The 56721-nt window shown below is 62.5% G+C and carries 50 protein-coding genes and 1 pseudogene (2 of these 51 running past the window's edge); 28 read left to right on the top strand and 23 right to left on the bottom strand.

Annotated elements, in window-relative coordinates; genetic code table 11:
• Positions 1-803, top strand: partial view of a nicotinate-nucleotide--dimethylbenzimidazole phosphoribosyltransferase gene (gene cobT / locus ACTJKE_RS16490; RefSeq protein ID WP_057248828.1) — the 3' portion only. 214 nt of this gene lie to the left of the window's left edge; the window shows 803 of its 1017 coding nt (coding positions 215-1017); the start codon falls outside the window, past its left edge; the stop codon is at positions 801-803.
• A gap of 332 nt (positions 804-1135) precedes the next feature.
• Positions 1136-1549 carry a diacylglycerol kinase gene (locus ACTJKE_RS16485; protein ID WP_058324051.1) on the top strand — a complete coding sequence of 138 codons (414 nt, stop codon included), beginning with the start codon at positions 1136-1138 and terminating at the stop codon, positions 1547-1549.
• 4 nt (positions 1550-1553) lie between these two features.
• Here ACTJKE_RS16485 and ACTJKE_RS16480 read toward each other — a convergent pair whose 3' ends face one another.
• Positions 1554-2099, bottom strand: a complete 546-nt coding sequence (locus ACTJKE_RS16480; protein ID WP_058328858.1) for a GNAT family N-acetyltransferase — start codon at positions 2097-2099, stop codon at positions 1554-1556.
• Positions 2100-2102: 3 nt separating this feature from the next.
• A complete protein-coding gene (locus ACTJKE_RS16475; RefSeq protein WP_113514118.1) occupies positions 2103-3638 on the bottom strand; it encodes a sensor histidine kinase in 1536 nt (511 codons plus the stop codon).
• 227 nt (positions 3639-3865) lie between these two features.
• On the opposite strand from ACTJKE_RS16475, the gene ACTJKE_RS16470 reads away from it, so the two are divergent.
• From ACTJKE_RS16470 to ACTJKE_RS16460, 3 genes are all read left to right on the top strand, one after another.
• The gene (locus ACTJKE_RS16470; protein WP_440636132.1) at positions 3866-4540 is read left to right on the top strand and encodes a thermonuclease family protein; all 675 of its coding nucleotides are present in this window, start codon (positions 3866-3868) and stop codon (positions 4538-4540) included.
• Positions 4533-5171, top strand: a complete 639-nt coding sequence (locus tag ACTJKE_RS16465) for a uracil-DNA glycosylase family protein (RefSeq protein ID WP_113514114.1) — start codon at positions 4533-4535, stop codon at positions 5169-5171. Before ACTJKE_RS16470 ends, ACTJKE_RS16465 begins: the two co-directional genes overlap by 8 nt.
• Before the next feature lie 65 nt (positions 5172-5236).
• Positions 5237-5725 carry an Lrp/AsnC family transcriptional regulator gene (locus ACTJKE_RS16460; protein WP_057248834.1) on the top strand — a complete coding sequence of 163 codons (489 nt, stop codon included), beginning with the start codon at positions 5237-5239 and terminating at the stop codon, positions 5723-5725.
• Between the two features lie 19 nt (positions 5726-5744).
• Here the strand turns inward: ACTJKE_RS16460 and ACTJKE_RS16455 are convergent, their stop codons facing one another.
• Together ACTJKE_RS16455 and ACTJKE_RS16450 are read right to left on the bottom strand one after the other, a co-directional pair.
• Entirely contained in the window at positions 5745-6446 is a 702-nt protein-coding gene (locus tag ACTJKE_RS16455; protein WP_058324056.1) for a DNA alkylation repair protein, read from the bottom strand.
• Positions 6443-7312 (bottom strand): NAD(P)-dependent oxidoreductase, encoded by an 870-nt coding sequence (locus tag ACTJKE_RS16450; RefSeq protein WP_057248836.1) that lies wholly within the window; start codon positions 7310-7312, stop codon positions 6443-6445. The genes ACTJKE_RS16455 and ACTJKE_RS16450 overlap by 4 nt, the downstream gene beginning before the upstream one ends.
• A gap of 401 nt (positions 7313-7713) precedes the next feature.
• Here ACTJKE_RS16450 and ACTJKE_RS16445 point away from each other — a divergent pair, with 401 nt between their 5' ends.
• A complete protein-coding gene (locus tag ACTJKE_RS16445; protein WP_057248837.1) occupies positions 7714-8682 on the top strand; it encodes a DMT family transporter in 969 nt (322 codons plus the stop codon).
• Between the two features lie 205 nt (positions 8683-8887).
• Here the strand turns inward: ACTJKE_RS16445 and ACTJKE_RS16440 are convergent, their stop codons facing one another.
• Positions 8888-9715 (bottom strand): class I SAM-dependent DNA methyltransferase, encoded by an 828-nt coding sequence (locus tag ACTJKE_RS16440; RefSeq protein ID WP_057248838.1) that lies wholly within the window; start codon positions 9713-9715, stop codon positions 8888-8890.
• A gap of 203 nt (positions 9716-9918) precedes the next feature.
• Between ACTJKE_RS16440 and ACTJKE_RS16435 the strand changes: the two genes are divergently transcribed.
• A complete protein-coding gene (locus ACTJKE_RS16435; protein WP_058328851.1) occupies positions 9919-10644 on the top strand; it encodes a DUF2270 domain-containing protein in 726 nt (241 codons plus the stop codon).
• Between the two features lie 118 nt (positions 10645-10762).
• On the opposite strand, the gene ACTJKE_RS16430 is transcribed toward ACTJKE_RS16435, so the two are convergent.
• From ACTJKE_RS16430 to ACTJKE_RS16415, 4 genes are all read right to left on the bottom strand, one after another.
• The gene (locus ACTJKE_RS16430) at positions 10763-11029 is read right to left on the bottom strand and encodes an usg protein (RefSeq protein ID WP_057248840.1); all 267 of its coding nucleotides are present in this window, start codon (positions 11027-11029) and stop codon (positions 10763-10765) included.
• A 165-nt stretch (positions 11030-11194) separates the two neighbouring features.
• Positions 11195-12025 (bottom strand): ABC transporter permease, encoded by an 831-nt coding sequence (locus ACTJKE_RS16425; RefSeq protein WP_057248841.1) that lies wholly within the window; start codon positions 12023-12025, stop codon positions 11195-11197.
• On the bottom strand, positions 12022-12825 hold the full coding sequence (locus tag ACTJKE_RS16420; protein ID WP_057248842.1) for an ABC transporter permease: 804 nt from the start codon (positions 12823-12825) through the stop codon (positions 12022-12024). The genes ACTJKE_RS16425 and ACTJKE_RS16420 overlap by 4 nt, the downstream gene beginning before the upstream one ends.
• A gap of 168 nt (positions 12826-12993) precedes the next feature.
• The gene (locus ACTJKE_RS16415; RefSeq protein WP_058324058.1) at positions 12994-13776 is read right to left on the bottom strand and encodes an ABC transporter substrate-binding protein; all 783 of its coding nucleotides are present in this window, start codon (positions 13774-13776) and stop codon (positions 12994-12996) included.
• Positions 13777-14193: 417 nt separating this feature from the next.
• On the opposite strand from ACTJKE_RS16415, the gene ACTJKE_RS16410 reads away from it, so the two are divergent.
• From ACTJKE_RS16410 to ACTJKE_RS16400, 3 genes are all read left to right on the top strand, one after another.
• The gene (locus ACTJKE_RS16410) at positions 14194-16518 is read left to right on the top strand and encodes an OmpA family protein (protein ID WP_440692019.1); all 2325 of its coding nucleotides are present in this window, start codon (positions 14194-14196) and stop codon (positions 16516-16518) included.
• A 145-nt stretch (positions 16519-16663) separates the two neighbouring features.
• On the top strand, positions 16664-17407 hold the full coding sequence (locus tag ACTJKE_RS16405; RefSeq protein ID WP_113514112.1) for a polysaccharide deacetylase family protein: 744 nt from the start codon (positions 16664-16666) through the stop codon (positions 17405-17407).
• Positions 17408-17641: 234 nt separating this feature from the next.
• The gene (locus ACTJKE_RS16400) at positions 17642-19324 is read left to right on the top strand and encodes a tetratricopeptide repeat protein (protein WP_440692017.1); all 1683 of its coding nucleotides are present in this window, start codon (positions 17642-17644) and stop codon (positions 19322-19324) included.
• A gap of 22 nt (positions 19325-19346) precedes the next feature.
• Here ACTJKE_RS16400 and mobB read toward each other — a convergent pair whose 3' ends face one another.
• The 3 genes from mobB to ACTJKE_RS16385 are packed head-to-tail and all read right to left on the bottom strand — an operon-like array spanning position 19347 to position 21446.
• Positions 19347-19868, bottom strand: a complete 522-nt coding sequence (gene mobB, locus ACTJKE_RS16395) for a molybdopterin-guanine dinucleotide biosynthesis protein B (protein ID WP_112996056.1) — start codon at positions 19866-19868, stop codon at positions 19347-19349.
• Entirely contained in the window at positions 19865-20527 is a 663-nt protein-coding gene (gene mobA / locus ACTJKE_RS16390; protein WP_058328845.1) for a molybdenum cofactor guanylyltransferase MobA, read from the bottom strand. Before mobA ends, mobB begins: the two co-directional genes overlap by 4 nt.
• 10 nt (positions 20528-20537) lie before the next feature.
• On the bottom strand, positions 20538-21446 hold the full coding sequence (locus ACTJKE_RS16385) for a DMT family transporter (protein ID WP_058328844.1): 909 nt from the start codon (positions 21444-21446) through the stop codon (positions 20538-20540).
• A 453-nt stretch (positions 21447-21899) separates the two neighbouring features.
• On the opposite strand from ACTJKE_RS16385, the gene ACTJKE_RS16380 reads away from it, so the two are divergent.
• Positions 21900-24443 carry a methyl-accepting chemotaxis protein gene (locus ACTJKE_RS16380; protein ID WP_113514108.1) on the top strand — a complete coding sequence of 848 codons (2544 nt, stop codon included), beginning with the start codon at positions 21900-21902 and terminating at the stop codon, positions 24441-24443.
• A 284-nt stretch (positions 24444-24727) separates the two neighbouring features.
• Here ACTJKE_RS16380 and moaA read toward each other — a convergent pair whose 3' ends face one another.
• On the bottom strand, positions 24728-25777 hold the full coding sequence (gene moaA, locus ACTJKE_RS16375; RefSeq protein WP_093232992.1) for a GTP 3',8-cyclase MoaA: 1050 nt from the start codon (positions 25775-25777) through the stop codon (positions 24728-24730).
• Positions 25778-26030: 253 nt separating this feature from the next.
• Between moaA and ACTJKE_RS16370 the strand changes: the two genes are divergently transcribed.
• On the top strand, positions 26031-26405 hold the full coding sequence (locus tag ACTJKE_RS16370) for a gamma-butyrobetaine hydroxylase-like domain-containing protein (protein WP_057248853.1): 375 nt from the start codon (positions 26031-26033) through the stop codon (positions 26403-26405).
• An 18-nt stretch (positions 26406-26423) separates the two neighbouring features.
• Here ACTJKE_RS16370 and ACTJKE_RS16365 read toward each other — a convergent pair whose 3' ends face one another.
• Positions 26424-26936, bottom strand: coding sequence for a MarR family winged helix-turn-helix transcriptional regulator (locus tag ACTJKE_RS16365; RefSeq protein ID WP_093232993.1), 513 nt, complete (start codon positions 26934-26936; stop codon positions 26424-26426).
• A gap of 17 nt (positions 26937-26953) precedes the next feature.
• Between ACTJKE_RS16365 and ACTJKE_RS16360 the strand changes: the two genes are divergently transcribed.
• From ACTJKE_RS16360 to ACTJKE_RS16350, 3 genes are all read left to right on the top strand, one after another.
• A complete protein-coding gene (locus ACTJKE_RS16360) occupies positions 26954-27862 on the top strand; it encodes an alpha/beta fold hydrolase (protein WP_113514106.1) in 909 nt (302 codons plus the stop codon).
• Positions 27863-27989: 127 nt separating this feature from the next.
• Positions 27990-28598 (top strand): pyridoxamine 5'-phosphate oxidase family protein, encoded by a 609-nt coding sequence (locus ACTJKE_RS16355; protein ID WP_057248856.1) that lies wholly within the window; start codon positions 27990-27992, stop codon positions 28596-28598.
• A gap of 110 nt (positions 28599-28708) precedes the next feature.
• Positions 28709-29458 carry a M15 family metallopeptidase gene (locus tag ACTJKE_RS16350; RefSeq protein ID WP_440692014.1) on the top strand — a complete coding sequence of 250 codons (750 nt, stop codon included), beginning with the start codon at positions 28709-28711 and terminating at the stop codon, positions 29456-29458.
• A gap of 107 nt (positions 29459-29565) precedes the next feature.
• Here the strand turns inward: ACTJKE_RS16350 and ACTJKE_RS16345 are convergent, their stop codons facing one another.
• Both ACTJKE_RS16345 and fumC read right to left on the bottom strand, forming a co-directional pair.
• The gene (locus ACTJKE_RS16345; RefSeq protein WP_440692012.1) at positions 29566-30636 is read right to left on the bottom strand and encodes a GGDEF domain-containing protein; all 1071 of its coding nucleotides are present in this window, start codon (positions 30634-30636) and stop codon (positions 29566-29568) included.
• 191 nt (positions 30637-30827) lie between these two features.
• Positions 30828-32280, bottom strand: a pseudogene (gene fumC, locus ACTJKE_RS16340) (class II fumarate hydratase).
• A 450-nt stretch (positions 32281-32730) separates the two neighbouring features.
• Here fumC and ACTJKE_RS16335 point away from each other — a divergent pair.
• Positions 32731-34620 (top strand): L,D-transpeptidase family protein, encoded by a 1890-nt coding sequence (locus ACTJKE_RS16335; protein WP_110878691.1) that lies wholly within the window; start codon positions 32731-32733, stop codon positions 34618-34620.
• Between the two features lie 49 nt (positions 34621-34669).
• Here the strand turns inward: ACTJKE_RS16335 and ACTJKE_RS16330 are convergent, their stop codons facing one another.
• On the bottom strand, positions 34670-35347 hold the full coding sequence (locus tag ACTJKE_RS16330; protein ID WP_058328292.1) for an HAD family hydrolase: 678 nt from the start codon (positions 35345-35347) through the stop codon (positions 34670-34672).
• A 224-nt stretch (positions 35348-35571) separates the two neighbouring features.
• On the opposite strand from ACTJKE_RS16330, the gene rpiA reads away from it, so the two are divergent.
• From rpiA to ACTJKE_RS16305, 5 genes are all read left to right on the top strand, one after another.
• Positions 35572-36267: a ribose-5-phosphate isomerase RpiA gene (rpiA, locus tag ACTJKE_RS16325; protein WP_057248861.1), complete on the top strand. Its 696-nt coding sequence runs from the start codon at positions 35572-35574 to the stop codon at positions 36265-36267.
• 121 nt (positions 36268-36388) lie between these two features.
• Entirely contained in the window at positions 36389-36934 is a 546-nt protein-coding gene (locus ACTJKE_RS16320) for a DUF2059 domain-containing protein (protein WP_058328291.1), read from the top strand.
• Between the two features lie 187 nt (positions 36935-37121).
• Entirely contained in the window at positions 37122-38510 is a 1389-nt protein-coding gene (gor, locus tag ACTJKE_RS16315; RefSeq protein WP_058328314.1) for a glutathione-disulfide reductase, read from the top strand.
• A gap of 256 nt (positions 38511-38766) precedes the next feature.
• Positions 38767-40140, top strand: coding sequence for a class II 3-deoxy-7-phosphoheptulonate synthase (locus tag ACTJKE_RS16310; protein WP_058324194.1), 1374 nt, complete (start codon positions 38767-38769; stop codon positions 40138-40140).
• Positions 40141-40327: 187 nt separating this feature from the next.
• Complete coding sequence (locus tag ACTJKE_RS16305; protein WP_057248864.1) at positions 40328-40726, top strand: GFA family protein; 399 nt, start codon at positions 40328-40330, stop codon at positions 40724-40726.
• Between the two features lie 4 nt (positions 40727-40730).
• Here the strand turns inward: ACTJKE_RS16305 and ACTJKE_RS16300 are convergent, their stop codons facing one another.
• The 5 genes from ACTJKE_RS16300 to ACTJKE_RS16280 form a co-directional block, all read right to left on the bottom strand.
• Positions 40731-41648 carry a hypothetical protein gene (locus ACTJKE_RS16300; RefSeq protein ID WP_058328290.1) on the bottom strand — a complete coding sequence of 306 codons (918 nt, stop codon included), beginning with the start codon at positions 41646-41648 and terminating at the stop codon, positions 40731-40733.
• Positions 41649-41843: 195 nt separating this feature from the next.
• Positions 41844-43583 carry a pilus assembly protein TadG-related protein gene (locus tag ACTJKE_RS16295; RefSeq protein ID WP_113514101.1) on the bottom strand — a complete coding sequence of 580 codons (1740 nt, stop codon included), beginning with the start codon at positions 43581-43583 and terminating at the stop codon, positions 41844-41846.
• 1 nt (position 43584) lies between these two features.
• Positions 43585-44007, bottom strand: a complete 423-nt coding sequence (locus ACTJKE_RS16290; protein WP_058324072.1) for a TadE/TadG family type IV pilus assembly protein — start codon at positions 44005-44007, stop codon at positions 43585-43587.
• A 185-nt stretch (positions 44008-44192) separates the two neighbouring features.
• Positions 44193-44741: a DUF1003 domain-containing protein gene (locus ACTJKE_RS16285; RefSeq protein ID WP_057248868.1), complete on the bottom strand. Its 549-nt coding sequence runs from the start codon at positions 44739-44741 to the stop codon at positions 44193-44195.
• 137 nt (positions 44742-44878) lie between these two features.
• Positions 44879-46810, bottom strand: a complete 1932-nt coding sequence (locus ACTJKE_RS16280; RefSeq protein ID WP_082615755.1) for an LTA synthase family protein — start codon at positions 46808-46810, stop codon at positions 44879-44881.
• Between the two features lie 268 nt (positions 46811-47078).
• On the opposite strand from ACTJKE_RS16280, the gene ACTJKE_RS16275 reads away from it, so the two are divergent.
• The 5 genes from ACTJKE_RS16275 (at position 47079) to ACTJKE_RS16255 (ending at position 53647) form a co-directional block, all read left to right on the top strand.
• On the top strand, positions 47079-48761 hold the full coding sequence (locus ACTJKE_RS16275) for an NAD+ synthase (RefSeq protein ID WP_057248870.1): 1683 nt from the start codon (positions 47079-47081) through the stop codon (positions 48759-48761).
• A gap of 3 nt (positions 48762-48764) precedes the next feature.
• Positions 48765-49100 carry a hypothetical protein gene (locus ACTJKE_RS16270; RefSeq protein ID WP_058328287.1) on the top strand — a complete coding sequence of 112 codons (336 nt, stop codon included), beginning with the start codon at positions 48765-48767 and terminating at the stop codon, positions 49098-49100.
• Positions 49101-49127: 27 nt separating this feature from the next.
• Complete coding sequence (locus ACTJKE_RS16265) at positions 49128-49955, top strand: TolB family protein (protein WP_113514097.1); 828 nt, start codon at positions 49128-49130, stop codon at positions 49953-49955.
• 165 nt (positions 49956-50120) lie between these two features.
• Positions 50121-51854, top strand: coding sequence for an ankyrin repeat domain-containing protein (locus tag ACTJKE_RS16260; RefSeq protein ID WP_110878686.1), 1734 nt, complete (start codon positions 50121-50123; stop codon positions 51852-51854).
• A 245-nt stretch (positions 51855-52099) separates the two neighbouring features.
• Positions 52100-53647 (top strand): GGDEF domain-containing protein, encoded by a 1548-nt coding sequence (locus ACTJKE_RS16255; protein WP_110878685.1) that lies wholly within the window; start codon positions 52100-52102, stop codon positions 53645-53647.
• Here the strand turns inward: ACTJKE_RS16255 and ACTJKE_RS16250 are convergent.
• Complete coding sequence (locus ACTJKE_RS16250) at positions 53622-54641, bottom strand: LacI family DNA-binding transcriptional regulator (RefSeq protein WP_110878684.1); 1020 nt, start codon at positions 54639-54641, stop codon at positions 53622-53624. The two genes, ACTJKE_RS16255 and ACTJKE_RS16250, sit on opposite strands and share 26 nt — an antisense overlap.
• Positions 54642-54745: 104 nt before the next feature.
• Here ACTJKE_RS16250 and ACTJKE_RS16245 point away from each other — a divergent pair, with 104 nt between their 5' ends.
• Both ACTJKE_RS16245 and ACTJKE_RS16240 read left to right on the top strand, forming a co-directional pair.
• Positions 54746-55939 carry a phytanoyl-CoA dioxygenase family protein gene (locus tag ACTJKE_RS16245; protein ID WP_113475561.1) on the top strand — a complete coding sequence of 398 codons (1194 nt, stop codon included), beginning with the start codon at positions 54746-54748 and terminating at the stop codon, positions 55937-55939.
• 89 nt (positions 55940-56028) lie between these two features.
• Positions 56029-56721 carry the 5' portion of an SDR family oxidoreductase gene (locus ACTJKE_RS16240; RefSeq protein ID WP_093233008.1) on the top strand. It continues 120 nt past the right edge of the window, so 693 of the gene's 813 nt are visible here — the first part of the coding sequence; it begins with the start codon at positions 56029-56031; its stop codon lies beyond the right edge, outside the window.

Below are 56721 nucleotides of genomic sequence, written 5' to 3'. Positions count from 1 at the left end.
CCGGCAACCACGGCGTCACCCGTCAGGGTGTTACCCCGTTCCCGTCGTCCGTGACGGCCCAGATGGTCGAGAATTTCGCCGCCGGTGGTGCTGCGATCAACCAGATCTGCGTCAGCCACGACCTCGGCCTCAAGGTCTTCGACCTGGCACTTGAATATCCGACCGGCGACATCACCGAGGAAGCGGCACTTTCGGAGCGGGATTGTGCTGCCACCATGGCTTTCGGCATGGAGGCGATCGCCGGCGGCACGGATCTGCTGTGCATCGGCGAGATGGGCATCGGCAACACCACCATTGCGGCGGCGATCAATCTCGGCCTCTATGGTGGTACGGCCGAGGAATGGGTCGGTCCGGGTACCGGTTCCGAAGGCGAGGTACTGAAGCGCAAGATCGCCGCTGTCGAGAAGGCAGTGGCGCTGCATCGCGATCACCTTTCCGACCCGCTCGAGCTGATGCGCCGCCTCGGGGGCCGTGAGATCGCGGCGATGGCGGGCGCGATCCTCGCGGCCCGCGTGCAGAAGGTGCCCGTCATCATCGATGGCTACGTGGCGACTGCGGCAGCGGCAATCCTGAAGGCGGCCAATCCGTCAGCCCTCGACCATTGCCTGATCGGCCACGTCTCGGGCGAACCGGGCCATATCCGCGCGATCGAGAAGCTCGGCAAGACGCCGTTGCTGGCGCTCGGCATGCGGCTCGGCGAGGGCACGGGTGCGGCCCTTGCCGCCGGCATCGTCAAGGCGGCGGCGGCCTGCCACAGCGGCATGGCGACCTTCGCGCAGGCTGGCGTCAGCAACAAGGAATAATCAAGATACGGCCGGCTTTCACGGCAAAGCCGGCCGATTGCTGTCCAAAGCCTGTCGCGGGCGCTATTCCCGCGTTGTGGCGGGCCTTGATGGCCGCGTGCTTCTCGCCTATCCAAAGCGCACATGCAGCCCTAACTATTGTCTGACAGCGCCGCGCGTCTCGTCAGACGCGCAAAGGTCGCTGCAGCACTTTGAAGTGCTGCATGTTTTCATCCTTAAGTCGGATGGAATTTAAGGAAACATGCAGCAGACGCCTGCAACCGGCAAACGCCTTGCATTCGCCTCATTCACGATGTCGAAGCAAGCGCAGTTTCAAGCCTTGTCGAGAAGAAATGGACGCCAAGAACACCACGCACCGCATTGGACAGACGAGTCCCGTCGAGAAGCAGACCGGCATTCGGCATCTCTTCGCTGCCGCCAGCTATTCGCTGGGCGGCGCGAAACGGCTGATCAGCGAGGCTGCTTTCCGCCATGAGCTGATCGCTTTCGGCATCGCCATGGTTGCCTTCGCCATCGTCGGCGCGACCTTTTTCCAGTTCGTGGCGATGGCGATCCTGTTCCTGCTGATGATGGCCTTCGAGGCGATCAACACGGCGATCGAGGAAATCGTCGATCGGGTCTCGCCGGAAATCTCGGAAATGGGCAAGAACGCCAAGGATCTCGGCTCCTTCGCCTGCCTCTGCCTGATCATCGCCAACGGCGTCTATGCCGGCTACGTCGTGATCTTCGACGGTTTCATGAACTGATCCGTTACCGCCGATCGTTCGGCGCGATCCGATAGAGCACGTGCGGGCGCAGCGGGTTGCCCTCTGGCACCGTCACGTCATCGAAATCCTCCGCCGGATCCGAGCGCATGCCGAGCTTTTCCATAAGCGCGCGTGATGGTTCGTTGATGCGCGAGGTATAGCCGATGACCTCGGCAAGCGCGAGCGCCGACCAGGCATGGTGCAGACAGGCGCTTGCCGCTTCGAGCGCATATCCTTGCCGCCAGTAGGGGCGGGCGAGGATCCAGCCGATTTCGACATGCGGGCCACCGGGGATTTCGTCTCCGGCATGCGAAAGGCCGAGACCGCCGATGAGCGCTCCGTCAGCCTTGCGCTCGACGGCCACAAAGCCGAAGCCGTGTCTGCGCAGGTGCCGGTCGCAGTCGGCGATCATCGCCGCGGTATCCTCCCGCGTCAGAATGTCAGGAAAATAGTAGCGGCGCACGTCCGGATCGGCATTGGCGACGGCAAAGGGCGCGACGTCGCGCTGCTCCCAGGGCCGAAGCCTCAAGCGTTGCGTTTCGATGAACATGGATCAGGCGAAACTCTTGCGACGACGGATCGGGGCTGCCACGTCCTCGACTGCCGGCAGGCTCTCGAGCACGCGGCGGGCCGGCAGGATGGCGATCGCCTCGGTGCCTTCCCGAAGCTTGGAGCGCAGGATGAATTCGCCATTGTGCTTGGCGAGAATGGCCTGGACGATGGGCAGGCCGAGGCCGGTGCCCTGCTCGGCGCTCTTGATGGCGATCGAGCCCTGACCGAAGGCCGACAGAACGATCGGGATTTCCTCTTCCGGGATGCCCGGACCGTTGTCCTTGATCGAGAGATATTGTCCGCCGCCGGCCGTCCAGCCGACCTTGAAGGTGACTTCGCCGCCCGAATTGGTGAATTTCACGGCGTTGGACAGCAGATTGAGGATGACCTGCCGCATTGCCTTCTCGTCGACCCAGACCGAGGGCATGCCAAGTTCGAACTGCGAGTGGATGGTAATGTTCTTGGCGCGCGCCCTCAGTTGCACCATGCCGACGCAGTCCTCGGCGATCTCGACGAGGCTGACCGCATCCTCGTTCAGGTCGTAGCGGCCTGCTTCGATGCGCGACAGGTCGAGGATCTCGTTGATCAGGTTCAGCAGATGCTCGCCGGAACGATGGATATCGTTGGTGTATTCCTTGTAGGTCGGGTTGCTGAGCGGACCCAGAACCTCCGTCGACATGACCTCGGAGAAGCCGAGAATGGCATTCAGCGGCGTGCGCAATTCATGCGACATGGAGGCCAGGAAGCGCGACTTGGCGAGGTTCGCTTCCTCCGCCCGACGCCGTGCCTCGTCCGACATCGATTTTGCCACTTCGAGCTCGGCGATCAGGTCATCCTTCTCCGATTGAACCGAGAGGATGTGGACATTGGCGCGGTTCATGCGATCGGTCATGAACACGAGGAAGAGCAGCGCCAGCGAGATGATGCCCGTGAGGCCGATATAGATCGGATTGCCCGTCGTCAGCGAGACGAAGGCCAGTGCGGCGACCACGGGCGTGAAGGTGCAGAGCAGGGCATTGCGCAGCAGGAACGTGCCCATGGCAGTGGCCGCAAGCGCGAAAAGCAGGGCAGTGCCCTCGAAGAAACCGAAGCGGACATCGCCGCACGACGCGCAATCCTGCGCAACGAAGGCGGCCCAGCAAAGACCAATCAACACCTGGCCGAGCAGGAAGCGCCGGCGCCAGACCGGGACCTTTTCGGCAACGATGTCCTTCTTGCACGCCTTCCTCGCCAGCACCAGCGTCACCGCATGCGCCGAAAGGGTCATGACGGCCCAGAGGATGATGCTGAGATTGCCGGAGAGATAGACCCCGACGGCCGCAATCAGGGCGACGAGCACCGGTATGGCGATGGCGCCGTGCAGGGCCGAATCGATGTAAAGATTGAGCATTTCGCGCTCGAAGCCTGAAGGCACGGACGAGCCCGTTTGCAGCCGCTCTCGCGTCGCGCGAACCGTCCTCGAAACGGCCTTGTTTCGATGGTTTCGCGACTTGTCGACAATGATCTTATCTGTCGAGGTGCTGGCAGCGATACTCATGCTCTTATGCGAAGGTTATGGTTTCGTTGCAGTCTAGTGAGCAATCCTTAAGAAGTTGCTGCCGTGTGTGAAGGATTCGACAACCATTATGGCGCGGTGGTGTCCATGGGCCAAAAGTTGAGAGCCGGCACATGAGGTTCCGCCTCTAAGTTTTTGGAATCGTCGATGTTTGTGATGCGGTCCCGGTTCGATCAGGGAGCGCGCGTAGCGATAAAGGTGCAGGAAACGTGAAATCGGGCTGGGCGAGATACCGCTTCACCGGCGGGCGAGGCGGAGGGTCTTCGGGGCGATCGCGATCGGCCGGCCGTGGCGGCATGCTCGGCGGATGGATCATTCTTCTGCTGCTTTCGATCGTTGCCTATTACGCCGACAAGCTGCCCGTGGGGGAGCGTGCGGCGACCGGGGAGGCGCGCGGAGCGGCGTCGGCGAGCGACGGCGACAGTCTTCGCCTTGACGGCAAGCGCATCCGCATCGAGGGGATCGATGCGCCGGAACTCGACCAGAGCTGCGCGCGCGACGGCGAGACCTGGGATTGCGGCCGCCAGGCGCGCGATCGCCTGAGAGCGCTGATTTCCGCCGGCGATGTCCGCTGCCGCTTTCATGGCCGCGATCGGTACGGTCGCGATCTCGGCACATGCGAAGCGGGCGGGCGGGACATTGGCCGTGAGATGGTGCTCTCCGGCTATGCGGTCAGCTACGGGCGCTATCAAGCGGAAGAGGCGCGGGCAGAGAAAGAGCGGCGCGGCATCTGGGTCGGCACGTTCACGACCCCGCAGGAATGGCGCCGCACGAATGACCATCCGGACGAGGGGCCGCATCTGGTCGATGGTTGGCTCGAGACCATAAGGCGCTGGCTCATGGAGCGGCTGACCGCCTTGTTTGCGGGTATCGGCAATGCCTGAGAACGATGTCCCGGACCTGGAGCGGCTGAGAGCAGAAATTGCCGCCTGCCGCATCTGCCGCGACAGTCCGCTGCGTGGCGACGACGACCGCCTGCCGCATGAGCCGCGACCGGTGGCGGTGATCTCGACCACGGCACGCATCCTGATCGCAGGACAGGCGCCCGGGCTTCGTGTGCATGACAGCGGGTTGCCGTTCAACGATGCATCCGGCGATCGGCTCCGCCAATGGCTGGGGGTGGACCGCGAGAGCTTCTACGATCCGGCGAAATTCGCGATCGTGCCGATGGGCTTCTGCTTTCCCGGTTATGACGCCCATGGCAGCGACCTGCCGCCGCGTCGGGAATGCGCGCCGCTCTGGCGGCAGCGGGTGATGGATCAGATGCCGCAGGTCGAGCTGGTGCTGGCGATCGGGCATTATGCGCAGCGCTGGCACATCGGTCCGGAATGCCCGAAATCGATGACGGAGACGGTAAAGGACTGGCGGCGCTACGCGATGCGCAATGCGGATCCCGCCATTCTGCCGCTGCCGCATCCGAGCTGGCGCAACACCGGCTGGCTGAAGCGCAATCCCTGGTTCGAGGCCGATGTTCTGCCGTTCCTGCGGGAGCGGGTTCTTATGCTCACAATCTGAAACAATTTTCTTTATCTTCACCAATTTCGCGCTATAGAGGGAAAAATAATTCGAGAGGGACTTTCATGGACCGCCTAGACCGCAAAATCCTGCGCCTGTTGCAGGAGGATTCCACGCTGGCCGTTGCCGACCTTGCCAAGAAGGTGGGACTTTCGACCACGCCGTGCTGGCGGCGCATCCAGAAGATGGAAGAGGACGGCGTCATCCGCCGCCGTGTCGCCCTTCTCGATCCGGTGAAGATCAACACCAAGGTCACGGTGTTCGTGTCGATCCGCACAAACTCGCACTCGATGGAATGGCTTCGCCGCTTCTCCGAAGTGGTGTCCGAGTTTCCCGAGGTGGTCGAATTCTACCGCATGAGCGGCGACGTCGACTATCTTCTGCGCGTGGTCGTGCCTGACATTGCCGCCTACGACGCATTCTACAAGCGCATGATTGCCAAGATCGAGATCCGTGACGTCTCTTCTGCCTTCGCCATGGAGCAGATCAAGTACACGACCGAGCTTCCGCTCGATTACATGATGATCGACCAGGCGAAATCCGCCGAGGATTGAGGCGCCTGCGCTAGCGGGCTCAGCTTTGATCGAGACCAAGCCGCGCGAGCACCTTGTCGCTCTTAAGTTCGCGAACCGCGTCCTTGCCCGTCCAGCGGGCGGCGCGGTTTGCGCTTTCGGCCAGGCGCTCTGCGAGCGCCAGTGCAGGACCATGGCAGGCGGAATTGCGCTTGCCGATCTGTCGGAGCGCCCAGTTGACCGCCTTCTTCACGAAGTTCCGCTCGTCGGTTGCGTGCCGCTCGATCAGCGGCAACCAGTTCAGGAGCGTCGCGTCCGGTTCCTTCTTCAGGTGGACCGCAGCGGTCGCAATCATCGCGAAGGCGATGCGCCGGACGAATTCACGTTCGTCGGCCGCGAATTCCGGGATCAGTTCGCGCTCGAAGCGGGCGGCGATGAAAAGGTCGGCAACGGTGTCGACCACTTCCCACGAATTGCAATCGTCGCCCCAGCGGCGCGCCTCTTCCAGCGTCAGTTCTTTCGGGTCGGCGGTAAACGCGGCCAGGATGCGCGCCTCGCGGATGCCGGACTGCCAAAGCTTCAGCGCGCGGCGGTGATCCACCTTCACCTGCCGCGTCACCTTGTGCAGCTCGACATTGGAGAGCCCGAGGGCGGCTTCGGTGACGATGCCGAAGCGCGCCATGCCGGCGAGATTGTCTTCAGAGCCGAGCGACCGCAGGTGAGCGATGATCTCGTCTGCGGTCGAGGACGGGCCGAGGCTCATTTTTCGAGGCGGGCGAGCAACGAGGACGTATCCCAGCGGTTGCCGCCCATTTCCTGGACATCGCCGTAGAACTGGTCGACGAGAGCGGTCACCGGCAGCTTGGCACCGTTGCGGCGGGCCTCCGCCAGCACGATGTCGAGATCCTTGCGCATCCAGTCGACCGCAAAGCCGAAGTCGTACTTGCCGGCGTTCATCGTCTTGTGGCGGTTTTCCATCTGCCAGGAGCCGGCAGCACCCTTGGAGATGACGTCCACAACCTTCTCGATGTCGAGCCCGGCCTTCTTGCCGAAGTGGATGCCTTCGGCCAGTCCCTGGACGAGGCCGGCGATGCAGATCTGGTTGATCATCTTGGTGATCTGGCCGGCGCCGGCCGGGCCCATCAGGCCAACCATGCGGGCAAAGGCTTCGATGACCGGCTTGGCGCGATCGAAAGCCGGTTCATCGCCGCCGCACATGACGGTCAGTACGCCGTTTTCGGCGCCGGCCTGGCCGCCGGAGACCGGCGCATCGATGAAGTGAGCGGTGCGCGCCTTCGCTGCCGCATAGAGTTCGCGGGCGACTTCGGCCGAAGCGGTGGTGTTGTCGATGAAGACGGCGTCGGCCTTCAGCGTTTCGAAGGCGCCGTCCTTGCCGGTCGTTACCGAGCGCAGGTCGTCGTCATTGCCGACGCAGGAGAAGACGAACTCGGCGCCATCGGCGGCTTCGGCCGGTGTCCGCGCTGCGCGGCCGCCGAACTCGGCCGCCCATTTCTCGGCCTTGGCGAAGGTACGGTTGTAGACCGTCAGCTCGTGTCCGCCGCGGACCTTGAGGTGGCCGGCCATGGGATAGCCCATGACGCCGAGACCGATGAATGCGACCTTTGCCATTTTCCGAATACTCCCATTGCTTTCGCTTTGGTGTAGCCGATGGAACGGGAGCGGAAAAGAGTGCTGTTATGTGGCACAGGCCAGCAATGGTGACGAGGATGGCGTTGGCAGTTGCGTACCGCGAGCAGTCACCAGGTGCCTCAACTGCCGAGAAAACCCGCCCGCCGTACATTCTGGTACACATCTGCGCTCGCCAAACACACGCCGTATACATGGAGCCGCTCTAATCCAGCGACGTTGGCCCCGAAGTTGAAGTCCAACGCGCCCTTCCAGGCACAGTTCGCTCAATTGCTAGGTCGTTCAAGCGCCGACTTCCAATCTGGAAAAGGTGTTTGTCAAACACATGCATGGCGGACCGTGAAGGGAAGCATTAGCGTCCGAAAAACCAATGAGGCCGGACTATGGACAAGAGTTTCTACGTAGGCGTTCTTGCCGCACTCTTCGCGGCCTTCGCCTTTTCGCTCAACTTCGTTGTGCCTTTCATCATCGGCGACTACTCCACCTTTGATTTTGCTCTTGTCCGTCATGTGGTCTCGGCTCTGGTCGGCCTCTGTATTCTGTTTTCGGATCGGGGGGTGATACAACACCTGACGCTCCGAAACTGGCTTTCAGCAATCTGGCTCGCCTTCATCGGCTACGTCGGCTACTTCCTGACGGTGACAGGAGCTGCCATCTTTGCTGGGCCGGTGATTGCTCCCGCCTTTCTCGGTTTGGTTCCGCTCGTTCTGATGGTGGTCGGCAACCAGCGGCAGGGATCGGTGTCATGGCAATCCCTGACGGTGCCTCTCATGCTGGTGCTGCTCGGTCTTGTTTTCGTCAATGGCACAGCGTTCACGGCAGAGGGACTGGAATCCGTCCGTTCCTTCTGGATCGGTGTTCCGCTGGCGCTTGCGGCGGTGGCATTGTGGGTCTGGTTTGCGATTGCCAATCAGGCCGCCTTGGCCGTCCGACCTGAAATGCCCTCCGGTGTGTGGTCCGCGCTTATCCTCGTTGGCGGAGGTATCTTGATGCTGGCCTTCTACCCGGCTGGAGCAGCGATGGGTCTCTTTCAGCTTCCAAAACTCGGTTTTGGGTGGCACGCCGCCGGCTCACTCTATCTTTGGGGTACATCCTTCGCGCTTCTGGCAACCGTATGCGGAGTGTGGGCGTGGAATGTCGCGTCTCGAACCTTGCCCGTTGCACTGGCCGCGCAATTGATCGTTTCGGAAACGGCATTTGGGGTCATCGGCGGTCTCGTCGTTCATGCTCGATGGCCGACCGCGATGGAAGCTGCAGGGATCGCGATCCTCATTGGCGGGGTCGTTCTGTCCGTCCGGATTTTCTACGAAAGGCAGTTTTCATTGGGCAAGACGGCGCTGGCGCACCAGTAAGGGCTCCGCGCCCGATCTTTGTCGGCGCCCAGTCGCTATGGGCCAAAAGGTGCGACTGGTGGCACCTGTTAGATAGCTCTCGAAAAGAGGGAAGGGCGCAAAGTGGGATGCGCCCTTTTCATGCGGTCATGCCGCGCCGCCTTCAGCGCCGCGGCACCCTATTTTTATCCTTACATAGCAGACGACTTAAGGAAGCTGCAGGTGATCAGGGCTTGAAGCGCGCGATCACCAGGTGGCCGGCGATCGGCTCGCCTTCTTCCAGACGCACGGTGATGTCGCCGACTTCGACGATCTCGAAACCGGTGGCGGCCAGGCGGTTGCGCAGGTAGCTCTCGGCGTGGGCGAAGCGCTGGTGCGGGCCGACCATGAAATCGCGGCCGGCGAAGGTCTCGGTTGGCAGGGTCTCGCTGGAGAAGATCAGCAGGCCGCCGGGCACCATGTTGTCGACCGCGCCGAAAAACAGCGCTTCGAGCGCGCCCATGTAGGGAAGCACGTCGGTCGCAACGATCAGGTCGAAGGGCTCGTCGTCGTTGTCGTCGAGATAATCGACCGCTTCGGCGACGTAGAGCGTCTCGTAGAGATCCTTCTCATGGGCGATCTCGACCATGTTTTCGGAGAGGTCGATGCCGGTGATGTCGTCGGCCATGTCGCGGAGCGCACCGCCGGTGAGGCCCGTGCCGCAGCCAAGATCGAGCACACGATCGAACGGGCCAAGCTCAAGCGCCTGCAGCCGCTGGCGCACGAGGAGCGGCACGCAGTAGCCGAGCTGGTCGACGAGCACGTTGTCGAACACTTCGGCATGCTGGTCGAAGAGGGTGGCGACATAGGCGTCAGGCGCCTTCACCGGCGTCTCGCCGCGTCCCATCGAGGCCAGGCGCACGGCAGCGCCGCCGTGGTCTTCCGGGTCGAGCGCCAGCACTTCGGCATAGGCATCGGCGGCGGCATCGAACTTGCCGGATTTTTCCAGGGAGAGGGCGCGGTTATAGGCTTCCGCCAGCGCTTCCTCGTCGATTTTCGTGCTCTTCTGGGTCATGGGCGCTTCTTACGTCCGCAGAGGCGCTTTGGCAATCGCCGTCGGCGATCGTTTACCGGAGCGGATTAATCGGTATCCGGACGACAAATAGGTTTTCATTGGCCTTTTGAACGAAAAACGGCGCCCTGCGACGCCGTCGGGATTTATCGGCGAGAGGAAAGGAGTCATCATCGCAAGCATAAGAAAAGACGGGAGGAACGCCGATGTCCGCCGAGCTCGGTCCGCTGATCATCAGTGGGGAGATCAAGGAGCCGAAGGGGCCGCCGCTGCCGCAAACATCCCAAGAGCAGATCAACGCGGTCGTGCATTATTACCGCGGTGAAATGGGCCGCATGGCCGGCTGGCGCGACCGTATCGACCGAACCTCGAACTGGGCTATCACTGTGGTTGCGGCGCTGCTTTCGGTATCGCTGTCGACGCCGACGTCACATCACGGCGTGCTGCTCTTCGCGATGCTGCTGATTACGCTGCTGCTCTTGATCGAGGCGCGGCGTTACCGCTTCTTCGATGTCTATCGCGCCCGCGTGCGGCAGTTGGAACGCGGATACTTCGCGCAAATCCTGGCGCCGGACGGCGCGCCGAACTTCAATTGGGCGGCGGCGATCGCCAAGAGCCTGCGCAAGCCGGCATTTCTGATGACCTATCGCGAGGCGCTCTGTCGGCGGCTGCAGCGCAACTATTGCTGGATGTATCTGATCCTGCTGCTGGCCTGGGCGCTGAAGATCTCCTCGCCGAAGATGTCGGCCAATGGCGAACCCTTCGGGCATGTGCGGTCCTGGACCGATGTCGCCGAGAATGCCGCACTCGGCCCTTTGCCTGGCTGGCCGGTGGTCCTGGGCGTTCTGCTGTTCTATGCGCTTGTCCTTTACGGCTCGCTGCACAGGGAGCCGCGTGAAGGCGAACTGGCGCATGGCGAGGTGCATGTCTGAGAGCGCATCGGCTGCAGCGTCCGCAACGCTGAGCGATCGCGGTTATCAGGGCTTGCCGATCGCAACGCCGGTAGCCTGACCGAAGGCCACCTTAGGCTCCTCGGTTTCGATCGGCGGTTCAGTGCAGAATGAACTCGCCTTTGAGCGCGCGCCATTCCGTCGCCGAGATCAGCTTGCGATGCACATAGCGCACCGAATGCAGCGGTCCATCCAGTTTCTCTTCCCAGAATTTCAGGAAGCTGCGCATTTCCGGAAAGTCCGGTGCCAGGTCGTAGTGCTGCCACACATAGGTCTGGAGGAAGGTTGGATGATCCGGCATGTGGTAGAGGATCTGAGCGGTCGTCAGGCCGTAGCCCTTCAGTTGCAGTTCCATTTCGTTCGTCATTAGGACCTCACTTCTCGCAAAGGTTGGTCTCTATGATGAAACGCCCGATTTCTTAATCAAGGGCTAATATTTGCCCTGAAATGAAACTTTCGTAAGAAATAACAAAAGCTTGGCAGCATCTCACGGAGAGTGCTGCCAAGCTTTGCTCGTCGGTGATTTCCGGAATCAGCGCTTGAGGTGACGGGTTAGCCGCGCTTCCAGCATGCTCCAGATGTTGCGCAGGATCTCGACCATGATCAGGTAGAGAATGGCCGCCCAGATATACATCTGGAAGTCGAAGGTGCGGGAAAAGGCGTAACGGGTTTCGCCCATCAGGTCGAAGACGGTGACGATCGCGACGATCGCCGAGCCCTTGATCATCAGGATGATTTCATTGCCGTAGGGGCGCAGCGCCACGATCATCGCCTGCGGCAGGATGATCTTCCAGAAAGCGACGCGCTCGGGCAGGCCAAGGGCGGCGGCACCTTCACGCTGTCCGCGCGGCACGCTCCCGATTGCGCCACGCAGGATTTCCGCCTGGTAGGCTGCGGTGTTGAGCGTGAAGGCGAAGAGCGCGCAGTTCCACGCATCGCGGAAAAACCACCACAGGCCGACCGTTTCCAGCTGCGGGCGGAAACTGCCGAGGCCGTAATAGATCAGGAAGAGCTGCGCGAGCAGCGGCGTGCCGCGGAAAAAATAAACATAGCCGTAGGCGAGCCACGACCAGAGCTTGTTCTTCGACATGCGGGCAAACGCGATCGGCAGCGACAGAAGGGCGCCGAGGACGATCGAGATCGAGACCAGCATCAGCGTGACGCCGAGGCCGGAGAGGAAGCGCGGACCGTATTTCGCGAATTTCTCCGGGTCCCAGCCATTGACGACGGTCAGGAAGATGCCGACGCCAAGCGCCAGCCAGACGCCGAGCGCGACGCTGCCGACGAAGCGGGTCAGCGTATAGGGCCTTGGCGGAACCGGAGGCGGGGCCTGCGGCGGGATCATCGTTGCAACAGTGCTCATCGGCCCATCTCCGCACGTTTGGTCCAGCGTTCCAGGTTCGCAAAGACGATCGAGGAAATCATCGCGAGGATCAGGAAGAGCACGCAGGCGACACCATAGAATTCAAAGGCTTGCTTGGTAACGCGGGCGGCGACGCCGGTCTGGCGCAGGATGTCGGTCAGGCCCACCACCGAGACGAGGGCGGTGTCCTTGAGCAGCGCCATCCAGAGATTGCCGAGACCGGGCAGCGCGATGCGCACGAGCTGCGGCAGGATGATGAGGCGCATGGTCCTGCCGCGATGCAAACCAAGGGCATCGCCGGCCTCGTATTGTCCATGTGGAATGGCCTTGAAGGCTGAGAGCAGCACTTCGGAACAATAGGCGGAGAACACGACGCCGAGCGCGATCATGCCGGCGAAGAAGGCGTTGATCTCCACGGGCCCCTCGTAGCCGAGCGTCGCCAGCAGCTGCTGAACGAGGATCTGCAGGCCGTAATAGACGATGAAGAGCGTCAGCAGTTCGGGCAGGCCGCGGAAGATCGTCGTGTAGATGTTGGCGGCCAACCGTATGGTGCGCTCTTCGGACTGCTTTCCGAGAGCGATGAAAAAGCCGATCAGCAGGCCGACGGGCAGCGTCGCGATGGCAAGGCTCGCGGTAACCACGAAGCCGTAGGCGATATCGTCGCCCCAGCCTGTGTCGCCGCAGGCCAGCAAGGTGCCGGGCGCCAGCCAACGAAAGACCCCGACGGGGCCGCAGAATGGATCGACGATCGATCCGATCCAGGAAAGGATGGAATAGAAGCCGGCAAACAACCCGCTCATGTCAGAAGTTTCCCCTTTGCGCCGTTTTTGTGTGTATCGATCGCGCTTTGTTTTAGGCTCTTGTCAAACAAAAACGGCGGAAGGGCAAGCCGTCCGCCGTTGCATTTTTCGCATGAACTGACGTTTCTCCGGCATGATTCACTAGGAAATCGCGCCGGATCCCGTCAATCAGCTGCCATAAACGTCGAACGGGAAGTACTTTTCGTTGATTTCCTTGTACTTGCCGTTGGCGCGGATCGCTTCGATCGCCTTGTTGAACTTTTCGCGCAGCGCGTCGTCGCCCTTGCGCACGGCAATGCCGGCGCCTTCGCCGTTGATGACGGGGTCGATCGGCAGCGTGCCGAGCAGCTTGCAGCAGGCACCGTCTGTCGACTTCAGCCATTCGGAGAGAACGACCACGTCGTCGATGACGGCGTCGATACGGCCGTTGGCGATGTCGAGCTTGTATTCGTCAGCCGTCGGATAGAGCTTGATGTCCGCACCCTTCATATGCGCTTCGGCATAGTTGGAATGGGTGGTGGAGCCCTGCGCGCCGAGCGTCTTGCCCGCAAGCGCTGCCTCGGTCGCCTCGGTGATCGGCGAATCCTTCGGCACGACAATTGCCGGCGGCGTGTTGTAGTACTTGTTGGTAAAGTCGACCTTTTCCTTGCGCTCGGCAGTGATCGACATGGATGCGATGATGGCGTCGAACTTCTTGGCGATCAGCGCCGGAATGATGCCGTCCCAGTCCTGCGTGACGAAGGTGCATTCGGCCTTCATTTCCGTGCACAGTGCCTTGGCGATGTCGATGTCGAAGCCCGTCAGCGTGCCGTCCGCTGCAAGGTTGTTGAAGGGCGGGTAGGCGCCTTCCGTGCCGATAACGACCTTTTCGCCGTCGGCCATGGCCGAGCTTGCCATGAGCACGAAAACGGCAGCCGATGCGGCGGCTGCCAGCCGCTTGGAAATACGCATGATAGTCCTCTCTGTTGGCCGACATCCGGTTTTTTGTTTTTCACGGATGCCAATTTCTGCCGGAGCGTTTGCCTCCGGTTGCGGCGATATTCGTACTCTTTTCCTGTAAAAATCAACAGGAAAGCGACGGTGCTCACCGGGAAAAGGATTTCGACCGCAGATTGTGGTAGCGGGTCGCGCAATGAACATGAACGGTGCGTTCAGCGCCGGTTAATCTTGCCTCCGCTAGCCCTTATCAAGGAACCGGCGCGTGGCTCGGGCATTGCACTTGACGGCGCGTGTCGTTGGCAACACAAAAAAGCCGGAACCTTGGGTCAAGGCCCCGTGAGTATTCGCGTTCGCACCCATTCTTAGCCGTGTCATACGCTGGGAAGAGGATGCGGGACCAGGACCTCCCAAGAAGAGGAAGGAAGACAAATGTCGATTCGATCCAAGCTGTTTGCAACCGTCGCGCTGCCGGTGCTGTCGGTGTCCGTCGCGGTTCCGCCCGCTGGCGCCGACAACCTGATGAAGCCATTCGAGGTTGCACAGGAGGGTGGCGGTCAGTCTGAGGAAGAGCTGCTGCTGCAGAAGCAGCGCCAGGCCGAAGAAGAGGCAGCACGCCAGGCGGCCGAACAGCAGAAGGCGGCCGAAGAAGAGGCTGCGCGCCAGGCTGCTGAGCAACAGAAGGCTGCCGAAGAAGAGGCTGCCCGCCAGGCCGCCGAACAGCAGAAGGCCGCTGAGGAAGAGGCTGCCCGCCAAGCCGCTGAACAGCAGAAGGCCGCTGAGGAAGAGGCTGCCCGCGCGGCGGCTGAACAACAGAAGGCTGCCGAGGAAGAGGCTGCCCGCGCGGCGGCTGAACAACAGAAGGCTGCCGAGGAAGAGGCTGCCCGTGCAGCCGCTGAACAGCAGAAGGCGGCTGAGGAAGAAGCTGCCCGCCAGGCGGCCGAGCAGCAGAAGGCCGCTGACGAACAGAAGGCAGCCGAAGAGCAGAAGGCTGCCGAAGAGCAACAGAAAGCCGCTGAACAGCAGAAGGCTGCTGAAGAGGAAGCTGCCCGCCAGGCTGCCGAACAGCAGAAGGCAGCTGAAGAACAGCAGAAAGCTGCGGAACAGGCTCAGCCCGGTACCTGCGTCGTACCGGAAGGTCAGGATGCATCGACCGCTTGCCCGCCGGAAGGCGGCAAGGCAGCCGAACAGCCTGCGACCACCGAGGAGCAGAAGGCCGGCGAGCAGCCGCCCGTGACCGAGGAGCAGAAGGCCGGCGAACAACCCGCGCCGACCGAAACGGCGCCGGGCACGGAGCCGCAACCCCAGACTGGCGAAGGCCAGCCAGTACCTGGCACGGAGCAGCCGCAGACCGGCGAGGGCCAGCCTGTGCCGAGCACCGAGCAGCCGCAGACCGGCGAAGGTCAGCCCGTCCCGGGGACCGAGCAGCCGGCGACCGCCGAGCAGCAGCCGCAGGTGCAGCAGCCGGTTCCGGAAGTGGTCGACACCCGCACCGAAGAAGAAAAGGTGAAGATCGCCGAAGACCCGGCGGCGACCGACGAGACCGTCGTTCTGCCGGTTGAAAACGGTGCGGCCGTGCTCGACAGCGACAAGGACGCCGACAATGCCGGCGGCAACCAGGCGCGCGAAGAGCGCCAGAAGCTGCGCGAGGAGCTGCGCGCCAAGGAAGAAGACGCGCCGGCGCCGGCAGACGATGCCGCATCCCAGGCTGCCATCACCGCCGAGACCCCGGCCGACCTGACGCAGAAGATCGAGGCGAACCTCAACGAAAAGGGCACGCGCGTCGATGAGGCGCCGGTCTTCGTGGTTCCGGAGACGACCAACATCGTCAACAACACCGTCATCAACAACACGGTGATCAACAACAACACGACCGTCAACAACGTCACCAACAACATCACCGAGGTGAAGGTCGTCGAGCAGGTCGACAACCGCGTGATCCTCGGCGTTGGCGACCAGATCTTCGTGCGTGGCGACGATCGTCCGCGCCTGCGCCACGATGCGGAAGAGACCTATTACGACGAACTTCCGCGCGGTCGTACCCGCGAAACCATCCTGCGTCCGGGCGGCTACCGGATCGTCACCGTCTACAACCGTTACGGCGACATCCTGCAGCGCTCGCGCGTTGACCGCGACGGCAACGAATATCTGATGATCTATGCGCCTGAGCGTGACGAAGGTCCGCGTCCGGCGATCATCGACGTCGGCTACGAACTGCCGCCGATGCGCCTGCGCATCCCGGTGAGTGATTATATTGCCGACGTTTCCGACGACCCGGACCGTGACTACTACGAGTTCCTGGCCGAGCCGCCGGTCGAGCGTGTCGAGCGCGTCTACACGATGGACGAGGTGCGTCATTCGGCCCGCCTGCGCGACAAGGTTCGCCGTATCGATCTCGATACGATCACCTTCCCGACGGGCAGCGCCGAAGTGTCGATGTCGCAGGCGAAAACCATGCGCAAGGTCGCGGCCGCAATGGAGAAGGTTCTGGCGAAGGATCCGGGTGAAACCTTCTTCATCGAAGGCCACACTGATGCCGTCGGCTCGGACCGCTCGAACCTCGTGCTTTCGGACAAGCGCGCCGAATCGGTCGCCTCCCTGCTGACCGAGGTCTACGGCATCCCGCCGGAAAACCTGGTGACCCAGGGCTACGGTGAGCGCTTCCTCAAGGTGCGGACTGAGGAGGCCGAACAGCAGAACCGCCGCGTCACCATTCGCCGCGTCACGCCGCTGGTCCGTCCGGTCGCGCAGCGCTAACAAAGTCGCCCAGCGCTGATAAAAGTCGCACTGCGCTGATCAAGCTTCGGGCAGGAATGTCCGAATAGCTCTAGGAAACCCGCCTCGCAAAAGGCGGGTTTCCGTCGTTTCACAGATCTCCAGCCTCTTTAATTTCCGGATTGCCATGAAAGCCGTTGCCCTGCCGTTCCTCGCCTTAGCCATGCTCACCCAATCGGCTGTCGCAGCACCGGGGCTCGTGGAGCCGGATCTGCGGCTGCCGGCCAATCCAGATGGAAAGAGCGGGGCGCCGCGCGTCGCCCTGACGCTCGATGCCTGCAGCGGCGCGACCGACATGCGCATCCTCGGCACCCTGATCGAGAACCACATTCCGGCGACGATCTTCGTGACCGCGCGCTGGCTGAAGCGCAACGGCCTCGTCGTCGAGGTGATGAAGGCGCATCCGGATCTGTTCGAGATCGAGGATCACGGCGCGATGCATGTGCCGCCGATCGACGTGAAGGTCTCGGTCTATGGTCTGGCGGCGGCCGGGTCGGAGGCTTCGGTTGCGGCCGAAGTCGATGGCGGTGCGACGGCGATCAAGGCGCATGGCCTGCCGGCGCCGCACTGGTTCCGTGGGGCAACCGCCAAATATACCCATTCGTCGATGAGCCAGATCCGCGCCATGGGTTATCGCATCGCCGGCTACTCGGTGAACGGCGACGGCGGCTCGCTGCTCGGCGCAGCCGTCGCCGAAAAGCGCATTCGCGCAGCGAAGGACGGCGACGTCATCATCGCCCATATCAACCAGCCGACCCATTCCGCCGGCGCCGGCGTCGCGCGCGGCATTCTCGATCTCAAGGCGAAGGGCTACAGCTTCGTCCGATTGAATGACATTCCGGATGAAATGACGGTCGGCGCGACGAATTGACTGATTTTGGCGGCTGGCTGCGGAAAATGTCCGTAAGGAAATGGTCAACGCCGGAAAATGTCTGCGTCGAGTGTATCTCCCCGAGCGCGGCGACGTTCCATATCCCATATCGCGTGGTGGATTGTGCGTGCTCGACCAAGCCGTTTCTCTCATGACAGTTGCAAGGCCGCTGCTCGACGCAAAGTAGCGGCTTGTCGAATTCCATTTTCCGTTGCCGGCAGCTCCCCCTTAGGCTTGTCGAGCTATGCGTCTGGCTCTGGAGGAGTGGATGAAGCGTATCGTTATCGGGTTCGTTATCGCGCTGCGGAGGAGTGGATGAAGCGTATCGTTATCGGGTTCGTTATCGCGCTGCTATCGCAGGCATTCGCGTCGCCTGCGCGCGCGGATGGTGCGAGTGCGCCATTGCAGCCGTTCGAGCAAGTGCTGGAGCGCGCCGAGAAAGGCGATGTCGAGGCTGAGATCGATATCGGCATACGCTACCAGACAGGTGAGGGTGTTGCGCGCGACGTTTTGAAAGCCATCGGCTGGTATCGGGGGCCGGCCGAGAAGGGTAACGCGAAAGCGCAATTCCTGCTTGGCACTATCTATTTCAACGGTGCCGAGGGCGTGAGGCAGAACTATGCCGAGGCGCTACGCTGGTATCGGCTTTCAGCCGAGCAGAAGATGCCGGCCGCCCAATTCAGTCTCGGGGTTCACTACGAACGCGGCTTGGGTGTCGCGAAGGACGAGGCGCAGGCTATCGTCTACTATCGGTTGGCTGCGGAACAAGGTCACGCCACCGCCCAATACAACCTGGGCTACCTGCTCCAGGAGGGGCGTGGAACGAAGCGCGACCTTGCTGAGGCCTTCGAATGGTATCGCAAGGCGGCAGAGCAGGGGCTGGTTGCGGCCATGCACAATCTCGCCGTCGCCTACTTGCAGGGCAACGGCACGCTGAGAAATGACGCAGCGGCCTACCGATGGGAGTCGCGCGCCGCGATCGGCGGGGAACCCCGCGCTCAGTACAATCTCGGAGTCATGTACGAGAGAGGCACCGGTGTCGAACGTAGCGTTCCCGAGGCGCTCAACTGGTATGTGCGAGCAGCCGAGCAGGGGAACATCGAAGGACAAACGAATGCCGGCAGGCTCTATTTCAACAGCGAGGCCGGGCGGGTCGATACCAAGGAGGGGGATCGCTGGCTGCGGCTTGCTGCGCGTGGCGGAAATGGGCAGGCACAAAATCTCCTCTGCACCATCTACGTGCGCGCATTCGGCGTCGGGCGTGACGATCGGGAAGCGGTAAAGTGGTGCCGCTTGGCGGCCGACCGGGGCATGGCCTCGGCGCAGGTGGATCTGGCAATCTTCTACATGCTGGGTCGCGGCGTCGAGAAGGACGAGGCTCAGGCATTCGAGCTGTTCCTGAAGGCGGCAAAACAGGGGAACCCGCAAGCCCAGATGAATGTCGGCGCCATGTACCTGACGGGTGCCGGCGTTAATGAAAACTACGCGGAGGCGCACCGCTGGTTCCTGATGCTTGCTGATCGCGGAGATCCCAAGGGGCAATTCAACCTGGCGGTCATGTATGCGAACGGCCAAGGTATAGAGAAGAACGTGAAGGAAGCGGCGCGGCTCTACAAGCTTTCGGCTGACCAGGGTTATGCCTTCGCGCAGTTCAATCTCGCCATGGCCTATCTGAACGGCATCGGCGTGGAGATTGACGCTCCGGCTGCCGTCCGGTGGTTCCGCAAGGCGGCGGAGCAAGGAAATGCCGACGCGCAATTCTTTCTCGGTATCGCCTATGCGAGAGGCGATGGGGTGGAGCAGGACCTTTCAGCCGCGGCCGAATGGTGTGCCAAGGCCGCCGCGCAGGGGATGCGGAAGGCGCAGGAGTTGCTGGCGAAGCTGCCCGAAGAGTATCGCCGCGCCTCGCAGCGTTGAGCCTGCAGCGCCTTCGCGCCTTTCAGACGCCTTTGCGCTGCAACCCTGTGACCTTCTCCACGAAATCGGCGATCGCGATGGTGTCGTCGAGGTCGAAAAGCGGAAGATCGGCATTGGCAACCGGGTGATCGGCAGCGATCGCGCAGATGTGCGGATCGGTGGGGGCCAGCGGCTCTCGGTTCGCCGATTCCAGGCGCCGGGCCTCGATTTTCGGGATCGGTTCGCGCTTGTAGCCTTCGACGAGCACAAGATCGCAAGGGGCAAGCCGCGCAAGGATGTCCTCGAAGGACGGTTCCGGTGCGCCGCGCAATTCGTGCATGATCGCAAACCGCGTGCCGGAGACGATCGTCACCTCGTGGGCGCCAGCCTCGCGATGGCGGTAGCTGTCGGCGCCGACCTTGTCGATGTCGAAGTCGTGGTGCGCGTGCTTGACGGTGGAAACCACGTAGCCGCGCTGCGTCAATTCGGTGACGAGCCGCACCATCAGTCCGGTCTTGCCGGAATTCTTCCAGCCGGCGATGCCGAAGATCTTCATGGCGTTCATGCTCTGCTGTCCTCGAAAAAGCTCAACCATTCCTTCGCCTCGGTGAGATCCGCAGGAGTGTTGACGTTGAAGAAGGGATCGAATGCGCCCTTCGGCGTCATGGTGACAGGAAAGTCGACCGTTACCGAGGCATGGCGTTCGATGAAGGCACGGACGCGGCGCTTCGGGTCGCTCGTCAGCCAGGTCTCCAGCTCGTCGGCGAGCGCAACTGGCCAGAGCGCAAACAGTGGATGCATCTGGCCGACGGATGCCGCCACGGCAATCTGTTGACGTTGGGTCAAGGCGGCGATCAGTCGCGCGACGAGGTCATCGGGAAAGAAGGGCGTGTCGGTGGGAACGACCAAGACATGGGATGCTTCCGGCGTAGCCCCTGCCACATGGCGCATGGCCGTCAGCACGCCGGCGAGCGGTCCGAGAAAACCCGGAACCGTATCGGCAATGACGGGCGTATTTCCGTCGACGGCGTCTGCCGGTTCGGCGTTGAGGTTGACGGCTATGCTGGTGACCTGGGGACGAAGCCGCTCGATGATGTGCGAAAGCATCGTGCGGCCACCCAGGTGAAGGTCGGGCTTGGGGCTTCCCATGCGGCGCGACAGTCCGCCTGCGAGGATGACGGCGGGTAGCGGTTCGCTGATCAGACGGCGTGAGGTGTCCGGCATCGCGCGGCTCCTATTCCAAAGGGCCGGTCAGCGAGCGCTGGGCGACCGCTTTTCGGCCGCGCAGGGTCTCGCGGTAGAAGGTGTAGAGGCCCGAACCGATAATGACCGCAACGCCGACCAGCATCCAGGTATCGGGCACTTCCGTAAAGAAGAAGATGCCGATCGCGATCGACCAGATCAGGCTGGTGTAGCGGAAGGGCGCAATGACCGAGATATCGCCGGCGCGCATTGCCAGCACGATCGTCTGGTAACCGAGCATCAGCAGGATGCTCGCGGCGGCGATGTGGCTGAAGGTCGTCGCCGACATTGGCTGCCAGCCGCCCATCGGCTGGATGAGGACGGCACCGACGATGGTTGTGACAAGGGAGGTCGACACGGTGATGTAAAGCGAGGGCACGTCATGGCCGATGCGGCGGGTGCAGAGATCGCGGGTTGCCGTGACGAACACGCAGGCGACGACGGTCAGTGCCGCCGGCGTGAAGCCCTCGGGACCGGGCCGAAGCACGATCAGCACGCCGATGAAGCCGGCGATGATCGCCGTCCAGCGCCGCCAGCCGACTGGCTCGCCGAGGAACAGGGCGGCGCCGAGCGTGACGGCCAAGGGCAGCGCCTGCATGATCGCCGAGGCATTGGCGAGCGGGATCTGGCCGAGGGCGGAGATATAGGTGACCGAGGCGAGCGCCTCCATGGCGATGCGCAGCAGGATCACCGGCTTCATCAGGGTGCGGAGCGGCCGAAAGGCGCGAAACTGCCAGGCGGCGAGCACCACCATCAGCGTCGTCAGCAGCCCGCGCACGAAGATGATCTGGCCGACATTCATCGCGCCGGTGACGGATTTGACCAGCGCGTCGTTGCAGGAGAACGTGACCATCGCCAGGCACATGAAAAGAATGCCGCGGAAATTGGTGGAGGCTTGCATGCTGGCTGTCCTGCGGCGCCGGAAAGCGGGCTACGCTGTCGACGAATGGGGAGGCGAATCCACGGGATGGATCGCCTAATGTTTAAGCATTGGCTGCCGGCTTGTGCAAACGGGATCGCATGCGGCGGCCGGTTTTCTTTCAGCGCAAGTAGAACGGTTCGCCCCAGCCGAGTTCAATTGCCCGGAAGACTGTGGCAGGGCGCTAAAATGTCCGCCGGCGAACATGAACTTATTCGCGGAATCTTAAGTTTCGCTGCCTATCGTCGCTGCAATTCCGCATCCATTCGCATGACGCGATCGGCGGGGTGGCGCCGCAGCAAACCTTGCAGGGTGGCCATTCCAGGGACGTCTGCCCAGGCTTGGAAAGCCTTCGGCACTCGTCCCATCGGTGTTTCCACCAAGAAAAGCCGCCGCGCGGGCCTGCTTCCCATAAGAATAATTCAGGGGTGCGCAATGTCTTTCATCGATCGCCTGCTGCAGCGCTTGCGGATCGTCACCAAGGTTTTGCTTTTCGTGGTTCCGCTTGTGGCGCTGATCGCCGGTATTGGTCTCATTGGCTTCTTTACCGCCCGCACGCTCAACGGCCATATGACCGTGACGCGGGAAACCATCAACAATCTCTCGGACTTCCAGGCGCTCCGCAGTGCGCTGCAGGCTTTTGCCGATGCGCCGAGCGAGGAAACTCGCGCTGCTTTGGCGAGCCAGATCGACGAGCAGGAAATCGGCGTGAAGACGCTGGACAGCCTGCTGACGCGCGGTGAGGACAAGGCAGAGATAGCCTCGGTGCTGACGCTGGGTGAGGCGATGCGCAGTCAGACGGACAAGCTCTGGGTGACCAAGCTCGAGCGGGACCAGGTGACGGCATCGCTGGAAACGGCGCTCGCCGACATGACCGAGCAGGGCAACAGTGCCTACAAGCAGATCGACATCATCCGCAAGGAATCCGGCGAGAAGGAAGCCTTCGCCAAGGCGCTGCTCTTCGATGCCGCCGCCTATCAGGGCCTTGCCGAGCGCATCAAGAAATTCCGACTGCCGGTCACGATGGCCGTCAATCCGGATGCCAAGATCGATCAGGCGGGCAAGCTGCTGCCGCATCTCGTGAAGCAGATCGATGAGGCCGAAAAGATTGCCTCGGAAAAGGTGCAAGCGCCGATTGCCGACGTGAAGGAACAGGCGCTCAAGGTTCAGGCGATCCTTGCCGGTGCCGAAGACAGCGAGGCGAAGAAAAACGCGCTGGTGCCGATCCTCAGCAAGTTCTCCAAATATGAAGCGGACTTCGCCAAGGAGGCAGCCAAGAACTCGGATACGGCGGCCAAGCGCTTCGTCGGCATGGATGCCGAGATTTCACAACTGAAGACCCTCATCGCGCTGATGGGCGATACCTTCAAGGGGCTCGACAGCACGCGGCTGCATATCAGCGAGTTGCACCGCAAGCTCGATGCCGCGGGCCGCGAGCCGGTCATGGCTGACATCCAGGCGGTTCGCGAAACGGCGGGCAAGCTCGGCGAACTCGGCGGCAAGAACGCGGCGCTTCGCGATCTTCCGGCGAAGCTTGGGCCCTCGCTCGGCAACATCGACAAGGACACCGCGGCACTGATCGACGTCGGCGGCCGCTGGCAGGCGGCCAAGGCGGAAGCTTCGGCACTCGTGGCCACTGCCAGCACCACGCTTGAGAGTTTCGTCAGCAGCGCGCAGGAAGCCGGCAAGGTCGACAGCCAGCGCTCGGCCGATGTCTCGATCGTCGCCATGATTGCCGGCACGCTGCTCGCCATCATCGGTGGCCTGATGCTGGTCGAAACGCTGCGTGGCCCGCTGAAGCGCGTGACCGAAACGATGACGCGGCTTGCCGGCGGCGATCTCGACGTTGCCATCGAGGGTCGCAACCGCGGCGACGAGATCGGCGACATGGTGCGCTCCGTTGCCGTGTTCCGCGACAATGCCCTCGAGAACGTGCGGCTGGGGCGCGAGGCGGAGGCGGCGCGTGCGCTTTCGGCAGAAGAAGAAGCGCGCCGCGCCGCGGAGCGTGCCCGTGTCGAGGCCGAGCAGATGCAGGCGCTGAATGCGCTTTCGGATGTTCTCGCAGCTCTCGCCGACGGCAATCTCGAGGAAGGCATGGCGGAGGACCTGCCGGCCGACTACGTCATCATGGCGCGCACCTACAACAATGCGGTCGAGGCACTGCGGGCGACGCTGGCCGACGTGCGTGTCGTTACAGGCGAGATCACCGGCGGCACCGGCAATCTCGCGTCGTCGGCTGACGACCTGGCACGCCGCACCGAGCAGCAGGCGGCCGCACTCGAGGAAAGCTCGCGTGCCCTTCGGCAATTGACGGAGATCGTCCGCACGACGGCCGAAAGTGCGCGCAAGACGACGGTGTCGGTGGGCGAAACCAATTCTTATGCCAAGCATTCCGGCCAGGTGGTCGCCAAGGCGATCGACGCCATGGCGGAGATCAATCGCTCGTCGGAGAAGATCAGCACGATCATCGGCGTCATCGACGAGATCGCTTTCCAGACCAACCTCCTGGCGCTGAATGCCGGCGTCGAGGCGGCGCGGGCAGGCGAGGCCGGACGTGGCTTTGCCGTGGTGGCGCAGGAGGTGCGCGAGCTTGCCCAGCGTTGCGCAGGAGCGGCCCGCGAGATCAAGGGGCTGATTTCCGAAAGCTCGGCGCAGGTGCGGAGCGGCGTTGCTCTGGTGCAGGAAACGGGCGATGCGCTCACCGTCATCAACAGCCACATCACCACGATCCACGACCTCGTCAGCAATATCGAGGCTTCGGCAGCCGACCAGTACACCGGCCTCAACGAGGTCAATTCTGCAGTGCATGAGGTCGAGCTGATCACCCAGCAGAACGCCGCGATGGTCGAGGAGAACACCGCCGAGATCCACGGGCTGCGCCGGCAGGTGGAAGCGCTTAACGAGAAGATCGAGCGCTTCCGCACCGGTACGGAGGGAATGGGTGCGCAGGCGCAGGGGCGCGGGAGCTACGCGGCCTGATCTGTTCCTCCGACGGCGGCTTTCAAGGCTTGCCGCCCGGCTTGTCAGCCCCTCACCCTAACCCTCTCCCCGCAAGCGGGGCGAGGGGACGTGCACTGCGGCAAGACATCCCAATGTAGGTCGCCGGAAAGCGCAAGCCGTCGACGCATCTGTGCGGAGTACGTGGGGACACGAGCGTGTGCCCCACATTCCCTTCTCCCCGCTTGGCGAGGGAGAAGGTGCCGGCAGGCGGTTGAGGGGCCGCCTGCCGGTTGTTCATCCAAAGTTGGTATCGTGCGGGACGGTCAGCCGCCGGTGACGCTCATGTGGCGGGCGACGGCGGGACGGTTGTGCTCCCGGTCGATGATGAAGTCGTGGCCTTTCGGCTTGCGGCCGATCGCCTCGTCAATCACCTGGCTCAAATAGGCATCGTCTTCGGAGGCGCGGAGCGCAGTGCGCAGGTCGGCCGCGTCGTTCTGGCCGAGGCACATATAGAGCGTGCCGGTGCAGGTGAGGCGGACGCGGTTGCAGCTTTCGCAGAAGTTATGCGTCATCGGCGTGATAAGGCCGAGCCGTCCGCCGGTTTCCGCAACCTCGAGATAACGGGCAGGGCCGCCGGTGCGATAGGGAATGTCCGAGAACGTGAAGCTCTGTTCCAATTGCCGGCGCATCTCGGAGAGCGGCAGGTAGTGGTCGGTGCGGTCTTCTTCGATCTCGCCCATCGGCATGGTTTCGATCAGCGTCAGGTCCATGCCGCGGCCATGGGCCCAGCGCATGAGATCGGGGATCTCCGCGTCGTTGAAACCTTTCAGCGCCACGGCGTTGATCTTGATCTTGAGGCCGGCAGCCTGGGCCGCGTCGATGCCTTCCATGACCTTGGAGAGGTCGCCCCAGCGGGTGATCTGGTGGAACTTCGCCGCGTCGAGCGTGTCGAGCGAGACGTTGATGCGCTTGACGCCGCACTCGACAAGCTCGGAGGCATATTTCGCGAGCTGCGAGCCATTGGTCGTCAGCGTCAACTCGTCGAGCCGGCCGGCCTCGATCTCCTTGCCGAGTTCACGCACCAGGAACATGATGTTCTTGCGCACCAGCGGCTCGCCGCCGGTGAGCCGCAGCTTGCGCACGCCCTTGGCGATGAAGGCGGAACAAAGCCGGTGCAATTCTTCGAGCGTCAGCAGATCCTTCTTCGGCAGGAAGGTCATGTGTTCCGCCATGCAATAGGTGCAGCGGAAATCGCAGCGATCGGTGACCGACACGCGCAGATAGGTAATCGCCCGACCGAAGGGGTCGATCATTGGAACGGTCTTCTGCTCTAGCGGCCTGGCGCCGAACCTGTCTATCGTGGCTGTGTTCAAAACGTCTTTCTCCCAGCCCTTTCAATGTCGTTGTCGAACCTGCTCGCGTCAAGGCGCATACTGTCGCAAAGTGTTGATCGGAAGAGCAGGGTAATTCTCGCCAGCCGATTTCTGCGCTAGTGCATACTCATCCCTAAGTCAAAGCCGCATCAGGGATAGGAGGTTTCAGCAAGCAAGGTGCGATGAAGCTTTCAGGCGGATCACGGCGAATGGACGGCATCGCGTTTGCCGTTCGCGAACAGGAGCAGGCAATATGAGTGAAATCTGGCCGACGGAACTGCGTGTCTCCAAGGATCGCCACCGGCTCGTCGTCGCCTTCAACGATGGCGCATCCTTCGATCTCTCGGCGGAGATGCTGCGGGTACTATCGCCGTCTGCCGAAGTGCAGGGCCATGGGCCGGGCCAACGGGTGACGGTGCCCGGCAAGCGCAACGTGCAGATCATTTCAGTGCAGCCAACCGGCAACTACGCGGTGCGCATCGGTTTCGACGATTTTCACGATACCGGCATCTTCACCTGGAGCTATCTGCGCGAACTCGGCGAGAAGGGTGGAGAGCTCTTCGGTGCTTATGAACAGGAACTCGCTGAGAAGGGCATGTCGCGCGACAAGACGGAAAAGCCGCGCTGATCTCGACTGCGCCTGTCGTCAGGCCAGTTCGTCCTCTTCTTTCAGCAGTATCCCGATCAGCCGCTCCATGGATCGGGTGACCACCATGCAGTCCTCCAACGGCTCGTCGTCCAGCAATTTCTCGATCAGCGCCGTGTGGATCTCCATGGCTGCCTCCGTAAGGTTGCGGCCCTCCTGTGTCAGCGACAACCGCAGCACCCGTTTGTCCTTCTCGTCACCGCGGCGCAGGATCAGGCCGCGCTTTTCCAGCTGCGGCAACAGCATGCTCATGTTGGAGCGGCCCACCAGCAGTTTGCGTGCCAGTTCCTGCTGCGAAATGCCGTCGAAGCGGTAGAGGTTGATCAGGATATCGAGGTGTGGCGGCTTGATGTCGAGATGGGCGATCTCGCGCGTCACCGTCTGCTGCATGAGCTGGCAGGCGCGCGCAACCGCGATCCAGCTGCGGAAACGGGGGTGATCCCAAGGGAAATGGTGTTCTGTCGTCACTTGATTTTTGTTCAACGTTGTACAATTATGTTCAGCATTGAACATAACAAGAGATTCCCACTATGGCACCCTTTGCGATCAAGGTCATCCGCCACACGCTGAAAGGCGTGGCAGCGTTCTCGCCCGAGGCCGCCGGCAGGCTTGCCTTCAAGCTTTTCAGCGTGACGCCCGGCCGGAAGCCTAAGAACGCCAAGGAGAGGGCGGTGCTCGCGGCCGCGGCGCCCGTGATCGCCACGGGGCAGCCGGTGACGCTTTCCTATGCCGGCGGCTGGGTGCTGGCACGCCAGTTCGCCGCTCCGCGCAATGCCGCCAACGCCAAGCGCATCCTGCTCGTGCATGGCTGGGGATCGCGCAGCGACTACTTGGCTGCGATGATCGATGGCCTGGTCAAAGGCGGCGCTGAAGTGGTGACGCTCGACTGGCCGGGGCATGGCGGTTCGCCGGGACGCACACTCACGATGCCTGCAGCGGTCAGGGCGATCGACGCCGCCTGGCGGCATTTCGGCAATTTCGATGTCTGCGTCGGTCATTCCTTTGGCGGGGGAAGCCTTGCTTGTGCGGCGGGCGGCATCGTCTGCGACGTGCGCAGCCATGTGGCGAAGAAGCTGGTGCTGATCGGCGCGCCGAGCGAGATGACTTGGCTTTTCAAAGGTTTCGGCAAAATTCTTCGCCTGGCGCCGAAGACGCAGGCGGCCTTCGAAGATGTTGTCGAGCGTCTCGCCGGCAGACGCCTCGAGGATTTCGACGCCGCGCGGATCATCGGCGTCCTCGCCGTGCCGACGCTGGTCATCCATGCGGAGGACGACAAGGAGGTCGCGGCCGATCATGCCCGCCGCTATGCAGCCGCTGGGCCGAACGTGGAGATGTTTTGGGCAAACGGCTTCGGCCATCGCCGCATCGTCTCGGCCGCACCCGTGATCGCGCGGATCAATGCCTTCATACACGCGGAAGATCAAAAAGCCGCCGCCTGACTATTTTTCGTTGCTGCCGTCATCAGACTGTCATGCTATCGGTCAAAGGGTCGCTTTAGCCTCCGGAATCGCTTCGCAATCCGCGCCCTGCCATCGATCCGGAGATCTTTCGGTATTGGAGGACGGCATGTCGGTCATCACCTCGGTCGAGGAACTCAACGCGCTCTATGGCGGTGTTAGCGAAGCATCGGTGGCCAAGGTCACCAAAACGCTGACGGCGGAGTATCGGCTGATGATCGAGGCTTCGCCCTTCTGCGCGCTCGCAACCGTCGGGCCGGAGGGCCTCGATTGTTCGCCGCGCGGTGACGACGATTGCGTCGTTCGGATCGCCGACGACAAGACGGTGCTGCTTCCCGACTGGCGCGGCAACAACCGGGTCGATTCGCTCGCCAATATCGTGCGTGACCCGCGCGTGGCGCTGATGTTCCTGATCCCCGGCTCGAACACGACGATGCGCATCAACGGCACAGCCGTCCTCAGTATCGATCCGGAGCTTACCGATAGCTTCGAGGTCGACGGCAAGCACCCGCGCAGCGTGATTGTCGTGACCATCGGTGAAGTCTATTTTCAGTGCGCCCGTGCGGTGATGCGCGCGCAGCTTTGGAACCCGGAACGCTTCCTCGATCCGGCATCGCTGCCGACGCCCGGCACGCTGCTGAAGGCTGCCAAGACGGATTTCGACCGCGAAACCTATGACCGCGAATGGCCGGAGCGCGCAGCCAAGACCATGTGGTAGGCTGCTGCGGGGGCCGACCGGTACGGTCGCCATCTCAGCGAAGCGCGCGGGTGGAGGCGAGGGTGCGGCGGCAGGCTCTGACAGGTGCATCAGCACTCCTTTTCGCTCTCTTGGCCGGCAAGGCGACAGCCGGCGAGCCCAGTCTATCCGAGAAGCTCAGCCTGCTGGCTACGGCCTACCCCGATGCCATCGAGCGGATCGACGGCAATGTCCTGGTTCTGCGGGATGGTGGGGGGCCGCTCTCCATCGACGACGGCAGGAAGAAGAGCCATGCAGAGAAGCTGGCCGCGGCGGATATCGAGGACAGCCTGTCACAGATCTATCCGCTGGGCGCGTGTGCGAAAGCGCCGGCCGTCGATTTCGATCCGGGTCGCATCCGCAGCGAAGCACTGTTGAAGCGGCTCTATGGCAGCAGTGCTACGGCTGTCAGGCGGGATCTCGTCACTGTGGACTGGTTCGGCGAACGGCTGCGGGTGACGAGGAAACACGGAACGGCCGCGGCGCTGAAGGCGGTCGCCGCGGACCTTTCGCAGCATGCCGAACTCCGGCGCTATCTCAGCCCAAGCGCCGGCACCTTCAATTGGCGGCCGATTGCCGGGGCTGCCACGCTGTCGGTCCATAGCTTCGGCGCGGCTATCGACATCAACACCGATTTCGCCGACTACTGGCGCTGGGCCGGGAAGGCCAAGGGAGCGCACGGCTATCGCAACCGCTATCCGCTCAAAATCGTCGAGATTTTCGAGAAGCACGGCTTCATCTGGGGTGGCCGCTGGTACCACTTCGATACGATGCATTTCGAGTACCGGCCGGAACTGATCGCGATCGCTCGGGCTGCCGGTGGGGACGCCTGCGGCCGCTAATCGGCCGCCTCGCAATGTCCAGAGGGGCTAACTTCTCGCAAATCCTGGCAAACAAAAAGCGCCCATAGAGGGCGCCGATTGTCAGTTCGATCGCAGAGCTCCGTAGGTCAGCGTCGATAGATCAGCCAGTTGCGGCCGGATTCCTTGCGCATGCCGTCTTCGAAGAGAACGGTTTTGTTGCGCCCGCCATTCTTGGCCGAATAGAGCGCGATATCCGCCTTGTTGTAGAGATCGACCGGGTCTTCGGCTGCGGTCGCCATGCAGACACCGACGGAAAGCGTGATCGGGCCGTAGTTGACCCCGGTCTTCGAATTGCGGAACGGCGTTGCCGCAAGAACCGTGCGGATGCGATCGGCGATCTGCAGGCATTCTTCCTGGGTGCTGTCGCCAAGGATGATGGCGAACTCCTCGCCGCCGGTGCGGGCAACGAAGGCCTCGCGGCGCAGGTTTGCGCGTAGAACGCCACCGACGGTCGCGAGGATCTTGTCGCCGACCGGATGGCCGAAGGTGTCGTTGACCTTCTTGAAATGGTCGATGTCGGCGACGAGCAGGCCGGTGAAGTTTCTCAGATGCTCATTGTTGTAGACGGCGGCCAGATTGTCGTCGAAGGCGCGGCGGTTGGCGAGGCGCGTCAGCGAATCCGTGTTGGCGATGCGCTTGTACTCGTCGAGCTCCTGCCGGATGACTTCCATCTCGAAGGATTTCTGCACGACCGTTTGCACGCGCTCCTTGCCCTGGCTCATCGTCTCGGCGGTCGCCTCGGTCAGGATGCCGATTGCATGGCGCAGGATATCGGCGCTCGACGCACTCTTGCTGACGATGTTGACATAGGCTTCGTCCAGAACCTTGTTGTAGTTCTCGAGCGCGTATTGCTCGTCCTTCAAAAGGGTGACGAGTTCGGCGAGCTTGGCTGCAAGCGTCGTGTGGGCGCGCTCGATGCCGGTCGAGCGGTGAATGTGGCTGAAGTACTGCGCGCCGATCGCATCCAGCTCATCCTGGGTCGCGCGGCTGCCTAGCGCTGCGAGTTCTTTCGACAGCTGCGGGTTGGAGCCGAGATAGGCTTCGTAATAGAGCTCGTAGTTGCGGGGGATAGGCGCGACACCCATCATGCGCATGGCATGGGTTACTTGCGCTGCGATATCGGGCGTCTGTGCTTTGCCCGAGTTTGCCGTTTGCATGTGCAAACCCCCTAATATTAATCACTGCTTACGGGTTATGATTTTTAGGGGCAAATGATTTGCGAAGTCTTAATATTTGCCGCCGCTGTGCACCGCAGTTCGATCGATTGCGGCCATTTCCGCCGATCTATCCTAGCGTTTGCGACTTGAACCCACGGCGCCGTTGAGGCGCCGTGGTGTATCAAAATGGATCAGGCTGGGCTGATCATCGTTTCCGGACGCACGATCGCGTCGAACTCTTCGTTCGTCACGTAGCCGCCGCCGACAGCTTCTTCGCGCAGCGTCGTGCCGTTCTTGTGTGCGGTCTTGGCAATCTTGGCGGCGTTGTCGTAGCCGATCTTCGGGGCGAGCGCGGTGACCAGCATCAGTGAGCGGTCGAGTGCCGCCTTGATGTTGTCTTCGCGTGCCTCGATGCCGACGACGCAATTGTCGGTGAAGGACACGGCCGCATCGGAAAGCAGCTGCACCGACTGCAGGAAGTTGTAGGCCATCAGCGGGTTGAAGACGTTGAGCTCGAAGTGGCCCTGGCTGCCGGCAAAGGTGAGAGAGGCATGGTTGCCGAAGACCTGGGCGCAGACCTGGGTCAGTGCTTCGCACTGGGTCGGGTTGACCTTGCCGGGCATGATCGACGAGCCAGGCTCGTTTTCAGGCAGCGACAGTTCGCCGAGACCGGAGCGCGGGCCGGAACCGAGGAAGCGGATGTCGTTGGCGATCTTGAAGAGGGCGGCGGCCGTCGCGTTGATCGCGCCATGGCTGAAGACCATGGAATCATGGGCGGCAAGCGCCTCGAACTTGTTTGGCGCAGAGGTGAAGGCGACGCCGGTGATCTTGGCGATCTCTTCGGCGACCTTCTCGGCAAAGCCGACCGGTGCGTTGAGGCCGGTACCGACGGCCGTGCCGCCCTGGGCCAGTTCGCAAAGGCCGGGCAGCGTCATCTCGATGCGCTTGATCGAGGAGGCGACCTGGGCTGAGTAGCCGGAAAATTCCTGGCCGAGCGTCAGCGGCGTTGCATCCTGGGTGTGGGTGCGGCCGATCTTGATGATGTGATCGAATGCCTTGACCTTGGCTTCCAGCGCCTTATGCAGATGCTTCAGCGCCGGCAGCAGGTCATGGATCACCCGTTCTGCGCAGGCGATGTGCATCGCCGTCGGATAGGTGTCGTTCGACGACTGGCTCATGTTGACGTGATCGTTCGGATGCACCGGCTTCTTCGAGCCCATGACGCCGCCGAGCAGTTCGATGGCGCGGTTCGAAATCACCTCGTTGGCATTCATGTTCGACTGGGTGCCCGAACCGGTCTGCCAGACGACGAGCGGGAAATGGTCGTTGAGCTTGCCGTCGATCACTTCCTGCGATGCCTTGACGATGGCATCGGCGACGGTGGAATCCAGACGGCCGAGCGCCTGGTTGGTGCGGGCAGCTGCCTGCTTGACGATGCCGAGCGCCCGGACGATCGAGGCCGGCTGCTTTTCCCAACCGATCTTGAAATTGCCGAGCGAGCGCTGGGCCTGGGCGCCCCAATAGCGGTCGCTTGCCACTTCGATGGGGCCGAACGTGTCTGTTTCCGTGCGCGTCGATGTCATCGTGATACCTGCCTTGGATCATGCGGTTCATGAAGCCTGGGCGAGCGGCCGGGTGGCGCATCTCCCCAGGGTGCCGGGCCTCTCTCTGCCCCGCCTGCCGGAGCTTGTAAAGGGGCGTGGCTCGGCTTGCCATGCTACAATCGTTTGAAACGTTGACGTGCAACAAGGCCGGCCCGGAACGATGGTGATTCGGTCGCTTGCGGGCCGCGGGCGCCGTTGTGATGTTTCGGTCACAGGCGCGGCGTTCTTTTTAGGCGCCGATCGGCGGCTGCAACCGGCCCATGACCTCCCGCTGAAATAAAATCCATATGGATCAAATTTTTATCCCCCTTCGAACGTTATGGAATCGAGGCGATTGCCGGGGCGAGGAAGGAGATTCAAGGTCGATGTTCGCGGGCGCGTTTCCTTTTCATTCACCATCCTTTTCTATAACTTTCAGTGCACGAGGGCGTGGCGAGAATCTGGCTTCAGTCGAATTCGGCGACAACGCGATACGGGGACGTAGTTTCATATGAGAGTAATTAAGACGGCAGCGGTCGTGGCGCTCATGAGCGGCTGTGCGATCGCGACCATGGATGTGCGGCCGGCTTCGGCCTTCACATTTGGCGATTTCATCCGGGCGGGCCGGAAGAAGACCGAGGCTCAGCAGGTTCAGCCGACCCAGCCGCTGCCGGGCATGGGCACGATGGTCGACCCGCAGCAGGCGGCCAAGCCGCTGCCGAAGGTCACGGGCCCCAAATATTACACCTACAAGGCGGAGCCGCTGCGTCGCATCTCGACCGACAAGCTGCTCGATCCGGTCGTTACCGGCTCCGTGCGCAACGATGCGCTGCCGCCGATGCTGCGCACGCCGCTTGCCGACGCGCGGCAGTTCCTGCCGGATATCAACGTTCGCGCGTCCGGCGACGTCGCCAAGGCGGTCGAAGCCCATTACGGCGCCCGCATGGATTACATCTGGATCGGCGCCGAAGGCGTGAACTCCAAGGCAAAGGCGGCGGTCGCCGTTCTCGCCGATGCAGCCAAGGTCGGCCTCGACCCGCAGGACTATGCCGTCAACGTACCGGCAGACACTTTCGACCGCGGCGACATGATCGCGCGCGAAAAGGAGCTGCTGCAGTTCGAAATCGCGCTGTCGGCGGCAACGCTGACCTATGCGCAGGACACCGTGCGCGGCCGCATCGATCCGAACAAGATCTCCGGCTACCACGACTTCAAGCGCAAGACTGTCGAACTCGCCCCGCTTCTCGACAAGCTGTCTGCGAGCAACGACGTCGCCACGCTTCTCAACGACCAGAACCCGAAGAGCGCGCAATTTGCGGCACTCTCCGTCGAACTGGAGAAGCTGAGGGCGGAAACAGGCGCCGAGCAGCGCGTCGAGATCGCGCCCGGCACGCTGCTGAAGCCGGGCCAGAGCAATCCCGAGCTCGCCAACATCATTGCCGGTATTCGCCTCAAGGGCTCGGAAGCGCTGAAGACCGAACATGCGGCGGTTCTTGCCGCTTACCAGGGAGCGCCGGAATACACGCCGGAACTGGTAACCGTGGTCGAGGCCTTCCAGAAGGAACACGGGCTGAAGGCTGATGGCGTCGTCGGCCAGGCGTCGGTGCGCATCCTGACGGGTGGCGACAGCGTGGCGAACAAGATCAACAAGCTCGAGATCGCCATGGAGCAGGCGCGCTGGCTGCCGGATGGCCTCGGCGGCCGCTACGTCTTCATCAACCAGCCGGCCTTCACCGCGACCTATACCGACCAGGGCGCCGAGCAGTTCTCGATGCGCGTGGTCGTCGGCTCGAAGACGAACCAGACCTATTTCTTCCAGGACGAGATCCAGACCGTCGAGGTCAATCCGTATTGGGGCGTGCCGCAGTCGATCATCGTCAACGAGATGCTGCCGAAGCTCCGCAGCGACCCGAACTATCTCGATCGCATGGGCTACCAGGTCGAAGTCGGCGGCCGGCCGGTTCCGTCGGCGTCGGTCAACTGGAACGGCTCGACCGCTTCGGTCGCAGTACGCCAGCCGCCGAGCAGCGACAACGCGCTCGGCGAGCTGAAAATCCTGTTCCCCAACGCGCATGCGATCTACATGCACGACACTCCGTCGAAGAGCTTCTTCAAGCGCGACAACCGGGCACTCAGCCACGGTTGCGTGCGGCTTGCCGATCCTCGCCTGATGGCGGCGGCCGTGCTCGGTACGAGCGTCGAGGACGTCGGCAAGGAGATTGCCGGCGGCGGCAACAAGGCGCTGCAGGTTCCGGTGAAGGTGCCGGTTTATGTCGCCTACTTCACGGCCTGGCCGAACAAGGATGGTGTCGTCGAGTATTTCGACGACGTCTATGAGCGTGACATGTACATGAACCGCGCCTTTGACGCGACGCGCGGCGCCCGCAGGGCCGAAGGATAAGACACAAGAATAAGAAAAGGCCGCTTCGAGCGGCCTTTTTTCTATTCGATCATCGGGCTTCGAGCAGCGCCGAGACCAGTTCCGGTGTCAGCTCGTCGAAGTGGCTGATGATTTTCGTCGGTTCGAGGCTTTCGACGGGGACGTCCGAGTAGCCGAAAGGAACCGCAATCGACGGCACCGCTGCATTGCGCGCGACGAGGAAGTCGTTGAGGCTGTCGCCGACCATCACCGAGCGTTCGGCCGAGCCGCCGGCATTGGTGACGGTTCTCAGGAGGTGCTCGGCATTCGGCTTGCGCACTTCGAAAGTGTCGCCACCCGAAATCGCGGCGAAGCGTTCGATCAGCCCCAGGCGTTCGAGCAGGCGCGTTGCCAGCTTTTCCGGCTTGTTGGTGCAGACCGCCAGCTTGAAGCCGGCGCCGGAGAGCCGGTCGAGCGCGTCGATGAGGCCCGGATAGGGCAGCGAATCGCCGGGCATCGAGCCGTGGTAGAAATCGACGAACTCCTTGAGCTGCCATTCCAGGACGTCTTCAGCGAGCGGCTTTTGCCGGAGCGCGAAGGTGCGCTCGATCATGGCGCGTGCGCCGTGCCCGACAAGATGGGTCAGATCCGCATAGCCGACCGGTGCGATGCCGGCCTGGGTCACCGCATGGTTGAGGCTCGCGACCAGGTCCGGCGCGGTATCGACAAGCGTTCCATCGAGATCGAAGACGACTATGGGAGATGACACCGAAAAACCTCATGGCACCGGAAACGTTGCCGTTCGGGTAGGCGAAGTGACAGCAGAATGCAATGGGGAGTACATGTCCCAAGTCCTGCGGAATCCTTGGCGGCAATTTCATTTTGACTTTTGTTTGCGTCGCCGGGCGTGTAAGTGTCTCAGCGGAAAACGGGCCGGCCGTTCGCTGCTTGCAGCAAAGCCGTCCGTCGGAATTACAAGGGAGCGACTGGCGCATGGACGCCCGCGAAATGAAAATCAAAGCCGCGGCTGCGGCTCTGGAATATGTCGAAGACGGCATGCGCCTCGGCATCGGTACGGGCTCCACGGCTGAGGAATTTGTCCGGCTGCTGGCCGAGAAGGTCGCCTCCGGCTTCCGTATCGAAGGCGTTCCCACTTCGGAGCGCACGGCGCGGCTCTGCCTCGAACTCGGTGTGCCGTTGAAATCGCTCGATGAGCTGCCGGAACTGGACCTGACGATCGACGGCGCCGACGAGGTCGATGGCCGGCTGCGGCTGATCAAGGGCGGCGGCGGCGCATTGCTGCGCGAAAAGATCGTCGCGAGCACGTCGAAGCGAATGATCGTGATCGCCGACGAATCGAAGGTGGTCGAGGTCCTCGGTGCCTTCAAGCTGCCGATCGAGGTCAATCCCTTCGGTCAGGTGGCAACGCGGATCGCGATCGAGAAAGTCGCTTCGCGGCTCGGCCTTTCCGGCGAAATCGCCGTGCGTCAATCGCACGACGGCGCCTTCAAGACCGACGGTGGACACCTCATTCTCGATGCATCTTTTGGCCGTATTCCTGATGCAGATGCGCTCGCGGGGGAGCTGAATGCCATTCCCGGCGTCGTCGAGCACGGGCTTTTCATCGACATCGCGTCGCTGGCAATCATTGCAGGGCCGGAGCAGGCACGCATTCTGACTGCGTCCTGAGCTGGCTCCCGACAGCCCGCAATGGGCTGGGAGCGGTAAAGACAACAGGTTTCCACACATGCGGGCCTGGCGGCGGAAATCGCCCGGGCAGCATGCGACAAACACAGGAGCAAGGGTAAAAATGAACAAACTCGCAGGTCTTGTCCGCACATTCGCTGCCACCGCGATTCTGCTTTCCGCATCGATTCCGGCGGTGCAGGCCCAGGACGTCTCCGAAGAGCAGATCAAGGCAGCGCGCGCGACGATCGCAGCGCTTGGCGTGACCAACAGCTTCGACAACATTCTGCCGAACCTTGCCGAGCGGCTGAAGAACACGCTGATCCAGTCATCGCCGAACCATCAGGAACTGATCACGGCAACCGTCGACGAGAAGGCACTTAGCCTTGCCGCGCGCCGTGCCGATCTCGAGAACGAAGCGGCGACGATCTACGCCAAGACCTTCTCGCTCGAAGAACTGAACGCGATCACCGAATTTTACGGCTCGTCCGCCGGCAAGAAGCTCCTGGATAACGGCCCGATCGCTTCGCGCGAACTGCTGAAGGCCGCCGACATCTGGGCCGCAGGCGTTTCCCGCGATCTGACCCAGGAAGCCACCAAGTCGCTCGACGAAAAGGTTGGCAGCACGCAGCCGGCTGCCGAGGGCGCCGTCCAGGCGCCGGCGCAATAACCGTCGCCGGCCACGGTTCATCACGTTTCGAGGAGCCCGGAGAGATCCGGGCTTTTCTTTTGGCCGGAGGCACCACTATATGTGCCTGCGGCGCGGCCTTCGGCTGGTCGCACCGGCTGCCGAACGCGAGATCGTTCGGCGCGCTTTCCATTTCGCCATTTCGGCCGCTGCTTTCAGGAGACTGTCCATGCCCGCTTTCGACTATGACCTCTTCGTAATCGGTGGCGGATCCGGCGGCGTCAGGAGCGGGCGCCTGGCAGCGAGCCTCGGCAAGAAGGTGGCGATTGCGGAGGAGTTTCGCTACGGCGGCACCTGCGTCATTCGCGGCTGCGTGCCGAAGAAGCTCTATGTCTACGCGTCGCAGTTTTCCGAACATTTCGAGGACGCAGCCGGTTTCGGCTGGTCGGTCGGCGAAAGCCGGTTCGACTGGCAGAAACTGGTCGCCGCCAAGGAACAGGAAATCACCCGGCTCGAAGGGCTCTACCAGAAGGGTCTGAACAATGCCGGCGCCGAAATCCTGCATACGCGCGCCGAGCTGGTCGGTCCCAATACGGTTCGCCTGCTCAACAGCGGCCGCACGGCGACGGCCGAGCGGATTGTGATCGCCGTCGGCGGTCATCCGACGCCGCATGACGCGCTGCCGGGACACGAGCACTGCATTTCCTCGAACGAGGCTTTCGATCTCGAGGAGCTGCCGAAGTCGATCCTGATTGCGGGCGGCGGCTACATCGCCGTCGAATTCGCCAACATCTTCCACGGCCTCGGCGTCGAGACGACGCTGATCTATCGCGGCAAGGAAATTCTGTCGCGCTTCGACCAAGACCTGCGCCGCGGGCTGCATGTGGCCATGGAAGAGAAGGGCATCCGTATCCTGTGCGAGGACCTTATCCAGTCGGTCGCCCTCGATGATGCTGGGAAGCGTGTCGCGCGCACGATGAAGCACGGCGACATCGCCGTCGATCAGGTGATGCTGGCGCTTGGCCGCGTGCCGAACACCACGGGCCTCGGCCTCGAAGCGGCTGGCGTCAAGACCGATGAGCGCGGCGCCATCATCGTCGATGCGTTCTCGCGCACCAGTGCGCCTGGCATCTATGCGCTTGGCGATGTCACCGACCGCGTGCAACTGACGCCGGTCGCGATCCACGAGGCCATGTGCTTCATCGAGACCGAGTACAAGAACAATCCGGTGTCGCCGGATCACGACCTGATCCCCACCGCCGTCTTCTCGCAGCCGGAGATCGGCACCGTCGGTCTGACGGAAGAAGAGGCGACGCGCCGCTTCGACGAGCTGGACGTTTATCGCGCCGAATTCCGGCCGATGAAGGCGACGCTTTCGGGCCGCAAGGAAAAGATGATCATGAAGCTGATCGTCAACGCTGCCGACCGCAAGGTGCTCGGTGCCCACATCCTCGGCCATGATGCGGGCGAGATGGCCCAGCTGCTCGGCATCTCGCTGAAGGCCGGCTGCACCAAGGACGATTTCGACCGGACGATGGCGGTGCACCCGACGGCGGCGGAAGAACTGGTGACGATGTATTCGCCGTCCTACCGCATCCGCAAGGGCGAGCGGGTCTGAGGCCCCGGCAGCCGGTGCCTTGCTTTGCAGGCGCCGGAGCCGATGAATTCTGGTAGGATGTCTTTCCAAGCCTTCGCTTAACGTCTATAAGCCCGCATCCGCGAAGTCACCGGCTTCGGGCGAGCTTGGCGCAATAATCTTGCGTTGGGGCAGGGCACGCGGACATGAGTGAAATTTCCGAATACCGGGCGGCCACCTTCGGCCGTCAGGGCGCGACCCGCGCGGATAGATCCGCGGCAGACAACAGGTGATCGAAATGGCACAGACTTGGACTCCAAACAGCTGGCGGCAGAAACCCATCCAGCAGGTGCCGGACTATCCGGACCTGGCAGCGCTTGAGGCGACCGAAGCGAGCCTCGCGAAGTATCCGCCGCTGGTGTTTGCAGGCGAAGCGCGCCGTCTGAAGAGTGCCCTTGCCAATGTTGCCGAAGGCCGCGGCTTCCTGCTGCAGGGCGGCGACTGCGCTGAAAGTTTCGCCGAGCATGGCGCCGACACGATCCGCGACTTCTTCCGCGCCTTCCTGCAGATGGCCGTCGTCTTGACCTTCGGCGCGCAGCAGCCGGTGGTGAAGGTCGGCCGCATAGCCGGCCAGTTCGCCAAGCCCCGTTCTTCGGGCGTCGAGAAGCAGGGCGACGTGACGCTGCCGTCCTACCGTGGCGACATCATCAACGGCATCGAGTTCACCGAGGAAGCGCGTATCCCGAACCCGGAACGCCAGATCATGGCCTACCGTCAGTCGGCTGCAACGCTGAACCTTCTGCGCGCCTTCGCCATGGGCGGCTATGCCAACCTCGACAACGTGCACCAGTGGATGCTCGGCTTCGTCAAGGATAGCCCGCAGGCAGAGCGCTACCGCAAGCTCGCCGACCGCATCTCCGAGACCATGGACTTCATGAAGGCGATCGGCATCACCTCGGAAAACCATCCGAGCCTGCGCGAGACCGATTTCTTCACCAGCCACGAGGCGCTGCTGCTCGGTTACGAGCAGGCGCTGACGCGTGTCGACTCGACCTCGGGCGACTGGTACGCCACCTCCGGCCACATGATCTGGATCGGCGACCGTACCCGCCAGCCCGACCATGCGCACATCGAATACTGCCGCGGTATCAAGAACCCGCTCGGTCTCAAGTGCGGCCCGTCGCTGACGGCCGATGGTCTCCTGGAGCTGATCGATCTTCTGAACCCGGCCAACGAAGCCGGCCGCCTGACGCTGATCTGCCGCTTCGGCCATGACAAGGTGGCGGAGCATCTGCCGCGCCTCATCCGTGCGGTCGAGCGCGAAGGCAAGAAGGTCGTCTGGTCCTGCGATCCGATGCACGGCAACACGATCACGCTCAACAACTACAAGACCCGCCCGTTCGAGCGGATCCTGTCGGAAGTCGAGAGCTTCTTCCAGATTCACCGGGCAGAGGGCACGCATCCGGGCGGCATCCATATCGAGATGACCGGCAACGACGTGACGGAATGCACCGGCGGTGCGCGCGCGCTTTCCGGCGACGATCTTGCCGACCGCTACCACACCCATTGCGATCCGCGCCTCAATGCGGACCAGGCGCTGGAACTCGCGTTCCTGCTGGCCGAGCGCATGAAGGGCGGCCGCGACGAGAAGAAGATGGTCGTCAACGGCTGATCTAATCCCCTGGCATCGTTCAGGCTTTCTGAACGTCGCTTGGGAGTTTTGAATTTGACAATGCCGGGCCAGCTCTGGAAGCTGGTCCGGCATTTTCGTGTCTGGAGCAGGAAGCGGCGCGCGCAATCGTGCCGCCTTATCCACCGCATGACAGGGTGATGCATCACGATTTCGCTTTGGGGGAACAATGCCGGACGTTCACAAGGGAAGCTGTCTTTGCGGGGCAGTGCGCTTTGCCGCACAGGGCGAGCTGCGCGAGCTGATCTACTGCCATTGCAGCCAATGCCGGAAGCAGACCGGGCTCTACTATGCCGCGACGAATGTCCGGAACGACGGCCTTGAGGTCGAGGGAATGGAGCATGTCACTTGGTATCGGGCAAGCGACAGCGCCAGCCGTGGCTTTTGCCGGATCTGCGGCTCGGCCCTGTTCTGGAAGGGCGACGGGCAGGATTACATCTCGATCATGGCTGGGGCCTTCGAGAAGCCGACCGTGCTGAAGGGTGGCTATCACATCTTCTGCGAAGACCAGGGCGACTTCTACGAAATCACCGACGACTTGCCGAAATATGCGGCCGGACGCAGCTGAGCGATCACTCCGGCATGCTTGTTGCCTGCCGAACCGCCTGCTCATAGCCATTGGCAAGGCCGGCCATCTTGACCGATTGCCACTGACAATATTCGTCGAGCAGGCGTTCGCCTAGCCAGAACAGCCCGCGCTGGCCTTCGCCGGCGCGGCCGATGAGGCCCGCATCCTGGGCGCGGGTGAAAATGCGCCTGATATGCGTGTTGGAGATCATGTAGTGCGTGGCGAGTTCCGAGAGGCTCGCTTCGAGCCAGACTTTGCCGTCGACCGGATCGAGGCTTTGCGGCCGCGACATGAGATCGTCGAGCAGCAGGCCGCCGCATTCGGTCCAGACGAAGGCGGCCACAGCTTCCGGCGGCTCGTTCCACCGCCGGTCGGCGAGCAGAAGGCGGGTGGCGATCGGTTGGGCGCGCTCAAAGATCGTCCGATCGGCTTCGACGCGCTGAAGGCGGCCCTTGCCGTCGAAACGGTCGAGCGTGCCCATCTGGCTCATGAACCAGCGCAACATCGCCCCTTCGCTGATTTCGGTCGGCTCCAGGGGCCGCACTTTCTTTCTGGCACGACCGCCATTGGTATCGCGCAGCAGCTTGTAGGTCAGCAGTTCGGCAATGAAGGCGGCAGCGGTATTGCGGCTGGCGCCGCCCATCTCATGCATGAACTTTAGCAGGCGCGCGGTGGTGATACCCGTCTCCGGATTCGCTGGATCGCGCTCGAGGTGAAGTGTGTAGACGGCTTGGCTCAGCGTCCATTTCTGATGGGAGGCGACGAGGCGGGCAACTCGAGGGAAGACATCAAACACCGACATCAGATCGCGGGCGCTCGCCTGAAGGATCGCCCGGAAGTTCGGATGATTGCGAAAATCTTCTGCGGTGAAGGCAAGCGCACCAACTGGCGCAACGCCCTCATGCTCTGCCACGACACGCATTTGCTGCGCACACCCCCCGAAGCTTGCGCGGCGTGCCGGATGCTTGAATTTCAAGATGCCCGGTCGCCAGCCGCCACTCAGCCTAACCCCTTTTAGTAGGAGTAGCTTGCCCATAACGTGCGAACAACCGATTTTGTTCAAACGGGGCACCTGACGTTCAGCCGTCAGGCGCCCCGTTCGATTGCTGGATCTCGATCATTGCACCAGCACAGGCGGCTGGCACTTGACGCCGGTGACGCGTACATCGGCCTCGCCGACCCGGACGCCGACGAGCAGGAGCAGGTTGTAGAGGAGATCATCGACCGGCTTGGTGACGGAACCCAAGGTCTGGGCCAGGGCTTGCTGGACGATCGTCGGGCTGCCGAGCGTGAGGAACAGAACCTGGATGTTGACGTCGAGGTTGTTGAGCAGCGTTTGGGTCGTGGAGGTGAGAATATCCTTCGTGGAGACGCTCTTGATCGATCGAGCCGCAATCTCGGATGGGCTGAAGCTCAGGCGCGAGACCTTGAGGTTCTGTGCTTCGACATGAGCGAGCGCATCGATCTTGACGACGAGGGCATCGACGAGGCGGGCCCTTTGCACGCGGGCATCCGACGAGAAGTTCGAGAGCACTGTCGGGTCGACGTCGCCGATCGCGATCTCGGCAATGCCCGGCACCGCGTCGACGCTGACCGCCGCGTTTTCCGGAGTACCGCCGTAGCAGCGGATGTCGGCAAGTTTCGCCTCGGCATAGGCAAGTTCGACGTAGATCGGCAGTCTGATGCGGATGCCGGCAAGGGCCGCAAGGCCATCGACGTTGACTTCGACGGCGAGGCGGGTCTGGGCGGTGCGCACGGCCGCCCCCGGGGTTCCGAGGCGGTGGCTGGGCGTCTGGACCGGCGGCTCGCCGATCGCGAGCTTGACCTTGGCAGAAGCGATGCCGGGAAGCCCGGTCACGGCGTTGAGCGCGATCTGGTGTTCGCCATTGGCAATTGCGGCGGCCGCGGAGACGATCTGCAGCGCGCTGATCTTCATCGCCCAATCGGAACCGGCATCGATCTGCAGGTTCTTTTTCGGATCGAGGTTGAGGATCTGGGCCAGTGTGACGGTCTTCTTGTTGTTTGCGGTCGAAAGCTCGATGCTCTTCAGCGCGGCTGTCACTGTGCCTGAAAGACCCTGGACGAGCCGCATCGAGGAGAGCAACTGCGGCATGGTCAGATTGGCCTTCAGCACGTCCTCATAGGAGGCGGTGGTCAGGTTCAGCTTTGTCGCGACGATCTCTAGGAACGGCTGGACGTCGATGTCGGCGTCGATGAGCGCCTGATAATCCATGACCTTGAGGGAGACGGTCGTGCCGAGCATTTGCCCGAGGATCGAATTCAGCAACCCGTCGTTCAGGCTGGCGAGACGCGAGCCGACAGAGAAGGCGGCAATCTTGGAGCTGGCGGCCGTGCCGATGACGCTTAAATCCGGCGGCGCGCTGAACATGGAGGCAAGGAAGATCTGGCCTTTCTTTTCCAGCAGAACCTGAACGGCATCGGTCGGCGTTGCGTCCTTGATGAAGCGCTGTCCGGCCTCGACGGACGGGTCGGGGATATAGCGGCCGCGCGCCAGCGTGGCCACGCCATCCACCTTGCCCGTGCCGACATCGCTCAGCGGCAGCACCTTGCCATCGACCGTCATCAGCCCGGTCGGCGTGGCCACGGCGTAGTTGAGGCCATTGTTGGAGAAATGGTTGAGCACGGCCTTCTCGGCCGACGTGATATTGGCGGCCGCTGCGATCGCGGCAAGGTCGACCGCCGACTGCATCTCACGTTTCTGCACGGTGAGATAGCCGTAGTCGATGCCGAGCCCCATTGAGGCGATGACCAGTGGCATAACCAGTGCGGCAGAGATGCCGATATTGGCGTCTTGTGATCGGAGCAGCGTGCGCAGTCGCGTTGATTTCCACGCCATGTCAGACCCCTCCCACGCGTATGGTTGCAAAGCGCTCGATCTGGCTGCTCGGCATCGCGAACGTGAAAAGGTTAAAAATCGGGAGGTCGGCGGCGTCGTATTTGATCCGAACGGTGAACTGGTTGGCGTTGCTGGCGTCGTCTTTGACGGTCACGGTCATACGCGAGGATTTTATGAAGGCCTGATCCATCGTGGTGCGGCGGATGTAGTCGGTCGCGAGGCGTTCACGCTCGCCTTGGGATAGTCCAGCGATGGCTGTGCGCGCGGCATCGGCGGCGATCTGCTGTATGGAATGCGCTGTGCTGAGATAGACGCCGTAGGCGATCAAGGTCAGCACGCAAAGGAAGAAGAGCGGCGCTATGATTGCGAATTCGATTGCAGCGGCGCCGTCTCGGCCGCCGAAAAGGCGCTTGAAGTTGGACATTGCAGCATCTCCGCGTACCCACGTTGCTGTATTTTTTTCGAATGTCCCTGCACCCATAAGATGGTCCTCAAATATTAATTTTTTCATACTCCAATAAGTTGCCGATGGCAGCGAAGCGGGGGTGTGGGCGCCCGCGCTACGGCGCGGCACCGCGGGATCTGATCCTGCGTGTCGTGGGTGTTCGGTCAGTCCTGCCCGGGTGCTGGACGGTAGTGCTCGAGCTGGCGGTTGAGCGTTGCGAGGTCGGCACGCAGTTCCGAAATCTCACGCAGCAACACGTCGTCGACCTTGTGATGCAGGGCGATCAGTTCGACTTCCGACTTGAGATTGACCTCGTAGTCCTTGGACGCTGCGAAGCGGTCGCGTTCGGCCTGACGGTTCTGCGACATCATGATGATTGGGGCCTGCAGTGCGGCAAGCATGGAAAGCACGAGGTTGAGAAAGATGTAGGGGTAGGGGTCGAACGCTCCGGTCACCAACAGCACCGAGTTCACGATGACCCAGCAGACGAGAAAACTGCAGAAGGTGACGATGAAGCTCCAGGAGCCGCCAACGCGGGCAATGTTGTCGGCGAGCCTGTCGCCTAAGGTTTGCTCGGCAGCGAAGGCCGCATTGGTATCGGTGGTCAGCGTGCGCCGCTCGCGGGCGTAGGCGAGGATGCGGCGCTCGATCTCGCCGAGTTCGCTGAGCGGCTTGCCGAAGAACTGGTGCGAGATGTTGTTGAAATGCGGCATGGCGATCTCCGGGGTTGACCGGAGAAAATCTAGAGCATTTCCAGCAAATGTGCGTGGCGGTTTTGCGTCGCGGAAAAATCTGGCCGACCGAGAGCATGAAGAGCCGGACCGGGTGTGGCCGGTCCGGCGCTCGTGGTTCAGTGGGTCTCGGCCGCGCTTGCGAAGAGGTCGGCGTGGGACTTGAAGAACCGGTCGGTCGAGAAGCGGTCTCCAAACATCATGTCGTGCTGCAGGAAGCGATAGTCACGCAAGAGAGCCGGCACCTTCGGCTGGCGCGACCACTCGGCGACTTCCTTGCCGTTCCTGCGGATCAGCATGTAGCGGTCGACGACCCGGTATTGGTCATGAACCTTGCCGAGGAACCCGGTGTAATAGGGGTGCTCGTAGCCGGACTGCTTGAGGATCTGGTAGGAGAGGAAGGCCGGGCTGATCGTGCCGACGTTCTTTCTCGGGCCTGTTTTGTTCGACCAGACGACGAGCGGCGTTTCGTGCTGCGCCTTCATCTGGTCCTTCGAGCCCTTGCGCTCCGCCGTGACGCCCTTCATGAAGCCGGTGCTGGTATAGACCGTGTTGAGCGGCGGCAGGTGGTCGCCGAACAGCACGATGATCGTTTCGCGATCGCGCTTCTTTGCCCAGTCCATCAGCTTCTTCAGGCTCTCGTCGGCTTCCTTGATGCCTTGAGCATAGGTTTCCAGCACCTGCCGGTCGCTTTCGGGCAGGTTGCCTTCGACCTTGATGGTGTTCTTGGCATAGCGGTTTGCCTCATAGGGGCCATGGCCCTGCAGTGTCACCGCAAAGAAGAAGAACGGATCGTCCATGGCGTCGGCCTGGCGGATGATCTCATGCGTCAGCGACTCGTCCGAGGCAAAGATGCCGCGCTTCTGCATCGGCGGCATGTTCTCTTCCGACTTGAAGGTGTCGAAACCGAAGGCCTTGTAGACGGCGGTACGGTTCCAGAACCAGCTCTGGAAGGGATGGATGGCGCGCGAGACATAGCCTTCGCCACGGAAGAAGGTAGCGAGCGACGGGATCGGGTTGCGGATGTACTGCTGGTACGGAATGCTGCCATAGGGCAGGAAGGCGTTGGAGAAGCCGGTCAGCGCCTCGAACTCGACATTGGCGGTCATGCCGCCGAATTCCGGCGAGAAGACGTTGCCCGACTGCATCTCGCGGATCGTCGGCATCGGATCGGGCGAGAGCTTGACGTTGGGCAGGCGGGTCGGATCCCAGAAGGATTCGCTCATCAGCACGATGACGTCGGGCTTGCCGCGGTGCGAGGTGCCAGCCGGAAGCGGCTTCACCGGAATGCGATCGATGGCGTCGGCCATGTAGCCAGCGGGCGCGCTGACATTGGCCATCGGCAGGTTGATGGCGAAGGCAAGCGCAAAGCCGTTGTGCTTATAGTTCTCGGTCTGGTCCCACATGATGGGGATGACCTTCAGGCGATCACGGATCCAGGAGAACTGGTTGTAATCCATGATGTGCCAGAAGGCGAAGAGCAGCGGCAGCGCAAAGGCCGCACGAGCGATGCGCTCGCGGCGCGTCAGCTTGGGGAAATTGCGCCAGGCGTAGCGCAGCAAGAGGCCGATGGCGGCAACGGCGGCGATGAGGCCGACGACGATGCCGACGGCGGTCCAGGGGCGGTCCTTCACCAGCACCGGCATCAATTCCATGATCTGGCGGCCGAACAGGAAATCGGTCGGATAAAGCGGATCGGACAGGAAGACCTGCTTCTGCTGGCAGACGACGGCGGGTATGATGGCGAGCGGCGCAATCACCACGGCCGACTTATGTTCGCGGCCGAAAATGCCGTCGACGGCCAGCAGCATCAGGAAGAATGCACCGACAGTCGTCAGCGCCGGGCGCGTCGGGTCGAGCATATAGGCGAGCGTATCGGCCATCGACTGGCGCACGATCAGCTCGACGGCGAAGACGAGAGCGGCTGCGACAAAAAGGGAGAACAATGCGCTGCGGGTGGCCGCAAGCGTCTTGGCGTGCCGTGCGGTGAAGCCGGGTCTATCGACATAGACGCGCGAACCTCTCGCGACAGCGGAATCGATACTAGCCAACATGTTCTCCAGTTTCATAAATGTGTCGTGTAACTGTCATACGCCCGTCATTTTGAACAGGGGATGAATGGTTTCTTAACGGGGTTTGGGAACAGCTTTTCGTCGCGTGAGGGCGCTGCAACGGCCCTTCATAAGAACCGGGAAAGACAGAATTTTTCGGTTTTTTTCGCGGAGCGGCGATTGCCTGTGGGTATTTTCCTGCGGATTGCGCTAAAGAACATTGCGAAAGTCAGACGCAATCGCTCAGAACAGACCGACAGGCCCGCTCATGACCGCTCACAAGATCGCCCCCTCGCTCCTGCGCATCGCAATCGCCCAGCTCAATCCGACGGTGGGCGACATCGCCGGAAACCTGGCCAAGGCGCGTGAGGCGCGTGCCGATGCGGCGCGCCAGGGCGCCGATCTCCTGCTTTTGACGGAGCTGTTCATTTCCGGCTATCCGCCCGAAGATCTCGTGCTGAAGCCGGCATTCCTGAAGGCCTGCCTCCAGGCGGTCGAGAAGCTCGCGAGCGACACGGCGGACGGCGGCCCGGGCGTCATCATCGGCTTCCCGCGCCAGGCCAAGACCGGCCGGCACAATTCGGTGGCCGTGCTTGACGATGGCAAGGTGATCGCGTTCCGCGACAAGGTCGATCTGCCGAACTATGGCGAGTTCGACGAGAAGCGCGTCTTCGACCAGGGCGAGATGCCGGGCCCGGTGAATTTCCGCGGCGTGCGCATCGGCATTCCGATCTGCGAGGACATCTGGGGCGATCTCGGCGTTTGCGAGACACTAGCGGAAAGCGGCGCGGAAATCCTGCTGTCGCCGAACGGTTCGCCCTATTTTCGTGGCAAGGTGGATGTGCGCCACCAGGTGGTCCTCAAGCAGGTGCTCGAGACCGGCCTGCCGATGATCTATGCCAACCAGCTCGGCGGCCAGGACGAACTGGTGTTCGACGGCGCAAGCTTCGCCTTCAACACCGACAAGTCTCTCGCCTTCCAGATGAGCCAGTTCGAAGAGGCGATTTCGATCGTCGAATGGAAGAAGGGCGAAAGCGGCTGGCATTGCGAAAGCGGGCTGCAGTCGCGCCTGCCGGAGCGCGAGGAGGCGGACTACCGCGCCTGCATGCTCGGCTTCCGTGACTATGTGAACAAAAACGGCTTCAAGAACGTCGTACTCGGCCTTTCCGGCGGTATCGATTCCGCGATCTGCGCGGCGCTGGCGGTCGATGCGCTCGGCGAGGAGCGGGTGCGCACCGTCATGCTGCCCTATCGCTACACCTCGCAGGAATCGCTGAAGGACGCCAAGGAATGTGCCGCAGCGCTCGGCTGCCGCTACGATATCGTGCCGATCTCCGAGCCGGTCGAAGGGTTCTTAAGCGCGCTCTCCGACATGTTCGAGGGGACCGAATCCGGCATCACCGAGGAGAACCTGCAGAGCCGTACCCGCGGCACCATCCTGATGGCGATCTCCAACAAGTTCGGCTCGATGGTGGTGACGACGGGCAACAAGTCGGAAATGTCGGTCGGCTATGCCACGCTCTATGGCGACATGAACGGCGGCTTCAATCCGATCAAGGATCTCTACAAGATGGAGGTCTATGCCATCTCGCGCTGGCGCAACACCACGGTTCCGCCGGGCGCGCTTGGACCCTCCGGCGTCGTCATTCCCCCAAATATTATCGACAAGGCGCCCTCGGCTGAATTGCGTCCCAACCAGACGGACCAGGATTCTTTGCCGCCCTATCCGGTGCTCGACGACATTCTCGAATGCCTGGTGGAAAAGGAGATGGGGACCGACGAGATCGTCGCCCGCGGCCATGACGAGGCGACGGTTCACCGGGTCGAACACCTGCTCTACATTGCCGAATACAAGCGGCGGCAATCGGCGCCGGGCGTCAAGATCACCAAGAAGAATTTTGGCCGCGACCGGCGGTACCCGATCACCAACCGCTTCCGCGATCGAGGGTAGCCGATGAGCGCGTTCGGCCAAGGGCGGGACGGCAAGGAAAGCTGTCCGGAGTTCACGGACGAGGAAATCCGGCTGATCCGGCTGTGGTCGCTGAGCGACGTTTCTGCTGGCCGGCAGCTCTCGGCGCAGATCGCCTATTTCGCGACGCCGGCGGTCTTCGGCATCTATGGTCTTGCAAGCGGCAGTATCGCCATCGTCGGCGTGGCCTTCGTCTGCATCCTTGTGCTGTTGGCTTGGGGCGTCGTCTCGACCTGGCGAGATCAACGCAATTCCAATTTGATGCAGTCGATCTGCGCCAAGGTCGCGGCGACGCTGCCGGCCGGCGAAGAACGCAAATAGCTGCCTTGGTCGCGGCGGGAGAACGGGATGCGCAGTTCCATCGAGACCTATGACATCGTTACCGGTGAAACGCGCGTCGTCTGGCAGACCGATCGGCTGGTCGAGGCGCCGAACTGGTCGCGGGACGGCACGCACCTGGTCATCAACGGCGATGGCCGTCTTTATCGCCTCGGTTTCGACGGTTCGGAGCCGGTGGAGATCGATACCGGCTTTGCCGCGCTCTGCAACAACGACCACGGCATTTCGCCCGATGGCGCCACCATCGCGATCAGCGACAAGACCGAGTTCGGCAAGTCGGCGATCTACCTGCTGCCGGCTAGAGGCGGCACGCCGCGGCTCGTCACCCGCAACCTGCCGTCCTATTGGCACGGCTGGTCGCCGGATGGGCGAAGAGTGACCTATTGCGGCATCCGCGACCAGGTCTTCGACATCTATACGATTTCGGTTGATGGCGGCGAGGAGCAGCGGCTGACCCACGGGGAAGGGCGCAACGACGGACCCGACTGGTCGGCGGATTGCGAATGGATCTATTTCAACTCCAGCCGCACCGGACGCATGCAGATCTGGCGCATCCGCCCCGATGGCAGTGACGTCACGCGCATCACCGACAGCCCCTATGGCGACTGGTTTCCGCATCCGTCGCCGGATGGGAAGCATCTGCTGGTGCTCTCCTATGACGGTGACGTTTTCGATCATCCGAGGGATCTCGATGTCCGCCTGCGGCTGATGGATATGGACGGCGGCAACCCGCGCATCCTGTTCGAACTTTTCGGCGGGCAGGGAACCATCAACGTTCCCAACTGGTCGCCGTCAGGCGATCGCTTCGCCTTCGTTCGGTATCAGCCTGAAAGCTGAGCGCGCTGGACAAGTATAAGGGCAGCGTGCTAGCGATGACCTCGTTCGCAGGGCGCATCCGATCCGCGGGAAGGGCAAGGCCCACCTGTCTCACTGAACTTGGTTGCCACACCTCTTTTCAGTCTGTGGGCGCGGATACCGGACGTGAATGAAAGGAGGTCTTTCATGATCGCGCGCGATCTTCCCGCGAACCTTACCCTCGAAACGATCCGCAAGCAGGCCAAGGCTTTTCTGAAAGCCGTGAAGGCCGATGATGCCAGTGCAAGGCAGCGGGCGTTTCCCTATTTTGCCGATCCCGCTGCAATGGGGCTCCAGGATGCGCAACTGGTGCTCGCCCGCGAGTTCGGCTTTTCGAGCTGGACACGGCTGAAGCGGCATCTTGAGAAATCCGGGAGCAATGCACCTGCAACCGAGCAGCTTGCAAACCGCTTTCTGTCTCTGGCGACCGTCTCCTACTTCGGCGACATAGCCGCTGATCCCGAGCGGTTCACCCAGGCGCTTGCACTGCTGGAAGAACATCCCGAAATCGCCGGCGACAGCATCCACGTTGCAGCCGCGCTCGGCGACGTAGAGGCAATTGACCGCTGGCTCGATCGCGATCCGAAACTCGTAGGCAAACGCGGCGGGCCGTATGACTGGGAGCCGTTGCTCTACGCTGCCTATGCCCGGGTTCCCGGCCATTCCTCTCTGCCCGCCGGCCGACGCCTGATCGAACGGGGTGCCAGTCCCGATGCGCATTGGCTTGACGACGGTCAGTACCGCTTCACGGCGCTGACGGGCGTCTTCGGCGAAGGCGAGGCCGGCCCCGAGCGGCAGCCGCAACATCCGGATTGCGTCGCTTTCGCGCGGCTGCTGCTCGATGCCGGTGCCAGGGCGAATGACAGCCAGGCGCTGTACAACCGGATGTTCGAGCCGGACAACACGTGCCTCAAGCTTTTGCTCGACTATGGCCTTGGCGCCAACGATCGGAACAATTGGCTGGTTCGCAACGATGGCGGTTTCGTTGAAAACGGCGAACGCGTTTTCGACTACCAGCTCGCCTGGGCGCTCGAAAAACGCATGGGCGAGCGCGTGCGCCTGCTGGTCGAACATGGTGCCGACGTCAATCGTCCCATCAAGGGCCGGACGCCCTATCAATGGGCAGAGCTCGGCGGTGATGCGGCGCTGGCTGCGTTTCTCGTTTCGCGCGGGGCAACGGAGGCACCGCTGGACGATGTTGACCGGCTGGCCCGGGCTATCTCAGAAATGAAGGCCGATGCGGCGAGGGCGCTCGTTAATGCGGATCCGACGCTGATCACACGCGCGCAGGCCGCGCATCCGGCGCTTCTGCATGAGGCGGCGGGTGACGACAGGCGTGTTGATGCCGCGCTCATGTTGTCGCTCGGCTTCGACGTCAACCGCATGACATCGCGCACGCCGCTGCACGAGGCGGCGCTGCACGGCAATGTTGAGATGGCGAAGCTGTTGCTCGATCACGGCGCCAATTCAACGGCCCGTGATCCCTACCACCACGCGCCGCCCATCGGCTGGGCCGAGTACAACGGCAAGGCCGAGATGGTGCGATTCCTTAAGGAGCAGCCGCTCGATATCTTTGCGGCCGCATCCTTTGGCGTGGTCGAACGGGTTGCCGAAATCCTCGATCGGCAGCCGGAGTTGCTCGAAACGCCGTTCGGAACGTTCCGGGCGCGCGGCCGTCCGGAACCGCAACAGGACTGGATGACGCCACTGGCCTTCGCCGTGGTCAACGGGCAGGCGGCCGTTGTGCGGCTGCTTCTCGATCGAGGCGCAAATGCCGGCATCCGTGACGGCGTCGCAGGTCCCTCGATACGCGATCTGGCGCGTGACAAGGGCAATGAGGTGATCATCGCATTGCTGCGGCCGGCAGCTGCTCCGAAGTAGAACGCTCTGTCCAAACGGGGAGCGCTGACATTGGTTTGCGCTCCCTATTATCCGCCTGCGACTGCTGATTGCTGGCGGATTCAGCCGGTTGAAATCGTTAAGTATTTCAACACCAGCTTATTTAAGCCAAACTTTGATTTTGATCGCTACGGTGCTGCCCAAGTTGGCCGCCGTGGCTGCGTATCGCGCTTGGAGAGGCGCGAGAATGCGCGCGACAGCCGGCCGGACGAGGGGGCGGTCGCATCATGGACAAGACTTTGCGGCTGGCGAAGCGGAGCAGAACGGTTTGGGCGATCCATGCCGCCTGCACGCTGGTCGCGGTTCTGATCATCGCGAGCCTCATTTTCGTTCTGGATCGGTCCGTCGCCGAGGCGGATCGCTTCGGCCTTTCGGCGGAGCGCCGGCTGGTGGCAACCGAACTGCGCCACCAGATGGATGCCGTCGTTCAGTTTCAGGCGCAGCTTTCCTTCTGGGACAAGACCTACGAAGAACTGGCCAAGGGGCACGTCAGCGACGCATTCGTTGCGGACGAGCTGTCGGGCTGGCTGTGGGAAGACTACGGCTTCTCCTGGCTGATCATGACGGACGTGGATCACAGCACGTCGACTGTGTTGAAGGACGGTGTTGCCGTGCCGAGCGAGACGGCCCGTGTCCCGCTCGAAGAGGTCGATGACCTGCTCGACGAGGCCAAACGCCGTTACGATAATGTGCTCAGAAACAACCACGGCTCCTACGTGCTGGATGTCGTGACGCCCGACCCGCAATCGCTGATGCCGTCCGTACCCGGGATCCACGCCATGGACTTGCGTGAGATCGACGGGCGCATGAGCGTCGCGGTGGTGCAGGCGGTCATCCCGGAAACGCTGGTCGTTCCAGCGGAGCGCCGGGCACCGGTGCTCATGGTTTCGGTGCGACCGGTGACGGCCAAGATGACGCGAGAGATCGCGGCGCGTTTGGGCGTCCGGGGGCTTGCTTTCGTGCCATTGACCGAGCGGCCGGAGGGCAGCGTTTACACATCGGTCGGCCGCTGTTCCGACGCCTCCTGTCTGGTGGCGGCTTGGATGCCGCAATCTCCTGGCGGGTTCGTGCGCGCCGAGTTGCTACCGAGCGTCATCGTGATGGCAATCGTCGCAGCGCTACTGATGGCGTTCGTTGCCTTCCGCTTCTCGACGCTCTTTGCCGCCTTGCAGCAGAGCGAGGCGCTCAACCGGCATCTCGCCAAGCACGATCGGCTGACGGGGCTGCTCAATCGCAGCGGTTTCGACGACATGCTGGCAGCGGCGCTGTTGAAGGCAAAGACGCACCCGTTCACGCTCGTCTATGCCGACCTCGACGCGTTCAAGGCGGTCAACGACCGCTATGGTCATGCGGCAGGCGACGCTGTTCTGGTCGCCATGGCCGAGCGTTTCCGGAACCGCGCCGGACCCAACGGTACTGTGGCACGGCTCGGCGGCGACGAGTTCGCAATCATCCTCGGCGATTGCAGCGAGGCCGAAGCCCGTGGGCTTGCGGCCGGTCTTGTCGCCGATGCGCAGACACCGGTTGGGTTCAACGGCCAGCTGCTGGTCGTCGGCGGCAGCGCCGGCATCGCCTTCGCGCCGCGCCATGGTTTGACCGCGCGTGCCTTGCTGCTGGCGGCAGATGAGGCGCTCTATCTTGCCAAGCGACGTGGCCGCAACCGCGTCGAGACCGCTGACGATACGGTGCTGCCGGGTGAAACCACCGGCGAGCAGCCAACCGCCGGGCCAAGCGGCCTGGGCGATTTTTCTACTCCGGTACGTTATAGGGCGTGATGACCACCACGGCCGAAAGCTGAGGGCCGACTGCGGCGGACGGCACGCGGCCGTAAAGCATGATGGTGCGGAAGGCCGTGCGCGCGTCGGTCTTCAGGTCGTGATGCAGGACGAAATGAATGCGCCGCGCGCGCAGCAGCGCCAGATTGTCATCGTCGAGATCATGGGCGATGTAGAGCGCGCAGTTGCGGTTGAGGCGATCGAAGGCTGCCAGCACCGAGCGGTTGCCGCCGCCGATCGAATAGGCGGCATTGATGTCGGGGTTGGCGGCGAGCGCTGCGTCCGCCAGCGCGCCGGTTTCGCTATCGCGACCATGCCCCTCGCTGATCTCGACGATCCTGATTGTCGGATAGTGCTGACGCAGCACTCGGCGAAAGCCGATCTCCCGCTCTTCCTCGCCGCGGAAGCGGCCGCTGGATAGCGTCACGAGGACCGTGGCCGCGGCACCTGCAAAGCGTTCGCCAATCAGATAGGCAGCCGTTTCTCCGGCCGCCCGGTTGTCGGCGCCCGCATAGGCGGTGCGCTGGGAGTTGGGAAGGTCGGTCACCAGCGTCACGACGGGAATGCCGCCTGTCTCGAAGCGTGCGACGGCGCCAACGATCTCGGGCACATCCGGCGCCTTCAATACCAGCCCGTCGGTTCCGCGCAGGCGGATGCGGCCGAGCAGTTGCACGATGTCCTGCGGCCGCATGGTCTCGGCGAAGTGAAAACGGCAGCGAAAGCTCGTCGGCGCCAGTGTCATGGCTTCGCTTTCAAAGGCCCGTCGTACCGCATCGGTAAAGCGCTCCGGCGCCTCCATGACGATATCGATCGCGAACTTGCGGCCTTGAATGTCGAGTCCCGCCTGCTGCTTCTCCAGTTCCTCGATGGCTGCGCGAACCCTGGCGACGGTCTGGCGGCGGACACCCGGGCGCTCGTTGAGTACGCGATCGACCGTCGCGGTGCTGAGACCGGCCTGAAAGGCGATGTCCTTGACCAGAAAGGGATGGGCCACCGCCGCTGCTCTCCTGATGGATTTTTGATGGATTCCTGCTCTATATCATGTTTTGCCGCCGCCTATAGTCGTGCCCATCAAGATGTTCCGGAGGAGGAAACGCGATGAAGACCGACAACAGGGCGAGGCAGCGCATCGAGCGCATCTGGCTCACCGAAGCGGCCTGCGATATCGAGGCGTTCCGGGCGGAGGTCGAGCGCCGGACCAGCCTGGCCGACTATCCCTATGCTTCGAGCTGCGACCAGAACGTGTTGATCTACAACAGCGACGAGCTGATTGCCGCCTGCGGCGATGCAGAAACGCGGCGGGCGGTGCTTGCCGAAATCTGTGAGGCGCTGGCGACCGGCCCGGGTGTGGCGGTGTTCAAGCGCGCCTTTGCCGATACCGCCGCGGTGGATGTCGCGAGCACCGTCTTCGACGAGATCATCGAGGAGCAGCATCGCAGCAACAGCGGCGGCGGCGACCACTTCGCCAAGCCTGGCGCCAATGATCGCATCTGGAACTCGCTGGAAAAGCACTGCCTGAAGGCGCCGGCGAATTTTGCCGCCTACTACGGCAATGCCATCATTGCGCTTGTCAGCGAAGCCTGGCTTGGGCCGAATTACCAGATGACGGCGCAGGTGAACCGCGTCAATCCGGGCGGCGCGGCACAATCGGCGCACCGGGACTACCATCTCGGCTTCCAGACCGCCGCGGTGATCGAGCGCTATCCAGCGCATGTCCACAAGCTCTCGCCGGTGCTGACGCTGCAGGGCGCGGTCGCCCACTGCGACATGCCGCTTGAAAGCGGGCCGACCCTGTTCCTGCCCTATAGCCAGACCTATGTGCCGGGTTATCTGGCGCTCAATCGGCCCGAGTTCCGGGCCTATTTCGACGAGCACCATGTCCAGCTCCCGCTCGAAAAGGGCGATGTCGTCTTCTTCAATCCGGCGCTCTTCCACGCGGCCGGCAACAACCGCTCCACCGACATCCGCCGCGTGGCGAACCTGCTGCAGGTGTCCTCGGCCTTTGGCCGGACAATGGAAACGGTCGATCGACTGACGATGAGCGCGACGCTCTATCCGGCGTTGAAGGTTTTGCTTGGCGGGGGCAAACTGACCAATGCAGAAGCGGCCAATGCCATCGCGTCCTGCGCCGAGGGCTATTCCTTCCCAACCAATCTCGACCGCGATCCGCCGCTTGGCGGGCTGGCGCCAAAGACCCAGGCGCAGTTGATGCGCGAGGCGCTTGCCGCGGGAGCAAGCGAGCAGGATTTTCGGGCCTCACTCGACGCGCAGGCGAAGCGCAAGCTGAGTTGACGGGTCAGTCTCACAATTGACAGGCTCCCGGCGCATTTCGCTCGGGAGCCGTAGCTGTTTCACATCATCATTTGCGAGGGAGGAACTCGATGAACGGACAGATGCAAGGCAAGGTCGCCATCGTCACCGGCGGCACGCAAGGGCTGGGCGCAACGATCGCCGGCCTATTCGCCGAACGCGGTGCGGCGGGCATCGTCATTTGTGGGCGCAATGCCGCCAAGGGGCGGGCGAAGGCCGAGCAAATCGGCAAGGCCAGCGCCGCGAAAGTGGTCTATGTCGAGGCCGATCTTGAAAAGGTGGACGACGCGCGCAAGGTCGTTGCCGCCTGCGATGCGGAATTCGGTCGGGTCGATGCGCTGGTCAATGCCGCCGCCATCACCGATCGCGGCACGATCCTGGACACGACACCGGAACTCTTCGACCGGATGTTCGCCATCAATGTGCGGGCGCCGTTCTTCCTGATGCAGGAGACGGTGAAGGTGATGCGGCGCGAGCGAACGGAAGGCACCATCGTCAATATCGGCTCGATGTCGGCAATGGCCGGGCAGCCCTTCATTGCGGCCTATTGCTCGTCGAAAGGCGCTCTGGAGACGCTGACCAAGAACACTGCCTATGCGCTTCTGCGCAACCGCATCCGCGTCAACGGCCTGAATATCGGCTGGATGGCTTCCGAAGGCGAGGACCGCATCCAGCGCGAATTTCACGGCGCTGCCGCGGATTGGCTCGAAAAGGCGGCCGCCAGCCAACCCTTCGGCAGGCTCGTCGATCCGGCCGAGGTGGCG

The organism is Ensifer sp. 22521 (genome assembly GCF_052044795.1).
Classification (GTDB): Bacteria; Pseudomonadota; Alphaproteobacteria; order Rhizobiales; family Rhizobiaceae; genus Ensifer.
Note: the sequence above shows the minus strand (reverse complement) of the source record. Positions and strands in the feature narration are given on the sequence as shown.

Coding starts and splice junctions, on each gene's coding strand:
- ACTJKE_RS16445 (WP_057248837.1), top strand. CDS start 7,714: ATGGACAAGAGTTTCTACGTAGGCGTTCTTGCCGCACTCTTCGCGGCC.
- ACTJKE_RS16335 (WP_110878691.1), top strand. CDS start 32,731: ATGAGAGTAATTAAGACGGCAGCGGTCGTGGCGCTCATGAGCGGCTGT.
- ACTJKE_RS16435 (WP_058328851.1), top strand. CDS start 9,919: ATGTCCGCCGAGCTCGGTCCGCTGATCATCAGTGGGGAGATCAAGGAG.
- ACTJKE_RS16255 (WP_110878685.1), top strand. CDS start 52,100: ATGGACAAGACTTTGCGGCTGGCGAAGCGGAGCAGAACGGTTTGGGCG.
- ACTJKE_RS16345 (WP_440692012.1), bottom strand. CDS start 30,636: ATGCAAACGGCAAACTCGGGCAAAGCACAGACGCCCGATATCGCAGCG.
- ACTJKE_RS16370 (WP_057248853.1), top strand. CDS start 26,031: ATGAGTGAAATCTGGCCGACGGAACTGCGTGTCTCCAAGGATCGCCAC.
- mobA (WP_058328845.1), bottom strand. CDS start 20,527: ATGCCGGACACCTCACGCCGTCTGATCAGCGAACCGCTACCCGCCGTC.
- ACTJKE_RS16430 (WP_057248840.1), bottom strand. CDS start 11,029: ATGACGAACGAAATGGAACTGCAACTGAAGGGCTACGGCCTGACGACC.
- rpiA (WP_057248861.1), top strand. CDS start 35,572: ATGGACGCCCGCGAAATGAAAATCAAAGCCGCGGCTGCGGCTCTGGAA.
- ACTJKE_RS16285 (WP_057248868.1), bottom strand. CDS start 44,741: ATGCCGCATTTCAACAACATCTCGCACCAGTTCTTCGGCAAGCCGCTC.
- ACTJKE_RS16290 (WP_058324072.1), bottom strand. CDS start 44,007: ATGTCCAACTTCAAGCGCCTTTTCGGCGGCCGAGACGGCGCCGCTGCA.
- ACTJKE_RS16450 (WP_057248836.1), bottom strand. CDS start 7,312: ATGGCAAAGGTCGCATTCATCGGTCTCGGCGTCATGGGCTATCCCATG.
- gor (WP_058328314.1), top strand. CDS start 37,122: ATGCCCGCTTTCGACTATGACCTCTTCGTAATCGGTGGCGGATCCGGC.
- ACTJKE_RS16295 (WP_113514101.1), bottom strand. CDS start 43,583: ATGGCGTGGAAATCAACGCGACTGCGCACGCTGCTCCGATCACAAGAC.
- mobB (WP_112996056.1), bottom strand. CDS start 19,868: ATGAACGCCATGAAGATCTTCGGCATCGCCGGCTGGAAGAATTCCGGC.
- ACTJKE_RS16275 (WP_057248870.1), top strand. CDS start 47,079: ATGACCGCTCACAAGATCGCCCCCTCGCTCCTGCGCATCGCAATCGCC.
- ACTJKE_RS16265 (WP_113514097.1), top strand. CDS start 49,128: ATGCGCAGTTCCATCGAGACCTATGACATCGTTACCGGTGAAACGCGC.
- ACTJKE_RS16320 (WP_058328291.1), top strand. CDS start 36,389: ATGAACAAACTCGCAGGTCTTGTCCGCACATTCGCTGCCACCGCGATT.
- ACTJKE_RS16455 (WP_058324056.1), bottom strand. CDS start 6,446: ATGAGCCTCGGCCCGTCCTCGACCGCAGACGAGATCATCGCTCACCTG.
- ACTJKE_RS16425 (WP_057248841.1), bottom strand. CDS start 12,025: ATGAGCACTGTTGCAACGATGATCCCGCCGCAGGCCCCGCCTCCGGTT.
- ACTJKE_RS16305 (WP_057248864.1), top strand. CDS start 40,328: ATGCCGGACGTTCACAAGGGAAGCTGTCTTTGCGGGGCAGTGCGCTTT.
- ACTJKE_RS16440 (WP_057248838.1), bottom strand. CDS start 9,715: ATGACCCAGAAGAGCACGAAAATCGACGAGGAAGCGCTGGCGGAAGCC.
- ACTJKE_RS16270 (WP_058328287.1), top strand. CDS start 48,765: ATGAGCGCGTTCGGCCAAGGGCGGGACGGCAAGGAAAGCTGTCCGGAG.
- ACTJKE_RS16385 (WP_058328844.1), bottom strand. CDS start 21,446: ATGCAAGCCTCCACCAATTTCCGCGGCATTCTTTTCATGTGCCTGGCG.
- ACTJKE_RS16380 (WP_113514108.1), top strand. CDS start 21,900: ATGTCTTTCATCGATCGCCTGCTGCAGCGCTTGCGGATCGTCACCAAG.
- ACTJKE_RS16410 (WP_440692019.1), top strand. CDS start 14,194: ATGTCGATTCGATCCAAGCTGTTTGCAACCGTCGCGCTGCCGGTGCTG.
- ACTJKE_RS16355 (WP_057248856.1), top strand. CDS start 27,990: ATGTCGGTCATCACCTCGGTCGAGGAACTCAACGCGCTCTATGGCGGT.
- ACTJKE_RS16365 (WP_093232993.1), bottom strand. CDS start 26,936: ATGTTCAATGCTGAACATAATTGTACAACGTTGAACAAAAATCAAGTG.
- ACTJKE_RS16485 (WP_058324051.1), top strand. CDS start 1,136: ATGGACGCCAAGAACACCACGCACCGCATTGGACAGACGAGTCCCGTC.
- ACTJKE_RS16405 (WP_113514112.1), top strand. CDS start 16,664: ATGAAAGCCGTTGCCCTGCCGTTCCTCGCCTTAGCCATGCTCACCCAA.
- ACTJKE_RS16480 (WP_058328858.1), bottom strand. CDS start 2,099: ATGTTCATCGAAACGCAACGCTTGAGGCTTCGGCCCTGGGAGCAGCGC.
- ACTJKE_RS16460 (WP_057248834.1), top strand. CDS start 5,237: ATGGACCGCCTAGACCGCAAAATCCTGCGCCTGTTGCAGGAGGATTCC.
- ACTJKE_RS16245 (WP_113475561.1), top strand. CDS start 54,746: ATGAAGACCGACAACAGGGCGAGGCAGCGCATCGAGCGCATCTGGCTC.
- ACTJKE_RS16465 (WP_113514114.1), top strand. CDS start 4,533: ATGCCTGAGAACGATGTCCCGGACCTGGAGCGGCTGAGAGCAGAAATT.
- ACTJKE_RS16360 (WP_113514106.1), top strand. CDS start 26,954: ATGGCACCCTTTGCGATCAAGGTCATCCGCCACACGCTGAAAGGCGTG.
- ACTJKE_RS16300 (WP_058328290.1), bottom strand. CDS start 41,648: ATGCGTGTCGTGGCAGAGCATGAGGGCGTTGCGCCAGTTGGTGCGCTT.
- ACTJKE_RS16310 (WP_058324194.1), top strand. CDS start 38,767: ATGGCACAGACTTGGACTCCAAACAGCTGGCGGCAGAAACCCATCCAG.
- ACTJKE_RS16415 (WP_058324058.1), bottom strand. CDS start 13,776: ATGCGTATTTCCAAGCGGCTGGCAGCCGCCGCATCGGCTGCCGTTTTC.
- ACTJKE_RS16475 (WP_113514118.1), bottom strand. CDS start 3,638: ATGAGTATCGCTGCCAGCACCTCGACAGATAAGATCATTGTCGACAAG.
- ACTJKE_RS16260 (WP_110878686.1), top strand. CDS start 50,121: ATGATCGCGCGCGATCTTCCCGCGAACCTTACCCTCGAAACGATCCGC.
- ACTJKE_RS16420 (WP_057248842.1), bottom strand. CDS start 12,825: ATGAGCGGGTTGTTTGCCGGCTTCTATTCCATCCTTTCCTGGATCGGA.